The sequence below is a fragment of the Solidesulfovibrio carbinoliphilus subsp. oakridgensis genome, assembly GCF_000177215.2.
In the GTDB taxonomy this organism is placed as follows: domain Bacteria; phylum Desulfobacterota; class Desulfovibrionia; order Desulfovibrionales; family Desulfovibrionaceae; genus Solidesulfovibrio; species Solidesulfovibrio carbinoliphilus.
Genome location: NZ_CM001368.1, coordinates 3042117 through 3099072, shown reverse-complemented (window position 1 = coordinate 3099072; position 56956 = coordinate 3042117). Strand labels below are relative to the sequence as shown.

Here is a 56956-nt window from a genome sequence, read left to right as displayed (position 1 = left end):
ATGGCACTTATCCTTTCTTGGCGTTTTCAACGGCCTCGTTGATGTCGCCGACCATGTAGAAGGCGCCTTCCGGGATGTCATCGTGCTTGCCCTCGATGATCTCCTTAAAGCCCTTGATGGTGTCCTCGAGCTTCACGTAGCGGCCTTCCTTGCCGGTGAACTGGGCGGCAACGAAGAACGGCTGGGACAGGAAGCGCTGGATCTTGCGGGCCCGGGCCACGATGAGCTTGTCTTCGTCGGACAGCTCGTCCATGCCGAGGATGGCGATGATGTCCTGGAGGTCCTTGTATTTCTGGAGGCTCATCTGGACTTCGCGGGCCGTGGCGTAGTGGTCGCCGCCAAGGACGAGGGGGTCCAGGATGCGCGAGGTCGAGTCGAGCGGATCGACCGCGGGGTAGATGCCGAGCTCGGCGATCTGACGCGAAAGGACCAGCGTGCCGTCCAAGTGCGAGAACGTGGTGGCCGGGGCCGGGTCGGTCAAGTCGTCGGCGGGCACGTAAACGGCCTGGACCGAGGTGATGGAACCCTTTTTGGTCGAGGTGATGCGTTCCTGCAGGGCGCCGAGGTCGGTGCCCAAGGTCGGCTGGTAGCCGACCGCGGAAGGCATGCGGCCAAGAAGGGCCGACACTTCGGAACCGGCCTGGGTGAACCGGAAGATGTTGTCGATAAAGAGCAGCACGTCCTGGCCTTCCTCGTCGCGGAAGTATTCCGCGCAGGTCAGAGCGGTCAGGGCGACGCGGGCGCGGGCTCCAGGAGGCTCATTCATCTGGCCGTAGACAAGTGAGGCTTTGCCCAGAATGTCGGCTTCCTTGAACTCGTTGTAGAGGTCGTTGCCTTCACGGGTCCGCTCGCCGACGCCGGCGAAGACCGAGAGGCCGCCGTGGTGCTTGGCGATGTTGTTGATCAGCTCCATCAGAACGACCGTCTTGCCGACGCCGGCGCCGCCGAACAGGCCCATCTTACCGCCCTTGGGGAAGGGGATCAGGAGGTCGATGACCTTGATGCCCGTCTCGAGCAGCTCGATGCTCGTGGACTGGTCCACGAAGGCCGGAGCCGGACGGTGGATCGGCCACATGGCGGCCGCGTCGACCGGGCCCATTTCGTCCACGGGACGGCCGACGACGTTCAGGATACGGCCAAGGGCGGCCTTGCCGACCGGCACCCGGATGGGCGAACCGGTGTCCGTGGCGGGCATGCCGCGCACGAGACCGTCGGTGGAGTCCATGGCGATGCAGCGCACGACGTTGTCGCCGAGGTGCTGGGCCACTTCGACCACCAGGTCTTCGGCATAGATGTTGTTGGTGTTCTTGATTTCGAGGGCGTTTAAAATACTCGGCAGTTTGCCCTCGGGAAATTCGACGTCGAGAACGGCGCCGATGACCTGCACGATTTTTCCGACATTTCCGCTTGTCGCGCTCATTGTATGGTGCCCCCTTGGTTATCCCTTGAGTGCTTCGGAACCGCCGACGATGTCCATCAGTTCCTTGGTAATGGCCGTCTGCCGGGCCTTGTTGTAGACCAGGGTCAGCGAGCTGACGAGGTCGTCGCAGTTCCTGGTGGCATTGTCCATGGACCGCATGCGGGCGGCGTGCTCGCTGGCCGAGGTGTCAAGCAGCCCGCGGTAGATCTGGACATTGATGAACCGGGGCAGGAGCTCGGCGAGCAACCCTTCCACCGACGGTTCGTAGAGGTACTCGGCCTTGGTTCCGACCTGCTCCACGACCTCGCCGGCGGCAGCGGGGGACAGGGGCAAAACGGGCAGCAGGGTGGGTTCCTGCCGGGCAAGGCTGATGAACTTGCCAAAGGCCATGATCACTTCGTCGTAGGTGCCGCCGACATAGCCGCCGATGACCTCGCTGCCGATGCGCGTGGCCAGGGAGAAGTCGAAGGAACCCATTTCGTTGACATAGGCGGCCACGATCTCGAAGTCGGTCCGGCGGAAGCTGTCGCGGGCCTTTCTGCCCACGCACAGGATCTTGACGGCCTTGCCTTCGGCGGTCTTGGCCTTGGCGACCTTCAGGGCCGCCTGGGTGATGTTGTTGTTAAACGCGCCGCACAGGCCGCGGTCGGAGGTGATGACGACCAGAAGGACGGTCTTCACTTCCTCGCGGGCCTCCAGGAGCGGATGGACCGAGGGATCGGCCCCCTTGGCCAGTTCGCCGAGCATCTCGTAGAACTTGTCGGCATAGGGGCGGAACCGCTCGATGCGCGCCTGGGCGTGGCGCAGTTTGGCCGAGGCCACCATGTTCATGGCCTTGGTGATCTGCTTGGTCTTTTTGACCGCGGTGATCTTGTTCTTGACGTCTTTGAGCGCAGGCATGGCTCCCCCTTTGGGCCTGTCGTGGCGTTCCTAAACAGCCGCCCGCAGCGTCCTGCGGACCGCCGCCGGGCGGCTGTTTCTCTCCAAAAACATGGGCATGTTTTTTGGCGAACGCGACGCCTAGGCCTTGAAGCCCTTCTTGAACTCGTCAATGGCCGCGCCAAGCCGCTGCATCAGATCGTCGTTCAAAGCGGCCTTTTCACGGATTTCGTTCAGGATGTCGACCTTGGCGTTGTGGAAGTACTCCTGCAGGCCCTCTTCGAACTTGCGCACGGCCTCGACCGGCACGTCGTCCATGAAGCCGCGGGTGCCGGCGAAAAGCGAGATGACCTGCTCTTCGACGGTCAACGGCTTGTACTGGGGCTGTTTGAGGAGCTCGACCATGCGCATGCCGCGGTTGAGCTTGAGCTGCGTGGCCTTGTCCAGGTCGGACCCGAACTGGGCGAAGGCGGCCAGTTCGCGGTACTGGGCGAGGTCGAGGCGCAGGGTGCCGGCCACCTGCTTCATGGCCTTGACCTGGGCGGCGCCGCCGACGCGGGAGACCGAGAGGCCGACGTTGATGGCCGGACGGATACCGGCGTTAAACAGGTTCGGCTCCAGGTAGACCTGGCCGTCGGTGATGGAGATGACGTTGGTCGGGATGTAGGCCGACACGTCGCCCGCCTGGGTCTCGATGATGGGCAGGGCGGTCAGCGAACCGGCGCCGAGCTTGTCGGACAGCTTGGCGGCGCGCTCCAGCAGACGGGAGTGGAGGTAGAAAACGTCGCCCGGGAAAGCCTCACGTCCGGGGGGACGGCGAAGCAGCAGCGACATCTGGCGGTAGCTGACGGCCTGCTTGGAAAGATCGTCGTAGATAATCAGCGCGTGGCGGCCGTTGTCGCGGTGGTACTCGGCCATGGTGCACCCGGAGTAGGGGGCGATGAACTGGAGCGAGGCCGGTTCCGACGCGGTGGCCGAAATGATGGTGGTGTACTCCATGGCGCCGTAGCGACGCAGGGTCTCGGCGACCAGGGCCACGGTGGACTTCTTCTGGCCGATGGCCACGTAGAAGCAGTACACGCCCTGTCCCTTCTGGGCCAGGATGGCGTCCAGGCAGACGGCGGTCTTGCCGGTCTGACGGTCGCCGATGATCAGTTCGCGCTGGCCACGGCCGATGGGGGTCATGGCGTCGATGGCCTTGAGGCCCGTGTACATGGGCTGGTGGACCGATTTGCGCGCGATGATGCCCGGGGCCTTGATCTCGACGTTGCGCTTTTCCGGAGCCTCGATGGGGCCGAGGCCGTCGATGGGGTTGCCCAGGGGATCGATGACGCGGCCAGCGACGGCGTCGCCGACGGGCACCGAGAAGATGGTGCCGGTGCGCTTGACCGGGTCGCCTTCCTTGATGTGGGTGTCCTCACCGAGAAGGGCCACACCGACGTTGTCCTCTTCCAGGTTGAGCACCAGACCCTTGACGCCGCCCGGGAATTCCAGGAGCTCCATGGCCATGGCGTTCTGGACGCCATAGACGCGGGCAATCTGGTCGCCGACCGACAGAACCGTACCGGTCTCGCTCATTTCGACGCGGGACTCGTAGTTTTGGATCTGCTGTTCGATGATCTGGCTGATCTCTTCCGCTTTGATTTGCATGGCCCTACTCACCCCTCTTGATTTGTTCTTTCAATATTTCGAGCTGGGCGCGAAGGCTCGCGTCCAACACCTTGTCGCCGACTTTGAGGAGCACCCCGCCCAGGATGGCGGAATCGACGGCGAAGGACAGCACCAGCTTTTTGCCGGACTGCTTTTCAAGCTTGGACTTGATCTGATCCTGGCGCGGTTCGGAAAGCGCGTAGGCGGTGACCAACTGGCCGCGCAGGACGCCCTCGGATTCGTCGAGCAGAGTCCGGTAGTAGGCGGACACTTCAAGGACGAAGGACAGGCGTTCCTTGTCGGCCAGAAGCGACAGGAAGTTGGCGACGATGGGCTTAAGGGAAAGCTTGGCCACAACCCCGGCCAGCACGGCCTTTTTGTGTTCCGCGGCGATGACGGGGTTGGCGAAGACCTTAAGCAGGGCCGGGGACGCTTCAAGGACGGAGGCGAACGCCTCCAGATCCTTGCCGTACTCCGCCGGTGCCTTGCTGCCGGCCTTCTTGGCCAGCGCGAAGAGCGCCTTGGCGTAGCGGCGCGCGACGATGTTGCCGGTCAATTGAACACCACCTTTGTTAAGTATTCATCCACGAGCTTTTCCTGGTCCTTGGCGGAGAGCTTCTTCTGGAGCATGGTCTTGGCGGAGGCGACCACGGACTCGGCCAGCTCGGCCCGGATCTTTTCCACGGCCACGCGGGCCTCGGCCTCGGCCGTGGCCGTCGCCTGTCCGCGAATCTGCTCGGCCTTGGCCTCGGCGGCGGCGATGATGGAGTCGCGCAGCGCTTCGCCCTGCCGGCGGTACTCCTGCTCGATCTTCGCCTTTTCCTCGGCCAGGTTGCTGATCGAGGCCTCGATCTCGGCCAGGCGACGGGCCGCGTCGGCCTTGCGGACGTCGAGGTCGGTCAACTGGTTCTCGATCTGCTGGGTGCGGCCGCGGAAAAATCCCACGATCTTCTTGCCGGCGAGCTTGGCGATGACGCCGAAGACCAGCAGGAAGTTGACCACACGGAACATGAAGTCCTTCCAGTTGAGCCCGTGGGCCGCTTCCGCGCCGTGTTCCGCGTCACCCTGGGCATAGGCCAGGGCGGCAACGCCGAGAACAAGGACGACCAGGACCACGGTGGCGATGCGGTGGTGCCTTTTCAATTGAACCCTCCCTTTCCTTGAGAAATCCACGAAAACCCCCGGTGATTTAAGCCGCCAACACTTTGGCCACGGCCTTGGACGCCAGACCGGACACGCTCGACTTGAGGGCCTTTTGGGCGGCCGCGGTCTGGGCCGCGATATCGGCCCGGGCCGCCTGGACCGTGCCCGCCGCTTCGGCGCCGGCGGCGTCGAGCAGCGTCTTTTCCTGGGCCTGGCCCTCGGCCTTCATGGCCGTACGCTCGGCCGTGGCCGCCTGGCGGGCCGCATCCAGGGCCTGTTCGTAGTCCCGGAGCTTGGCATCGGCGGAGACGGCAAACGATTCGATGCCTTCCATCTGGGAGGCGACGTGTTCAGCCCGCTTTTTGAGGACGCGGCGGATGGGTCCGATGAGAATGACGTTGAGCAGGATCAGGATGAGCAGAAAATTGACGAATTGGACGAAAAACGTTGCGTTTAAGTCAATCATCGGCACCCTCCGGGAGGTTGTGAAAATTTTTGCAAAGTCAGCAAGCGGCTGTAGCGAATTTGGGCCGGCCTGTCCAGCCCTTTTTGACAAAAAGCGCAGCCGCCCTGGGCCGGAAACCGGCCCGGCGCCTGCCCTTTACGGCTCCCGCCCCGACCCGCCATCCAGGCCCGCGGCCAGGGCCGCCGGCGTTGCCCCGGCCTCGCCCCCCCCGGCCATCACCACCTGGCCGTCGAGGCTGCCGCCCTCTTCCACCACCAGCGACGGGGTCGTGACCGAACCGGTCAGCCGCCCCGTGGCATGGACCGTGACCATGGCCGCGGCCGTGACCTCGGCCGCCACCACGCCGCCGCACACCAGCCGCCCCACGTCGATGCGGCCCGAAATGCGCGCGTTCTTGCCGACGACAAGAGAGCCCGGGGACGTGATCTCGCCCTCGAAAGCCCCGTCGATGCGCACCACGCCCTCAAAGGCCAGCCGCCCGGTGAAAAAGGTGCCAGCGCCCAGAAAGGCGTTGATGTCGTGCTTGCCCACGGCGATCCTCCGACAGCCGGCGAGTGGAACCTCCCCGCGCCGCATGGAGCCGCCCGCCTAGCTCTTCTTGAACAAGAAGCGCCGCATGGAGACGTTGACGACGATGCCCACGAGAGTGAAGTTCACGATGGTGGCGCTCCCCCCGTAGCTGATAAACGGCAGGGGGATCCCAACGACCGGCATGATGCCGAGCACCATACCCATGTTGATGAGGATTTGCCAGAAGAAATAGAAGAATACCCCGGCGGCCAGGTAGCTGCCGAACCGGTCCTTGGCGTTTCTGGCCGTGACGTAGAACTGCAGCAGAAACAGGCAGAAGAGCGTCAGAAGGAAAATGCCGCCCACAAAGCCCCACTCCTCGGCAAAGACGGCCACCGCGAAGTCGGTGTGTTTCTCCGGCAGGTAGCGCAGCTGGCTCTGGGTGCCTTCGAGAAAGCCCTTGCCCCACATCTGGCCCGAGCCGATGGCGATCTGGGATTGGATGATGTGGTAGCCGGCCCCCAGGGGATCGCGCTGGGGGTCGAAAAGGGTCAGGATCCGGCCCTTCTGGTAGGGTTTCAAGAAAAACCAGCCGCACGGGATGAGCGCCGGCCCGGCGATGGCCAGGGTCTTGAAGACCGGCCCGGCCAGACCCCGGTAGAGGATGAGTCCGCACACCAGGAGCAGGACATTGAGGCCCGTGCCGAGGTCGGGCTCGACGATGATGAGGGCGGCCACGGGCAGGGATACGGCCAGGATGCCGGCCAGATCCAGCCAGCCCAGGCGGTCGGGCCGCTTGGACAGGATCTTGGCGGCCAGAAGCAGCATGGCGATCTTGGCCAGCTCGCTCGGCTGGAAGGCATAGCCGCCGATGGGCAGCCACCGCTTGGCCCCGGACACGGTCTTGCCGAAAAGGAGCACCAGGATCAGGAGCACGGCCACGGCGATGGCCAGGGGCCAGGCGATGGTGGCCAGGTGCTTGTAGTCGAACAGGACCACGGCCAACAGGCAGCACAGGCCGCCGGCGCCCCAGATGAGCTGCTTGTTGTAAAACGACTGCAGGGTCAGCTCGTCGCCCATGCGAAAGCCGCTGGCCGAATAGAGGTTCAGGACCCCGACGCCGAAAAGGAGCGCGGTCAGGCCCAGAAGCGGCCAGTTGATGCTAAAGAGCAGTCGACGGTCAAACGGCATGGGAAACGTTCTTCCTTGTTAGGCGGGCAGGCGCCCGCCGCGGCGGCACCGGGAAGCGGTCGGCCGGTTGGCCGACGCCGGGCGCGAACTCTCGTTTTTGTCAAAATCCCGCCCCGGGCCTGCGGGTGGCGACCCTAGTCCCCGAGGTCGCCGGCGTCCACGGCCGGGGCCGCGGCCGGCTCCGGGGCGGCCGCGGCGGCGCGGCCGCTTCTGGACGCGGACGGGGCCGGGCCGAACAGCTGCTCGTAGACCTTGCGCACGATGGGGCCGGCGATTTCGCCGCCGTGGCCGCCGTGTTCGACCAGGCAGACCACCACGTAGGTCTTGCCGTCCTTTTTCCCCCAGCTGGCGATCCAGGCGTGGTCGCGCTGCTCGTAGGGCATGGCCATGGTCTTGCGCCGCACGTCGGCGTTTATGAGCTTGACCACCTGGGCTGTGCCGGTCTTGCCGCCCATGACCGCGTCGGAACGCAGCAGCGACTTGCCCGTGCCGTGCTCGACCGTGGTCACCATGGCGTCGAGGATGAACTGGCGGTCCGCGTCCTTGAGCGGCAGGGTGCCGTCCAGGCGCGGGGCCTCGGTCTCGACCAGTTCGGGCTTCATGAGCCTGCCGCCGTTGACCAGGGCCGAAAGGTAGCGGGACACCTGCAGCGGCGAGGTCAGGACGTAGCCCTGGCCGATGGAGGCGATGACGGTCTCGCCCTTGGACCAGGCCGCGCCGAACCGCTTGCGTTTCCACTCCTTGGACGGGATGAGCCCGGCCTTTTCGTGGGGCAGGTCGATGCCGGTGCGGGCCCCGAACCCGCTGGCCGTGGCGTATTCGTGGAGCCGGTCGATGCCCATGCGGTCGCCGAGCTTGTAGAAATAGATGTCGCAGGAGTGGACCAGGGCCCCGCGCAGGTCCAGGGCCCCGTGGCCGCCCTTTTTCCAGTCGTGGAAATCCCGGTTGCCGACCCGGTAGACGCCGGGGCAGGCCACGACGTCGCCGGGCTTGATGAAGCCTTGGCTGAGGCCCGCCGCGGCCATCAGGAGCTTGAAGACCGAGCCCGGCGGATAGACGCCCTGGGTCACCCGGTTCTGGATGGGGTGGCGCGGGTTGTCGCGCAGCTCCCGCCACTTGTCGGCCGGGACGCCGAGCACGAACATGTTGTTGTCGAAGCTCGGCTCGCTGACCATGGCCAAAAGCTTGCCCGTGTCCGGCTCCATGACCACGATGGCCCCGGCCTGGCCCTCCAGGAGCCGCGTGCACTCGCGCTGCAAATTGACGTCAATGGCCAGCTTCACGTCGCTGCCGGCCTGGGGCGGCGCCAGGATCTGCTCGTTGTGCTGGCGGCCGAAGGCGTCGACCTCGACCTGCTTGCGGCCCTTGGCGCCCCGCAGCACGTCCTCCAGGGCGAATTCCAGCCCCTGTTTGCCGACCGAGTCGCCAAGCGACAGGCTCGGATTCTTCTCCAGCTCGTCCTCGTTGGCCTCGGCCACGTAGCCGAGGACGTGGGACATGAGGGCCCCGGTCGGGTAGGACCGCTTCTGGCGGATGACGATGTCGAGCCCGGGGTAGAGCATGGCGTTGGCCTCGATGCGGGCCAGGGCGTCATAGGGCAGGTCGGTGATCAGCGTCAGGGGCTCGAAGGGCTTGACCCGCTTCTTGCCGCGCCGAAACGTCTCGGCGAGCACGGCCTTGTCCACGCCCGTCCACTCCGAGACCTTGGCCAGGGTGGCGTCCACGTCCTCGCAGTCCTCGCGCACGAGCCCAAGGGCAAAGGACGGCTCGCTGACCGCGAGCGGCACGCCGTTTCTATCGACGATGCGGCCACGGGCCGAGTTGATGAGCACCTGGCGCAGCTGGTTGTCCCGGGCCATGTCCGCGAATTTCGCGCCCTTGTGGACTTGCAAATACCACAGGCGCAGGGTGAACAGGCAAAAGACGCCAAGGACCAGGGCCTGGAGCAGGACCAGCCCGGAACGGGGGGCGTGCTGCTGGGGGGCTTCGCTTTCAAGCCGCATGGCCGCTGTCCGGGAGATGGTGGTGGATGAGGTAGATGAGCCCCCATTCGACGGGGAAGATCAAGGCTTGCACACCGCTTTCCATCAGCAGGCGCTCCAAGGGGATGGTCTGGTCCTGCAGCAACACCATGATATTGATGAGCACAAAATGCATGGACCCGAGACACAAGCCCAGAATGAACATGAAAAGGAAGTTTCGGGCCTCAAAGAGCCAGTGCCCGAAAAAATAGAGCCCGGCCAGGGCCCCGTACCACAGAAGCCCGGCCCCGAAAGCCAGGCTGCCGGTCCCTTCCTGGATGAAAAGCCAGACCAGGCCGAGCCAGACCGGCACCGTCCATTTCTCCTCCTGCATGGCCAGGATAAGCCCTGGCGCCAGGAAGTCCACCCCGGGGATGACGTTTTGCAGCCAGACCCCGGTGGCGGTGAAAAGGGCCCAGAAGGCGATGTGTCCGGGTCTCATTGCCCCTCGGGCCGGGACGGCTTCCGGCGTTTCTTCTGGTCCGCGCCGGCCTCGGCTCCGGCCTCGCGGCCCTTTTTCTCGGGCTGGCCGGATTGGACGGCCGCGGGCGGCGGCGCGGCCTTCACGGCCGGCGCCGGGGCGGCCGGCGCCTGGGCGGCGGGCGCCTGGGCCGGAGGCGGAGGCGTCGGCTGGCGCGTGGTCGGCGCCATGGCGGCCGGGGTCTTCGGCAGCTTGCCGGATTTGGTGGGAAAGGGCGGCTGCTCGGGGGCCGGCTGGCCGGACGCATCGGGCTGGGCGGCCGGGATGACCGGCGCGCCGCGGAAAAGAAGGGCCGCCTCCTCCAGCTGCTGGGGCACGAAAAGCGGCGCGGCCGTGACGAGCTGGAAAAGCGAGGCCCCGGACCGGCCCACCGACGTCACCCGGGCCACGGGCAGGCCCTTGGGAAAGATCTCCTCCAGGCCCGAGGTGACGAGGATCTCGCCCTCCTCGATCGGCGCGCCCTGGGCCACGTACTGCAGGGACAACTCGTGGCTCGGGCCCTCGCCCTTGAGGATGCCCTGGGTCCTGTTTTTCTGGGAGACCACGGGAATGCGGCTGTTGGGATCGGTGATGAGGAGCACGGTGGCCGCGCTCGGGGAAATGCGCAGGACCCGTCCGACCACGCCGTCGGGCGAGACGACCGGGGTGTTCGGGGCCACGCCCGAGGCGCTTCCCTTGTCGATGAGGAAGGTTTCGAGGGCGGCGTTCGGGCCCAGGCGATGGGAAATAATACGCGCCCCCAGGCGGGTCCATTCCCCGGGCGGGGTCATGGACAGCAACCGGCGCAGGCGCTCCACTTCCGAGGCGTTCTCCCGAAGCCTCGACAGCTCGTCTTTCGCGGCATCAAGCTCCTGGCGCAACTGGTCGTTTTGCTGCCGGATGCCGACGAAATACAGATAGCGGTTCCAGAACGACGCCGCCTCCTCGTGGACCAGCTTCCCCGGAGCCAATACCCACCTGGCGAACTCGAGTCCGGTATGGCTGGCCAGCGTGTCGACGTAGCCTGTCCGGATGTTCCAGGTGAAAAGGCCCAGATAGAGGAAAAGGACGATGAGCAGGCCGATCGCGATCCGCTGGGGAGAAGGTTTAATCTATCGTGACCTCTTTTAGCACGTCCAGGTTGTCCAGGGCCCGGCCGGACCCGAGGACAACCGTCGAAAGGGGATCCTCGACGACGGTGATGGGCAGCGAGGTCTCCTCGCGAAGGAGCTGGTCAAGGCCGCGCAGAAGCGCGCCGCCGCCGGTCAGCACGATGCCCCGGTCCACGATGTCCGCGGCCAGTTCCGGGGGCGTCTGCTCGAGGGCGATGCGCACCGCCTGCACGATGCTCTCCACCTGCTCGGATATGGATTTCTGCACTTCCTCGGCACTGATGGTGATGTTTTGCGGAATGCCGGTCACGAGGTCGCGGCCCTTGACCTCCATCTCGCCGTGGCTGGTGGAGTGGTGGGCGGAGCCGACCTGGATCTTGATCTGCTCGGCCGTGGATTCGCCGATCAGCATGTTGTACTTGCGCTTGACGTACTGCATGATGGCTTCGTCCATCTTGTCGCCGCCGACGCGCACGGACTTGGAATAGACGACGCCCGAAAGGGAGATGACGGCCACTTCGGTGGTGCCGCCGCCGATGTCCACCACCATGTTGGAGGTGGGCTCGGTGATGGGCAGGTTGGCGCCGATGGCCGCGGCCATGGGCTCCTCGATCAGGTAGACCTCGCGCGCCCCGGCGCTCTGGGCCGATTCCTTGACCGCGCGCTTCTCCACCTGGGTGATGCCGGTCGGCACGCAGATGATGATGCGCGGCCGCACCAGCCGCCTGGAGTTGTGCACCTTGGAGATGAAGTGCCGCAGCATGGCCTCGGTCACCTCGAAGTCGGCGATGACGCCGTCCTTCATGGGCCGGATGGCCACGATGTTGCCCGGGGTACGGCCCAGCATCCGTTTGGCCTCGAGGCCGACGGAGAGGACCTTGTTGCCGCCCCTGGGGTCCTTTTTGACCGCCACCACCGACGGCTCGGACAGGACGATGCCCTTGCCCTTGACGAACACCAGGGTGTTGGCCGTCCCCAGGTCGATGGCCAGATCGTTGGAGAACAGGCCTAAAATCTTATCCAAAATCCTGGACATATCGCCTCGCTTGCCGCAAACTCGGCTCTCGTGATCTCGCAAACGCGTTGTGTTTGCCGATTCGCACCCGGTTGTCAACGGTTGATTTTCGACTCCCCCGCCCGCCATGTCCCAGCGCTACAATACCCTTTCCCAGGCCTTTCGGTCGCTTTTTGGCCGCCGGGCAAAAAAAATATCGCTCGATGCGGGAAGCGCCTGCCCCAACCGCGACGGCACGCGTGCCCTTGGCGGATGTCTCTTCTGTAACGCAGCCGGGTCGGGAACGGGATTGCACCATAAGGGGTTCGGGCTCCGGGCGCAATGGGATGCCGGCACCGTCTCCGCCCGGGGCCGGGGCGAAGCCCTGCTCGCCTATCTCCAGTCCTTTTCCAATACCTACGGCCCGGCTTCGCGGCTTCAGGCCCTCGTGGACGAGGCGGCGGCCCTGCCGGACGTGGCCGGACTTTCGCTCGGCACCCGGCCGGACTGCCTGGACGCGGAAAAAATCGCCCTCCTGGCCGGGGCCCCGCTCGGCCACGTCCGCCTGGAGCTGGGCCTGCAATCGGCCAACGACGCGACGCTGGCCCGAATCAACCGGGGCCACGACGCGGCCGCCTTTGCCCGGGCCGCGACCGCGGCCGCCGGGGCGGGCCTGTGGGTCACGGCCCACCTCATGGCCGGCCTGCCCGGCGAATCGGTGGCCGATTTCCTGGCCACGGTCGATTTCCTCAACACCCTGCCCGTCCGGGGGGTCAAATTCCACAACACCCTGGTCGTCGCCGGCTCGGGCCTGGCCGCCCTGTACACGGCCGGCGGGTACGAACCCATGTCCCGGCCGGACTATCTCGACGCCGTTGTCCAGGGCTTGGCCCGACTGCGGCCGGATCTGGTGGTCGAGCGCCTCAATGCCGATCCCGCGCCCGGCGAACTCCTCGCCCCGGCCTGGGCCGCGGACAAGCAGGCCCTTCTGCGCGACATCCGGGACCGCCTCGAAACCGACGACATCCGGCAAGGCGGTCGCTATGCCGGTCCCGCCGTCCGAATCTGACACCCTTTGGCCGGATGGCAACCCGTCCCAAAATATCGTAAGAAGCCCTGCACCCCACCCCGCCCCCATCGAGGGGGTCCGGGGCAAAGCCCCGGCCGCCGGAGGCATCTTCATGACGACCAGCACCGAAACATGCGTGGCCGGGCGGGTGGCTTTGGAGGTTGTCTGGGAAGCCGGCGAGGTCGTGTCGCTCCGGCTCGCCTGGGCCGAGGACCGGATGCCTTCCCTGGCGACCGACGCCGGCAAGGCCTTGCAGGCGGCCCTGGCCCGGTACGTGGCCGGTGAGCCGCCCGCGTGGCCGGAACTGCCCCTCTGCTTCGAGGGCGTGACGCCCTTTGCCCGGCGGGTGCTTACCGAACTGGCCGCCGTGCCCTACGGCCAGAAGGTCAGCTACGGCTGGCTGGCGGCCCGGGCCGGCAGTCCCAGGGCGGCCCGGGCCGTGGGCCGGGTCATGGGCGGCAACCGGTTTCCGCTCGTCATCCCCTGCCACCGGGTGGTCGCCGCAAACGGCCTCGGCGGCTTCGGCCCGGGACCGGAGATGAAGAAGTATTTGCTCGCCTGCGAGGGCGCGCTGGAAGAATAAAGACGAAGATGCCTCCGGCGGCCGGGGCTTTGCCCCGGACCCCACCGGGGGGGATCATCCCCCCCGGCCCCCCGGACAGGGGGAGGCAGGAAGGACGGGAAGATATGTTTACCGGACTGGTGATGGGACTGGGGCGGGTCATGGCCGTGGAAGCGCGCGGCGACGAGACGCGGTTTCGCGTGAAGGCCCTGTTTGACCTGGACAGGATCGTGCTCGGGGAATCCATTGCCGTAAACGGCGTCTGCCTGACCGTGGAAACGGCCGGGGAACGCGAGTTCACGGCCTATGCTTCGGCCGAGACGCTTGCCGCCTCGGGCCTGGGGAAGTTGAAGCCAGGAAGCCAGGTCAACCTGGAACGGGCCCTTGCCCTTGGCGACCGCCTGGGCGGCCATCTGGTTTCCGGCCACGTGGACTGCATCGCCACGGTCGAGTCGGTCACGCCCCTGGGCCAGTCGGTCCGCTACAAGGTGGCGTTCCCCGAGGACTTCTCGGTCTTCGTCGTGCCCAAGGGCTCGGTGGCCCTCGACGGCATCAGCCTGACCGTCAACGACTGCGGCGCCGGGTTTCTGACCGTCAACATCATCCCCTCCACCCAGGGCGCCACCACCATTTCCACCTGGAAGCCCGGCACGGCCGTCAACATGGAGACGGACATGCTCGGCAAGTATGTTTTGCGGATGCTCGGCCCCTGGCAAGAAGCCAAGGGGAAGAAGGAATCAAAAATTTCGGAAACGTTTTTGCGGGACCACGGGTTTTAACTGTCATATCTTTAACTATTCAAAAGTGCTTTTTTAGGAGTCTAACATATGTTTGAAACAATATTAGAAAAAGCAGCTTGGCCACTAGCTCTTATCTTAATTTCAATTACTTTTTTTTGTCTTTTTTTTAAGCCTCTAAGCCAATTACTAACTCGAGGATTAACATTAAAGAACAAAGACTGGGAAGCAAATTTGGGGCAACAGCAGTCGGAGAATGAAATTACGAAAGCAGCTCAAAACGAACCCCTCATTCGTGAAAATAAAATTACTGCATTGCCAGATATATATAACAGTACCCACATAGAATACCTAGTAAGCATACTTAAGAATGATGAGCAAACCAGAAGCATGGACAATGAATCACTAACTAGTTTCTTATACCGAAAGCTGGCGCTGACGACAGAACTTTATCACTTTGAAAGAATTTACAATACAATTTTCGGAAGTCAAATAACAATACTAAACAGACTTAACCAAAACAATGATGGAATAAGCACACAATTAACCAAAGAATATTATGAAAATTATGTACAACAACAATTCAAAGACGTTTTTGAAAACTACAGCTTTGAAAAATATATTGGGTTTATGATTGGAAATAATTTAATATTTCAAGATGGTGATGTTTTTAAGATCACTCAATTTGGTATAGATTTTTTGATCTTAATGATACAGCAAAGCAAAACAGACAACCGTCCCTTTTAAAATATCATGATATTTTTAATTCTACTCATATACCACTAATCATTCTCCAGAAATCTTCAACCCTACTACCGAAACTGCTCCGGTCGGCGAAAATCCGCCTCCCTTGCCTTGCCTTCTGCCGTCGCGTACACTATTTCCCCCTTGGACCCGGCCCGGCCGGGTCTTTGGTCTTTTCCACCAGGGCCGGCCACCACACCGACGCCGCCCCGAATGAGGTACACCCACATGCGCATCAGCCCCATCGAGGAAGCCATCGAGGAAATCCGCGCCGGACGGATGGTCATCCTCGTCGACGACGAAGACCGCGAAAACGAGGGCGACCTCACCGTCGCCGCTGAAAAGGTCACCCCCGAGCTCATCAATTTCATGGCCACCCACGGCCGGGGCCTGATCTGCCTGTCGCTCGCCCCGCATCTGGTCGATCAGCTCGGCCTGCCCATGATGACGGCCGACAACAAGTCCCCCTTCGGCACCGGCTTCACCGTGTCCATCGAGGCCAAGGTCGGCGTCTCCACCGGCATCTCGGCCTTTGACCGGGCCACCACCATCCTGGCCGCCGTGGCCGAGGGCGCGACCCCCGACGACCTCGTCACCCCGGGCCACATCTTTCCCCTGCGCGCCAAGGAAGGCGGCGTCCTCGACCGCGCCGGCCAGACCGAAGGCTCGGTGGACCTGGCCCGCCTGGCCGGCATGAAGCCCGCCGCCGTCATCTGCGAGATCATGCGCGAGGACGGCAACATGGCCCGAATGCCCGATCTGGTCGCCTTTGCCGAACAGCACAATATCAAGATCGCCACCGTGGCCGACCTCATCCGCTACCGCATGAAGTTCGGCCATCTGGCCGTGACCAAGGTCTCCGAGGCCGGGCTGCCCACGGCCTTCGGCACCTTCCGGGCCGTGGCCTTCACGGCCAGCGAGGACCACAAGACCCACATCGCCCTGGTCAAGGGCGACATCCATCCCGACCAGCCGGTCCTTGTGCGCGTACACAGCGAATGCCTGACCGGTGACGTGTTCGGGTCCTTGCGCTGCGACTGCGGCAACCAGCTCCACGAGGCCATGCGCATGATCGAGGAGGAAGGCCGGGGCGTCATCCTCTACATGCGCCAGGAAGGCCGGGGGATTGGGCTGGCCAACAAGATCAAGGCCTACGCCCTCCAGGAGCAGGGCCTCGACACCGTGGAAGCCAACCTGCGCCTGGGGTTCAAGCCGGACCTGCGCGAATACGGCACCGGGGCCCAGATCCTGGTGGCCCTTGGCGTGTCCAAGATGCGCCTTATGACCAACAATCCCAAGAAGATCGTCGGCCTCGAAGGCTACGGCCTGGAAGTGGTCGAGCGGGTGCCCATCGAGACCTGCCCCTGCGCGGAAAACACCTGCTACCTGACCACCAAGCGCGACCGCATGGGCCATCTGCTCCACCTGCCGGACCCGGACAAGACCGCCAAGCCGGCCGAGTAGGCGGGAAGGACGGGAGGGAGGCGGAGGAATGCCTCCGGCGGCCAAAGGGCTTGGCCCTTTGGAAACCCTGGCCAGGGTGACGCGCCGGGCGAGGCCGTTTGTCGTACGAACCTGGAAGTGAAACACGGACGGAAAGCCGTCCGGGAGAAACGTCATGATGCACGTCAATACCATCGAAGGGCAGCTCGACGCCAAGGGACTCAAATTCGCCCTGGTCGCCGGCCGTTTTAACGATTTCATCACCGAGCGCCTCGTCGGCGGGGCCGTGGACTACTTGACCCGTCACGGCGCGGACCGGGCCGACCTGACGCTCGTGCGCGTGCCCGGGGCCTTCGAGATCCCGCTGGCCGCCAAGAAACTGGCCCACTCCGGCAACTATGCCGGCGTCATCTGCCTCGGCGCCGTCATCCGGGGCGCCACCCCGCACTTCGACTTCGTGGCCAACGAGTGTGTCAAGGGCCTGGCCCATGTCATGCTCGAATCGAACGTGCCGGTCGGCTTTGGCGTCCTCACCGTGGACACCCTGGAGCAGGCCATCGAACGGGCCGGTTCCAAGGCCGGCAACAAGGGCGTCGAAGCCGCGGCCGCCGTCCTCGAGATGGTCCGCGTTCTGGAGCAACTCTAACCCCATGCCGGCCGTCGCAAAGAGCATCATGCCCGAATCAGAAGACAAAAAGCCCGTCGCCTCCCGCCGCAAGGCCCGCAAGCAGGCCTTCGAGTGCCTCTATGGCCTCATTTTCGAGTCCGCCGCCGACGAGCGTTCCCTGCGCCGCGTCTTCGCCCGTTGTCCCCACGACGTGATGGAAGGCGAGGACGGCGCGGGCCAGGCCTTTGCCTGGGAGCTGGTCCAGGGCGTGTGGCAAAACCAGCGCGAACTCGACGCCCTGATCGTCAAGTTCTCCAAAAACTGGAAGCTTTCCCGCATCGCCAAGGTGGAGCTGACCATCCTGCGCCTGGCCCTGTACGAAATCCTCCACCGGTCGGACATCCCGCTGCGCGTGGCCCTGAACGAAGCCATCGAGCTGGCCAAGCGCTACGGCGACGAGAACTCCCGCAACTTCATAAACGGCATCCTCGACGCCGTGGCCAAGGCCGTTGACTCAGGCGAGTTCGAGATCCACAAGGACCTGTAACACCTCCGTGCGCTGACCGCGTTTCCTGCCGCCACGGAACCCTTTTCGCCAAGGAGCGTTTTCCCATGACCAAGTACGTGCCCGAGGACGTCGAGAAAAAATGGCAGACCCTCTGGGAAGAAGGCGGCCACTTCCGCGTGGAGGCCGACCCGTCCCGGCCCAAGTACTACGTCCTTGAGATGTTCCCCTATCCCTCGGGCCGCATCCACATGGGACACGTGCGCAACTACTCCATCGGCGACGTGGTGGCCCGGTTCAAGCGCATGGAAGGCAACAACGTGCTCCACCCCATGGGCTGGGACGCCTTCGGCATGCCGGCGGAAAACGCGGCCATAAAGCACAAGCTCCACCCGGCTTCCTGGACCATCTCCAACATCGACTCCATGCGCACGCAATTAAAGCGCCTGGGCTACTCCTACGACTGGCGGCGCGAGATCGCCACCTGCCACCCCGGCTACTACGTCCACGAGCAGCGCTTTTTCCTCAAATTCCTGGAAAAGGGCCTCGTCTACCGCAAGCACTCGCCCCAGAACTGGTGCGAGACCTGCGGCACGGTCCTGGCCAACGAGCAGGTCATCGACGGCTGCTGCTGGCGCTGCGACCAGCCCGTGGTCCAGAAGGACCTGGAGCAGTGGTTTTTGCGCATCACGGACTACGCCGAAGAACTCTTGGCCGACCTGGACAAGCTTACCGGCGGCTGGCCCGAACGCGTTCTCACCATGCAGCGCAACTGGATCGGCCGGTCCGTCGGCGCCGAGCTGACCTTTCCCCTGGCCGAGCCGGTCGAGGGCGCCGATGCGATCACGGTCTTCACCACCCGGCCGGACACCCTTTTCGGCGCCACCTTCATGAGCCTGGCCGCCGAGCATCCGCTGGTCCCGAAACTCATCGCCGGCAAGCCGCAGGCCACGGCGGTCAACGCCTTTGTCGAGACCGTGCGCAACATGGACCGCATCGTGCGTTCGGCCGAGGACCTGGAAAAAGAGGGCGTCTTTACCGGTGCGTACTGCATCAATCCGGCCACGGGCAAACAGATTCCCATCTATGTGGCCAACTTCGTCTTGATGGGCTACGGCACCGGCGCGGTCATGGCCGTCCCGGCCCACGACCAGCGCGACTTCGAGTTCGCCCGCAAGTACGACCTGCCCATGCAGGTCGTCATTTCGCCCGAGGACCGGACCCTCGATCCGGCGGCCATGGAGGCGGCCTATTCGGAGCCCGGCCTGCTCGTCGATTCCGGCGACTTCACGGGCCTGCCGAACGAAGAGGCCAAGGGCAAAATTATCGACTGGCTCGACGGGTCCGGGCGCGGCAAAAAAAGCGTCAACTACCGCCTTCGCGACTGGAACATCTCGCGCCAGCGCTACTGGGGCGCGCCCATTCCGGTCCTTTACTGCGAGACCTGCGGCATCGTGCCGGTCCCGGAAAAAGACCTGCCGGTGGAGTTGCCGCGCGATCTGGCCATGCGCCCGGACGGCCGCTCGCCCCTGCCCCACTCGCCGGAGTTCGTGAACGCCACCTGCCCGACCTGCGGCGGCCCGGCCCGGCGCGAGACGGACACGCTGGACACCTTTTTCGAATCCTCCTGGTATTTCGCCCGCTACGCCTCGGCCCGGGAAGCCGGCCGACCGTTTAACCCGGACGAGGTCGGCTACTGGCTGCCGGTGGACCAGTATATCGGCGGCATCGAGCACGCCATCCTGCATCTGCTCTACTCGCGCTTTTTCGTCAAAGCCCTGCGCGACTGCGGCTATCTCGCCTTTGACGAGCCGTTTCAAAACCTGCTGACCCAGGGCATGGTCATCAAGGACGGCTCGAAAATGAGCAAGTCCAAGGGCAACGTGGTGGACCCGGACCTCATGATCGGCCGCTACGGGGCCGACACGGTCCGCGTGTTCATCCTTTTCGCCGCGCCGCCGGAAAAGGACCTGGAGTGGAGCGATACGGGCATCGAGGGCGCGTCCCGGTTCCTTTCGCGCCTGTGGCGGCTGGTGACCGAGGAGCTTGGCGGGCTCCTCATGCCTGTCGCGGCCTGCGCCCCGGCCGGGGAACTCGGCATCGACGGCCTGCCGCCGGTCTTTGCCGAGCTGCGCCGCCGCGAGCACGCCACGGCCGCCAAGGCCGGGGCGGACATCCGGGAGCGGTTCCAGTTCAACACGGCCATCGCCGCCGCCATGGAACTGGTCAATTTCCTCTACGCCAATGTCGACGCCCTGCGCGCCGAGCCCAAGGGGGCCAAGGCCGTGTCCTCGGCCGTGGCCACCCTGCTGACGGTCCTCTCGCCCATCGCCCCGCACATCTGCGAAGAGTTGTGGCAGCAGATCGGCCACGCAAAGCTGCTTCTAAACGAGCCCTGGCCGCGGCACGACCCGGCCGCCCTGGTCACCGACGAGGTGGAAGTGGTGGTCCAAGTCAACGGCAAGCTGCGTGGCAAGCTCACCGTCCCCCGCGACGCCGACAAGGCGGCCCTGGAACAGGCCGCCCTGGCCGACGCCAACGTGGCCAAGCACATCGAAGGCAAGACGGTCCGGAAAGTGATCGTCGTGCCGGGCAAGCTGGTCAACGTGGTGGTCGGGTAGCGACGAGGACGAAGAGGAAGATGCCTCCGGCGGCCGGGGGGGATCATCCCCCCCGGACCCCCTGGCCTGTTTTTCAGAAGGCGGCGGTATTCTTGCGCCGGGAGGACGTTCGTCCTTCCGGCCTTTTCGTTCGTGGCGGCAGGCACGACGGCCGGCTCATCCCTTCCCCTCTTCCCGGCATAGCCCGGCGGCCACGCTCCCCGCTTCCGACAGGGGCTTTCGCGGCGGCGGGACCGGCGCGAACCGCCGCCGCGGCGGCGCGCCGGTGAGGACCGCGTAAAGCCCTGGCGCGGCCTTGGCCAGCAGGCGGCCGAGGCCGTAGAGCAGGAGGATGGCCGCCAATCCGACAACGGGGTAGGCGATGAGTTGCGCGGCCGTGCCCGTCGGCCGCCACAGGCCCATAAGCCGCGATTGCAGGACCGACACGGTCGGCTCGTGGGTCAGGAAGATGAAGAAACTGAGGGCCGCCATGGCCTGCAAGGCCCGGCTCCCCTTCACCCAACCCTGGCGCGACAGGCACCAGAACCCGGCCACGCCGACGATCTGGTAGGCCTTTTTGACCGCCGCCAGCTGGTAGGCGTCGAGCCCCAGCCACGGCGAGGCCCCGACCAGGACGCTCCCGGCCAGGAAAAGCGGCAACACATATTTGTCCCACCCGGCCGTGTCCCGGAGATTCACTCCCCTTCGGGCCAGAAAGCCGCCCGCGTAGAAGGCGAAGGCGAACCCGCCGAGCGAGTACTCGCCGGCCGGCTCCCCGACCAGCCACAGCAGGAGGAGTCCCACCAGCCCGGCCACCGGCAGCCGCCGGTAGAAGACCAGAAAGACCGGCGTGAGGACAAAAACGAGGAGCAGGTCGCGCAGGAACCACAGCGGGTAGTTGAGCGGCGGGGTGCCGAGGCCGAAAAGCTTGGCCACGATGCCGGCCTCAAGCAGATACGACCGCGAGCCGAAAAGCGCGATGCTGCCGACCGCCAGCAACCAGACGATCCAGACGGCGTTGAAAATCAGGAAAGGGATGCCAATGGCCACGAATTTCCGGCGCAGGAGGGCCAGGTAGGCCGTGGCCGAGCATTCGAGCTTTCGCAGGAGCAGGAAACCGGCGATGGCGAAGAAAAGCGGCACCGCCACGCAGTCCAGGCCCCGGTTGACCAACGTCAGGCCGAATTCCACGCCGGGATTGGCGAACGGCACGTCCGAACCGATCCAGCGGCCGCCGTGGCAGACCACGATCAGGCCGATCAAAACGGCGCGCAGGACATCGATGCGGGCCGAGACATCGGGATCGATGGGGCCGTCCACCGGCGGAAGCCGGTCGGCGGCCTGGGGCGGAAAAAGAGGCAAGGGCGCTCCGGCGGGAAGGTTGTCGGGCGGGCGGACCTCGCGAAGACGAAGCGGCCGTATCCGGGTGCTCCCTTGCCCGTCGCCGGGAAGAAAGGGATGGTTACAGGCGGGAAAAAGGCCGATGGCGGCGCCGCTCGCCCATGGCCCGCGCCGGGTCCGGCGCCGAAGCGGAAACGCGGGGGCCGGCAGGCCCCGCCCCCGCGTTCACAGGGCCAAAGACAGGACGAGTCAGCCTTTCGGGGCCTCCCGGGGCGTATAGTCGCAAAGGGGCTCCGGGGCCATGTAGCCGCCGGACATGGTCTGGGCCCGGGCCCGGCAGCCGCCGCAGACGCGGTGGTATTCGCACACGCCGCACTTGCCCTGGTACTCGTCCTTGTTGCGAAACTGGAGAAACTGGGGCGAGGTGCGCCAGATCTCGGGGAACGGCTTGTCGCGGACATTGCCGCAGTCGAGGTCCAGGTAGCCGCAGGGCTGGACCTGGCCCACGGCCGAGATGAAGCAGAAGCCCGTGCCGCCGAGGCAGCCGCGCGTCATGGCGTCCATGCCAAAGGTGTCGGGCGTCACGGCCACGCCCTCGGCCTTGGCCCGCTGGCGCATGATCCGATAGTAGTGCGGGGCGCAGGTGGCTTTGAGGTGCATGCTGGTGGTCTTGCGGAAGTCGTAGAACCAGTTGAGCACTTCCTCGTATTCCTTGGCCGTGATGATCTCGGCCCCGAGGTCGGCGGCCCGGCCGGTCGGCACAAGCAGGAAGATGTGCCAGGCGGCCGCGCCGAGCCTGTCGGCCAGCTGGAAGATTTCCTTGAAGTTCCCCATGTTGTGCTTGGTGACCGTGGTGTTGATCTGGAACTCCACGCCCGCCGATTTCAGGAACTCGATGCCGCGCAAAGCCCCCTCGAAGGCCCCGGGCACACCCCGAAACGCGTCGTGGTCCCTGGCGTTTGGCGCGTCGATGGAGATGGAGCACCGGGCGATGCCGGACGCCTTGATTTCCCGGGCGTTCTCGGCCGTCACGAGGGTGCCGTTGGGGGCCATGACGCAGCGCAGGTCCTTGCTCCCGGCGTGACGGACCAGTTCGAAGATGTCCGGGCGCAGGAGCGGCTCGCCGCCGGTGAAGATGATGATGGGGCTGCCGGTCTCCGGGAAGGTGTCGATCAGCGCCTTGGCTTCCGTGGTGTCGAACTCGCCCGGCCAGGGGTCGAGGCAGGCCTCGGCCCGGCAGTGCTTGCAGGCCAGGTTGCAGGCCCGGGTCACCTCCCAGGCGACAAGACGCAGGGGCGGCATGCCGCCGGGCCCGCCGTGGGGATGGCCGCCCGGCTGGCCGCCGGGATGGCCGGAAGGATGGCCGCCGGCCTGGGGATGGCCGGGGCCCTTGCCGTGTGGATGCTGCATATCCTGTGCGGACCCCGGGCAAGGCTGCCCGACGGTCCTCTCCTTGGTCTGGATTTGGCGCGAAGCCGTGCCTCGCGGCGGTCCGTCAGATATAATGGTTTGCCCGGGCGAGGCAAGACGCGAGGGAGAAGGGAGAATGCTTCCGGCGGCCGGGAGGGGTGCCCCCTCCCGGACCCACCCGGCCGGTTCCCCCCCCGCGCCGCGCAAAAAGGAGGACCGGCCATTCAGCCCGTCCCCCTTTCAGGGGGTCCGGGGGGGCTGGAAAATCCCCCCCGGCCGCCGGAGGCATCTTCGCGTCTTCCCTACAACCAGTCCAGCACCTCTTCCGCGAAATACGTGATGATCATGTCCGCGCCGGCGCGCTTGATGCCGGTCAGCGCCTCCAGGATGGAGCGCTGGCGGTCGAGCCAGCCGTTATTGATGGCGGCCATGAGCATGGCGTATTCGCCGCTCACCTGGTAGGCGGCGATGGGGGTGTCGAAGGTGTCGCGCAGGAGCCGGATGACGTCGAGATAGGGCATGGCCGGCTTGACCATGAGGATGTCCGCGCCCTCGGCGAAGTCGGCCGCCGCCTCGCGCAGGCCCTCGCGCACGTTGGCCGGGTCCATCTGGTAGCCCTTGCGGTCGCCGAAGGCCGGGGCGCTGTCGGCCGCCTCGCGAAAGGGGCCGTAGAAGGCCGAGGCGTATTTGACGGCATAGGACATGATGGGGATGTGGGAGAAGCCGGCGCCGTCCAGGGCGCCCCGGATGGCCGCCACCCGGCCGTCCATCATGTCGGACGGGGCGATGATGTCGGCCCCGGCCCGGGCCTGGCTGACGGCGGTCTTGGCGAGCAGGTCCAGGGTGGGGTCGTTTTGGACCTCGCCGTGGCCGTCGAGCAGGCCGCAGTGGCCGTGGCTGGTGTATTCGCACAGGCAGACGTCGGTGACCACGACCAGATCGGGGTAGGTTTCCTTGAGGCGCATCACCGCCCGCTGGACAATGCCGTCGTCGGCATAGGCCCCTGTGCCGGCCGGGTCCTTCTTCTCGGGCAGGCCGAAAAGGATGGCTGCCGTAAGGCCCTTGTCCATGGCCGCCCCGACCCGGGCCACGAGCCGGTCCACGGAAAACTGGGACTGGCCGGGCATGGACGGGATGGGTTTCTCGAAGTTCCGGTCTCCGCTCTCGACTACGAAATAGCCCTGGATGAGGTCGGCGGGACGCAGTTCGGTCTCGCGGACCATTCCGCGCAGGGCGGACGTGCGGCGCAACCGGCGGCCGCGATGAAAATCACCGATGGACACGGGCAAACCTCGCTTGGCTTGGGTTTGGTCAGTTTTTGCGGACAGGGAAAAAGGCGCTGACGATGTCGCCGACCTGGGACAGGCCGGCCGCCGCCACTTCGGGCAGGCGCTCCGGGGCGAGGCCAAGGGAATCCCAGGCCGCCGCGTCCAGGGTCGAGACGATGGAGGAGGCCGGCGGGGAATGCCCCAGGGCCACGGCCATGATGTCGGCCACATGCAGGATGGCCGGCTCGATGTCGCCCGGGCAGGCCTCGGGCTTGTGGTGGCAGGAGATGGTGGCCACCAGGGCCTCGGGGAATTTCCAGGCGCGCAGGAGCAGGCCGCCGATGAGCGGATGGGCGAAGCCCATGACCTCGTTTTCGGCGTCGTAGAGCGGCATCTGGTTGGCCTTGGCGTAGTAGATGGCTTCCACGGCCGCGTGGGGCAGCTTTTTGAAAAGGATCAGCCGGCCGATGTCGTGGAGGATGCCGGACACGAACAGCCGCTCGCCGCCGTTTTTGCCCGTGGCCGCGCCGAGCAGCCGGGCAAAGACGCCGACGGCCACGGAATGCTCCCAGAACGTGCGCATGTTGATCAGTTCCGGGGGGATGTCCTTGAAGGCGTTGATGGCCGAGATGCCAAGGGCCAGGGTGGAGACTTCCTGGCCGCCAAGCACCATGACGGCCCGGGAAATGGAGTCGATGCGGTGGGGCAGGCCGTAGAAGGGGCTGTTGACGAGCTTGAGGAGCTTGGCCGTCAGGCTCGTGTCCTTGCTGATGACGTCGGCCACCTGGACCGGGGTGCTGACCGGAGAGTCGAGGACCTGCCTGATCTTGAAATAGATGTCCGGAAAGGAGGCGAGCTTGACCTCGCTTTCCACCAGATCGGCCGCGCCGCCCTCTTCCTTGAAAAAGAGGTCGCCCATGGATTCGGCCCGGGGGCTCGGAAGGCTGTCGGCCGGCAGGGGGGCGCCCGCGGCCAGGGACCGGGCCAGGTCCATGACGGCCGCCTCGTAGAGGGCGGCCATGGCCGGATGGGCGAGGTCGTTGACCACGAACCGGCGGCCCACGTGGGCGGCGCTCTGCTCGACAAGGGCGGGATCGATGGCCGCGTCGGCCTCGGCCTCCGCGTCCCCGGGCCCGGCCACGTCGGCTCCGGCCACGCCCCGGCGGCGCAGGCTCGCGATATGGCTCTCGCCAAGGACCATGCCCTTGGGCAACAGCATCTGGCCGTCGGCTCCCAGAAGGTCCGACGCCAGGGTCATGCCCGGTTCCAGGGCGTCCAAGGGTAACCTGCCCACGGCTTGTCCCTCCGCGCGCGATCCCTCAAACAGGCCGCGCCGCTTACTCTCGTTCTATTCCTTTTCCAAGGCCGGGGTCAACAGCCGCTTCCAAGCCCAGGGTCAACACCCGATCGAACGCTTTACACCGTCCGCCCCCGGGAGTATGACGCCCGCCGAAACGCAACCGCCACCAAGGCGACTCCGGGGGAAGGATCAATGAGCGCAAGCGTCGCATCGCTGGCCAAGGTCAAGGAAGTCAGGCAGATCGTGGAAGCGGAGGCCGTGGCCTCCATCGTGGCCATGGACGAGAAGGCCAAGCTGGCCGTGGCCGTGGAAGCCCTGTCCGCCATTGCCGGGGAAAACGACCTGACGTGCATGCGGGCCCTTTTCCGCATGCGCCGCCGGGCCGAGGAGGCGCTCGCGCGCATCCGCGGCGTCCGAAACGACCAGCACACCCTTTTTTAGCCACCACAGCGGCAAGCGGCCGGGCGTGCCCCGTCACCCCGCCGCATCCCGCCGTGCGCATAGAAAAAGGCCGGCAGCTTCCGCTGCCGGCCTTTTTGCGCGTCCGGAATCCGTGCCGGCTATTCGTCGGGCCGGATCTCGTCGTCGGTCAGGAAGCAGGCCGGATCCGGGGCCCAGACGTCGTCGTAGACGGCCTCGGCCCTGGCCCGGAAGTTGCCGCCGCAGATGGAGAGGTAGCGGCAGCCGGCGCAGCGTCCCGTGACGTGCCGCTTCTTCTCCTTGAGCTTGGCCAAAAGTTCGATGTTCGGATCGTCCCAGATCTCGGAGAAGGGACGCTCGCGGACGTTGCCAAAGACGTGGTTGCGCCAGAACTGGTCGGCGTGGACCTTGCCGTCCCAGGAGATGCAGCCGATGCCCCGGCCGGAGTTGTTGCCCTCGTTGAAAGAAAGAAGCTCCATCACCTCGGCCGCCCGGGCCGGGTCCTCGCGCAACAGGCGCAGGTAGACGTAGGGGCCGTCGGCGTGGTTGTCCACGGTCAGCACCTCTTTGGGCAGGCCGGCGTCGTGGAGAGCCCGGGTCCGGTCCATGATGACGTCGAGCAGGGCCCGGGTGGCGGCGTGGTCCAGGTCTTCCTTGATGAGTTCCGACCCCCGGCCGGCGTAGACCAGGTGGTAGAAACAGATGCGCGGCACTTCGAGGTCGCGCAACAGGTCGAAGAGAAGCGGCACTTCGCCGGCGTTGCGGTTGTTGATGGTGAACCGCAGCCCGACCTTGAGGCCTTCCTTCTGGCAGTTCTCGATGCCGGCCAGGGCCTTTTTGTAAGACCCGGCCACGCCGCGAAAACGGTCGTGGATGGCTTCCCCGCCGTCCAGGGAGATGCCGACGTAGGACAGGCCCACGGACTTGAGCTCCCGGGCCTTTTCGCGGGTAATGAGCGTGCCGTTGGTCGAGATGACGGCCCGCATGCCCTTGCCCGTGGCGTGGGAGGCCAGCTCGGTCAGGTCCTTGCGCACCAGCGGCTCGCCGCCGGAAAAGAGCATGACCGGCGCGCCGTAGGCGGCCAGATCGTCGATCATGGCCTTGGCTTCCGCCGTGCCGATGTCGTCGACGCCTTCGGGGTCCACGGCCTTGGCGTAGCAGTGCACGCACTTGAGATTGCACCGCCGGGTCATGTTCCAGACCACGACAGGCTTTTTATCTTTGGAAAATTGCAGGAGATGCGACGGGAGCTGGCCGGATTGGCGGCCGTAGCGCAGGGCGTCTGACGGTTCCACGCCGCCGCAATAAAGCTTTGATATGCCGATCATGAAAAATCCTCTGTTTCGTGGGGTGGGAAGGCCCTATAATACATTTTTTCCGGGCGGGGTAGGGGTCCGGAGCGTGATTCTCCCGGACTAGGGACGGCGGGCGGTCATGAGGAAAACGGTGAAGGGACGGACGGTTCCGTCCTTTCCCGGCTTTTCGAGGGTGGCCGCCGTCCGGGCGTCGATGCCGGTAAAGCCGATGCCGGCCAGCATATCGGCCAGATCGAAGCGGTCGAAGCCGAAATGGTGGACCCCGGCGTTGTCGTCGTGGAACAGCCCCCCCTCGCTGTCGAGGTCGGCCAGGGCCAGCCGGCCGCCCCCGGCCAGGCCGGCGAAAAGCCGCCGGAGCACCGCTTCCGGCCCGGCCACGTGGTGGAAGGCCATGGCGCTGGCCGCCAGCTCGTAGCGCCCGGGGAGCGGCTCGCCGGCCTCCAGGTCGACCAGCAGGGTGGTGACGTTCTCCAGGCCCGCCGCCTCGATCTTGGCGTCGAGCTCGGCCAGCATGCCGGGCGAGGTGTCAAGGCCGGTGACCCGGTCGCACCGGCGGGCCAGTTCCAAGGTAAGAAGGCCGGTGCCGCAGCCGAAATCCAGGGCCTCGGCCACCGGCTCCCGGAAGAGGCCGGCCGCGTCCATGGCCGTGGCGATGTCCCGGGTGAGCTTGCGGCGAAAGGGGTTCGCGTCCCAGGCAGCGGCCCTGGCGTCAAACCGGGCGACGTCGTCGTTCATAGGGATTCCTCGGTTACGGCAAAATGTTGGAAAGATGTCTCCGGCGGCCGGGAGGGGGTCACCCCCTCCCGGACCCACCCGAAAGGGGTCTCCTGGCGGGTGGCGCGGGCCGTCCCCTTTCAGGGGGTCCGGGGGGGATGATCCCCCCCAGCGGGGTCCGGGGCGGCGCCCCGGTCTTCTCCCCGCTCCCGGGCCGCGGCCACGACGGCGGCGAGCTTGCCGAGCAGCTCGTCGATGTCGCAGGGCTTGAGCAGGTAGTCGGACGCCCCGGCCGAGAGCCCGTCCTTGGCCGCCTCTTCGGAGCCGTGCCCGGTCAGCATGACCACCGGCAGGCCGGGGACCATCTTCTTGAAGATCTTCAGGACCTCGATGCCGTCCATGTCCATCATCTTGAGATCGCAGACCGCCGCGTCGAAATCGTTTTCCCGAAGAACGCGCAGGGCCTCGGCCCCGGACAGGGCCACCCGGACGGCGTGTCCCCGGCGGCGCAGCCGCTTGGCCAGCACCTCGGTAAAGCCGGCCTCGTCGTCGACCAGTAAAAGCCGCAAGGGCTGTTCGCTCATGCCTGCTCCCCAAAAAAACTAGGACCGGACCGGACCGGCCGGGGCCCCGGCCGGAGCCGGAGCCGCCGCCGGCAGGAAGACCCGGAAGGTGGCCCCCTGCTCGGGAGCCGATTCCACGGTGATCTCGCCGCCGATTTTCTTGACGATGCCGTAGCAGATGGAAAGGCCGAGTCCCGTGCCCTTGCCCACGGCCTTGGTGGTGAAAAAGGGCTCGAAGATCCGGGCCGACACGGCTTTGGGCATGCCGTGCCCGGTGTCGGACACGACAAGCTCCACCCGGTCGCCGGCCAGACGCGTGGCCAGCGTCAGGTCGCCGCCGTTTCGCTCCATGGCGTCCATGGCGTTGTTGACGAGGTTCAGGACCAGCTGCTGCAATTCCGACGGCGAACCGGCCACATGGGGCAGGCCCGGGGCCAGATCGGTTTTGATGCGCACGTTGACGTAGCGGGCCCGCTTATCCGACAGCTCGGCCATCTCGGCCACCAGTTCGTTCAAATCCAGTTCCTTGAGCCGCGAGTCGGTCTTGCGGGCGAAGCTCAGGAGCTTGTGGGTGATTTCCTTGCACCGCGTGCCTTGCAGCCGGATCTGGTCCAGGGCCCGGCGCATCTCGGTCAGGTTGTCCGGGGTCGAGTGGTCGTCGTCGGCCAGGATGTCGGCCACCCAGCCGGCCTCTTCCATCATGATGGCCACGGGGTTGTTGATCTCGTGGGCGATGCCCGCGGCCAGCTCCCCCACCGAGGCCAGCTTGCCGGCCTCGATGACCTGGTCGTTTAGGAGGTCGCGCTCGGCGTCGGCCGCGGCGATGCGGCCGGCCATGCGCCGGGCCAGGAGCCAGGCGGCGGCCAGGATGCCGACGCCGCCGACGACCACGATGGCGAGCCCGAGGAGCCTGGCCCGGTACAGGGCCGGAAAGGCGTCGGCCTCGTCCTGCTGGTAGACGAGGGCCCACTGGCCGTCCTTGAAAAGCGTGGCCACGTAGACGATCGGCCGGCCCGACTCCGGGGTCAGGGTGAAGACCATGGTCCGGTCCTCGGGCATGCCCGGCCCGCCGTCCGGACCGTTCCAGATGCGGGCCCGAAGCGAGGCCGCGTCCACGGGCAGGCCGCGCCGGGGCTTGGTCTGGAACTCCCCCCGGGCCGAGAGGATGAAGGCCTGGCCCGTGGCCCCCTGGCCGATGTTTTCGACCAGACGGTTAAAAGCCTGGAAATCGATGGTGGAGCGGACGAGCCAGTCCTTGCCGTCATGGGTGCGCCGGACCGCCACCACGAAATGGGGCAGGCCGCGCAGCCCGAGAAAGACGTCGCTTATGGTCAGGTCGCTTTTCCGGGCGGCCGCGAACCAGGGGGAATCGGCGTAATCGGCCCGGCCCAGGCGAAACGGCCCGGCGTAGGCCACAAGGGCCCCGGCCGGATCGACCAGCCCCAGGTCCACGAACACGCCGCCGTGCTCCTGCTGCATGGTGGCCAGCAGCTCGGCCAGCTTCCTGTCGTCCGCGAAATCGGCGAACGGGGCCAGCTCGGTCAGGACCCGGAGTTCGGCGGCCGATTCCCGCAAAAACGCGCCGATCTGCTGCTTGTGCTTGAGGACCAGCTCCTCCAGGTGGGCCACCACCTTGGTCTGGTAGGCGGTGTGGAACTCGTAGCCGAGCACGGCCGCGCAGACCAGAAGCGGCGTCAGGGCCACGGCCGCCACCCAGGCCACCATGGTCCGGGTCAGGGACCGGTAGTAATGGGGGTCGCTCAAGAAAGGGCTCCGCAGCGCGCATGCGGGAACACGGTGGCGAAACGCATGGAAAAAGCATACGTCTCCGGAAAGGCTTTTACAAGCGGCCAGGGATTTTCCACCGGCCCGGGCGAGGGAGGGCGGCATGTCCGAGGGCGTCATCGATCTCAAACGGCAGTTGCGCGAGCTCAAGGCCCATGAACAGCTGGCCGGATTCGCGGGCTTCGGCCTGGATCTCGGCCGGGGCGGACCGCCCCGGGACGGGGTCATGAAAATCGCCGAATTCGTCCGCCAGGACGGCACGGGCTACGTCACCCTGACCTTCCAGGTCGACGCGGACCCGGACCCGGGCAACCGGGCCGCCCTTTCCGCCGTGTTCGACCGCTTCGCCCGGTTCGCCCAGGCCGCCGACGCCGCCACCGGCCAGGCCCGGTTCGGCAGCGGATTCGAGTACCTCATGGTCGTGACCGAGGGCCTGGCCGACGGCGACGACTGGCTCCTCGTCGAGTTTGACATCTATTACAAGAATCTCAAGGGCCGGCTGCGCGGCCTGATCGAGGCCTCGGTCCTGCCGGGGCTGGCCCCGGTCCTGCCCGCCACCTTCGAGCCCGTCACCTGGTGGGAACCGGACGCGGCCGGCTGAGCCGTGGCGCGGGAAGCCGCCCGGACGGGCCGTTGCGGCCCGCCGCAGGCCGTCTGGGCCGTCTGGGCCGTCTGGGCCGGCCGGACATTGCCCTGGCCGGTCAAATGGCCTAGGAACGGAACCGACGTCGCAAGGGGTTTGACGGTTTGAGCACGCTTGGCGCATCGCAAAAAAAACGGATTTTGACCGCCGCCGTCGGCCTGCCGGTCCTGGCCGCGGCCGTGGCTGTCGGCGGCTGGCCGCTTGGCGTCCTGGTGGCCGCTGTCTCGGTTGTCGGCATGCGGGAATTTTTCGCCATGACCGGCCGGCCCGGCCCGGTCCTCGAGTGGACGGGCCTGGTTCTTGGGGCCGTGGCGGCAGGAAGCGCCGTATGGGGCGGCTGGCCGCTTCTGGCCGCCGTCCTGGCCCTGGCCCTGTGGCTCGAGCAGTTCGATTTCCTGCGCCGCTTCGCCGGCCGGGGCGAGACGGCCCCGCCGCGCGGGGGGCTGGCGGCCGCCCTTTTGTACGTGCCCTTTTCCCTGCGGTTTCTGTGCCTTTTTTCGGCCGTGGAAACGGCCTTCGTCCTGGCCGTGGTCATGGCCGCCGACACGGGCGCCTATTATGCCGGCCACCTGATCGGCGGCCCCAAGGTCTGGCCGGCGGTCAGCCCGGGCAAGACCTGGGCCGGGACCGGCGGCGGGCTCGTGGCCGCCGCCCTGGTCGCCCTGGCCTTCGGGGCCTTCGGGCGCCCCTTGGCCGGCCCCCTGCCCCTGGCCGGGCTGGGGCTGGCCATGGCCGCCGTCTCCCAGATGGGCGACTTTTTCGAATCCGCCCTCAAGCGCGCCGCCGGGGTCAAGGATTCGGGCACGCTCCTGCCCGGCCACGGCGGCGTGCTCGACCGCATCGACGGGCTTTTGCCCGCCATCCTGGCCTATGCCGCCTGCCGGCCCTGGCTCGGGCTCGGCTAAAAGGAGAGCCTGCCGCCATGGACGATGCCGCCGCCACCCCCTCCGCCGCCGCGCCCGCCGACCGCGAGGCCCGCTTCGCCGCCTGCCTGGAAAAGCTCGAAGAGCTCAAGGCCGTAAAAGCCCGGCGGGAGGTGCTGGAGGAACGGGTCTTCCTGGAATTTTTGCGCGCCAACCGGGGCCGCATAAACGAGTTTCCGCTCCTTGAAACCGAGCAGCAAAGCCTCATGGACATGCTCCTTCGCCGGGCCGAGGGCCTGCACCCGGCCCACGAGTCCATCAAGGAGCGTTTCTCCGAGTACCTCCTCGAACTCAACCACTACGGCAAGGCCAAGGCTGTCGGCGACGAGGCCCGGCGGGAAAAGCTGGCCCGCCGGCTCGAACGCGTCGAAACCCTCCTGGCCAAGTGCCTGCAGGGCGCGGTCTACGCCTCGAGCCTGGTCAAGGACAATTTCAGCGACGCCATCATCCGCCATTTCGGCGAGAACTCCCTGGCCAAGATCGAGGAGCTGACCGCCACCCTGGTTTTCGACGAGCTCTACTGGCGCACGGCCATCGAGCGGTTCGTCAAGGAAGAGGTGCGCGGGGCCTACGACGATATCCTGGCCGAACGCCGCTACCGCCTCTCCCGCGAAGGCCAGCTTCTGATCGTGGCCTTTCCCTTCGACGCGGTCCTCTCCAAGCTCATGGGCACCACCAAGGCCATTTCCAAGACCCGGGTCCAGACCGCCTTTGCCGAAGGGACCGGCGACGAGGCCGGCCGGCAGAACCTGGAGACCGCCCTGGCCGTCCTGTCCCGGGCCGAGATCCCCCAGTGGAACCGGCGCGCGGAGCGCGACGAATCGACCTTCGCCGCCCAGGTGGCGGCCATGGACGCCGTGGTGGCCGAATACCGGGCCGGGCCGGCCGGCGAAGGCGAGGAGGCCGAGGCCAGGCAGGCCTTTTGGGCCGAGGAGATCACGGCCCTTTGCCTCGGCGCGGCCGTATCCCTGCGGGTGGTGCGCGAGGACTTCGCCCGGGCGTTGCGCGACTTCTCGCCCAAGGAGACGGCCTGGCTCGTCCAATCGGCCGGCGTGTTCGACGCCCTCCACCTGGGGCTCGTGCTCGAGCACATCATGGAATTCGATTTCGCCTATCTCCTGCGCGAAAAGGGCGAGGCCGACGCCGGCCGCATCCAGGTCAAGGCCGCGCGCAACCGCCGGGCCCCCCGGGCCGGGGTCGACGCCCTGGTCGAAGCCGGATTCAACAAGGTCCGGCGCAGGCAGTTTTTCGACGACGATCCGGACAATCCGGATTTCCTGCTTTTTCGCCCCAAAAACCCGGCCGAACTGGAAGAGCGCCTGCGACTGGTCCAGATCGAGCCGGAACTGGCCCGTTCCCTGGTCGCCCTGTGGGAGACAGCCCCCTACAAGGTCGACCTCTATGTCTGCATCAACCTGGCGGCGCTCGGCAAGGTGGCCACCAACCTGTCGGCCCGCATCACCGAGATTCTCGGCCGCTACGGCATCGCCCCCCCCGGGGCGGGCGAATCGGCCAGAACGAAACGCGACGCATGACCAGACACCCCGCCGGCCAGCCGGCCCTTGTCCCGACGTCCCCCGCCCCGGCCCCGGCCGGTGACGGCTACATCTCCTCCCTTGCCGTCGCGGCCCCGGACCGCCCCCGGCGGCTGGCCGTGCTCGGAGCCACGGGCTCCATCGGCGTCAGCGCCCTGCGGGTGGCGGCCGAACACCCGGACAGGTACGCCGTCGCCGGCCTGGCCGGCGCGACCAACGTGCAGCTTCTGGCCGAACAGGCCGCGGCCTTCCGTCCCCCGGTCCTGGCCGTCCTGACCGAGGCCGGGGCCCGGGCCCTGGCCGCCCTGCTCCCGGCCGGCTACAGGCCGGACATCCTGGTCGGCCCGGAAGGCTACGCCGCCATGGCCAGGCTTCCGGAGGCCGACGTGGTGGTCTCGGCCATCGTGGGCGCGGCCGGGCTGGTGCCGACCTTGGCCGCCGTGGCCGCCGGCAAGGTGGTGGCGCTGGCCAACAAGGAGTCCCTCGTCCTCGCCGGCGACCTCATCCGGGAGCTGGCCCGGTCCTCGGGCGCGGTCATCCTGCCGGTCGACTCCGAGCACAACGCCCTTTTCCAGGCCCTGGGCGGGGCCGGGCTGCCGGATCTGCCCCTGGTCGAGCGGCTGGTGCTGACGGCTTCCGGGGGCCCCTTCCGGACCATGCCGCGGGCCGCCCTCGAGGCGGCCACCCCGGCCATGGCGCTCAATCATCCCACCTGGTCCATGGGCCCCAAAATCAGCGTGGATTCGGCCACGCTCATGAACAAGGGCCTGGAGGTCATCGAGGCCTGCCGCCTCTACGGCCTGCCCGTCTCCCAGGTGGAGGTGGTGGTCCACCCCCAGAGCATCGTCCACTCCCTGGCCCAGCTCCACGACGGGTCGCTCCTGGCCCACCTCGGCCCCCCGGACATGCGGGTGGCCATCGCCTATTGCCTGGGCTATCCCGAACGCCTGCCCCTGTCCGGGCCGCGCGTGGATCTGGTCAAGCTCGCCTCGCTGACCTTCGAGGCCCCGCGCGAGGACGCCTTTCCCTGCCTGTCCCTGGCCCGGCAGGCCCTGGCCGCCGGCCCCAGCCACACGGTCGTCCTCAATGCCGCCAACGAGGCGGCGGTGGCCCTGTTCCTGGCCGGGGAGCTGCCCTTCATGGCCATCGCCACGACCATCGAGGCGGCGCTTGCCGCCCATGCCGGCTGCCCCGTGGCCGACGCCCGGGCCATCATGGACCTCGACGGCCGGGTCCGCGATGCCGCGACCAAGCGTGCCAAAGGGCGCAAGTGACGTTGCCTTGCCGCCAAAGCCGCTTATTATAAGCAAACGGCCCGCGCCCGCAGACGGACACCCCCGCCTCGGGCCGGCCGCCAAACCTCCACGCCGCCTGTTGCCAAGCCAGCGGGCAGGCGTCCATGAGTGCGCATGATCGAAAGCATCCTCGCCGTGGCCCTGGTCCTCGGAGGGCTCATCTTCTTCCACGAACTGGGGCACTTCCTGGCCGCCCGGGCCTTCGGCATGGGCGTGGTCACCTTTTCCCTGGGCTTTGGCCCGAAACTCTTCGGCTTCACCCGGGGGGCCACCCGCTATGTCTTGTCGGCCATTCCGCTCGGCGGTTACGTCCAGCTGGTGGCCCAGGACCCGGACGACCCGGTGCCGGACGGATTTCCGCCCGAGGCCCAGTTCCGCCTGCGCCCGGCCTGGCAGCGCATGATCGTGGTGGCCGCCGGCCCGGTCTTCAACTTTCTCCTGGCCTGGCTCCTGTTCTGGGGCCTGCTCGTGGCCGAGGGCCGGTTCGAAATGCTGCCCGTGGTCGGGCAGGTGCAAAAGGACAGCCCGGCCGAAGTGGCGGGCATCAAGGCCGGGGACACCGTCCTTGACGTCAACGGCGTGCCGGTCGCCAACTGGGACGCCCTGGCCACGGCCATCCGCGGCGGCGGCGGCAAGGCCGTGACCCTGACCGTCAGCCGCGAGGGCGGGCAGGAGACCTTCTCCCTGACCCCGGCCATGCGCACGGTCAAGAACCTCTTTGGCGAAGAGGAAAGCGCGCCCCTGGTCGGCATCGTGGCTTCGGGCAAGACCCGGACCGTGCCGCTCGGGCCGGGCCTGGCCGCCGGCGAGGCCGTGCACCAGACCTGGAACGTGGTGGTGGTCACCTACACGGGACTTTTGAAGCTCATCGAACGGGTCGTTCCCCTCGACAGCCTCGGCGGTCCGATCATGATCGCCCAGATGGTCAGCAAGCAGGCCTCGGAAGGCCTTGGCAACGTGGTGGCCCTGGCCGCGCTCATCAGCGTCAACCTCGGCGTCCTGAACCTGCTCCCCATCCCGGTCCTCGACGGCGGGCACCTGCTTTTCTACGCCATCGAGATGGTCATGCGCCGGCCGGTCAGCCCGCGCATGCGGGCCCTCACCACCAAGCTCGGCCTGGCCTTTCTGATCGGCCTCATGATCCTGGCCACGGTCAACGACATCCGCCGCCAGATGAGCGTCCTCGATGGCTAGCGGCGGCGCGGCCCCGGGCCAGGGCCCCCTTCTGGTCCTTTGCGGCGTGTCCCCGGAGCTGACGGTCCTTTGCGGCCGTCCCGGGGGCAGGGTCGTCCGCCGGGCCGGGACCGCCCGGGGCCAGGCGGCCGAGACGCTGGCCCCCATGATCGCCTCGGCCATGGCCGAGGCCGGGGTTCCCGCGTCCGGCCTTGGCGGGGTGGCCTGCGTGCGGGGCCCGGGGAGCTTCACCGGCATCCGGGTGGCCCTGGCCACGGCCCTTGGCCTGTCCTTTGGCGCGGGCATTCCCATGGCCGGACTCGATTTCCTGCCGCTTCTGGCCGCCTCGGCCGCCAAACGGGCCGGGGGCGTGGTCGCGGCCGTGACCCACGCCCGGGCCGGCCAGGTCTATCTCCAGTCGTTTCTGGCCGACGGCGACGTCCTGCCGCTCGGGGGCCCGGAAGCCCTCACCCTGGCCCAGGCCTGCGCGCGTCTGGCCGACGACGCGGCCGTCGGCCCCCTGTGGCTGACCGGCGAGGGGGCCATGCGCCATCGGGCCGTTCTGCTCGAAGCCGTGCCCCTGGCCACGTTCCTCGGCGCGGAGGGCTGCGAGCCCGATCCGGACGTGGTCCTGGTTGCGGCCGCCGGGGCCGGCTACGGCTTCGACCCGGTGGAGCCGCTTTATCTGCGGCCCTGCGACGCCGAGGACAATCTGGCCGGCTTCGCGGCCGTGCGCGGCCTGTCGCCGGACGAGGCCGCCATCCGCTTCCGGCAGGCCGTGACCGAAAAGTAGTTTTCCCGCTCCGGCTTTCGGCCGCGACTCTTGTCTTTTCCTTCCCGGCGCACGCGCCGTCTGCCTTCCCGGCGCACGCGCCTTCTGCCTTCCCGGCCCTGCGCTTTTCCCTCACCGCCCCACGCGTTTTTCCCTCACCGGCGCACGCGCCGTCTGCCCCCGTTTTACCCGTGAACCGTCCCACCCTCCCCTTCGGCGCCGGCCGTTTTCCGGATTTTTGGCCCGCCGCCCGGGCGAGGCTAAAGAAACGATTTTCCGGGGTCGATAAGAAAGACAACAGAGGCACACACCGGTTGTCGATCGGCCGAGGGCCCGCGGCCGCAACCGGCAGCGCACAAGGGCAAGGACGCCCGCACACATTCACGGAGGAAACAACCATGTCGCTCGTGATCAATCACAACATGATGGCCGCCACGGCCGCCCGCAACCTGTCCAACTCGTACAGCGCCCTGGCCACCTCGACCAACCGCCTGTCGTCGGGCCTGCGCATCACCACCGCGGCCGACGACGCCGCCGGCCTGGCCATCCGCGAGCTCATGCGCTCGGACATCGCGGCCACCAACCAGGGTGTCCGCAACGCCAACGACGCCATCTCCATGATCCAGACGGCCGACGGCGCGCTCCAGGTCGTGGACGAAAAGCTCATCCGCATGAAGGAACTGGCCGAACAGGCCTCCACCGGCACCTACACCTCGGACCAGCGCCTGATCATCGACTCGGAATACCAGGCCATGGCCTCGGAAATCACCCGAATCGCCAATGCCACGGATTTCAACGGCATCTATCTTTTGAACGGCAACCTGTCCGGCGCCACCCACAGCGGCAGTGGCATCAACTCCTCCGGCAAGCTCAAGGTCCATTTCGGTTCCGGCAACAACAGCGCCGAGGACTACTACTACGTCCAGATCGGCACCTCCACGGCCTCGGCCCTGGGCGTCGGCATCGGCGCGGCCTCGTCGGCCAAGGGCCGCAGCATCTCCACCCAGGAGCTGGCCCAGAAGGCCCTCGACGCCATCAAGACCGCCATCGTGTCCAAGGACAAGATCCGGGCCAACCTGGGCGCCCTCCAGAACCGCCTGGAGAACACCATCTCCAACCTGCAGATCCAGAGCGAAAACCTGCAGGCGGCCGAGTCCCAGATCTCGGACGTGGACGTGGCCACGGAAATGACCCAGTTCGTGCGCAACCAGATCCTGACCCAGTCGGCGGTGGCCATGCTCTCCCAGGCCAACTCCCTGCCCAGGATGGCCATGCAGCTCATCGGCGGCTAACCCTCGAATGCCCCTCGGCCGGGCCGCCATCGGCGGCCCGGCCATACAATTTGGCATGTCGCTTGCTACCGGAGGAGACGGATTCCCCTTAACAGGAAAAACATGCCGCCCGGGGTAGCCTCATGACCATCTCAAGCGTCAGCGCCTACACGCCCGTCACCACGTCAGGCCAGATCACCTACACCGGACTCGGCAACGGCACGGACTTCAATTCGCTCATCACCAAGCTGGTCCAGGTCGAGCAGGGGCGCATCACCACGCTGCAGACCTGGAAACAGTCCTGGACCGACAAGCAGACGGCCTTCCAGAAACTCAACAGCGAAATGCTCTCCCTCAAAACCACTCTGGAAGGAATGGACTCCGTTGGGGAATTTCTTTCCAAGACCACGGACAGCACCGACTCCACCATCCTGGCCGTGACCACCGGGGCCAACGCGGACAACGGTTCCCACTCCATCACCGTCAACCGTCTGGCCACGGCCAAGGCCATGAGTTCCAAGACCGGCTACACCAGCGCCACCGAGGACATCAATCCGTCCAGTTCCGAGGTCTCCTTCAACTACACCTACAAAGGCGTCACCTATTCCAATGCTATCGGCGCCAACTGCACGCTGACCGATCTGGCCAGCATCATCAACAACGACCCGAAAAATCCCGGCGTCAAGGCCAGCATCGTCAACGACGGGTCCAAGTACTACCTCCAGCTACGCGGCATGGACACCGGCGATAGCGCCAGCCTGACCATCGCCAACAACTCCGGCCTGAGCGGATTCACCAACGCGGATTTTAACACCATCACCAACAACGCCAGCGCCCAGCTCAAGCTCGACGGCTGGCCTACGGACGCGGGTGTCTGGATCACCCGCGAAACCAACAGCGTGACCGACCTGCTCTCGGGCCTGACCCTCAACCTCAAGAGCACCGGCACCGTGGACGTGACCACCACCACGGATACGGCCACCGTCAAGAAGAACATCCAGACGTTCGTCGAACAGATGAACACCGTCCGGACCCTGCTCCAGGATCTCACCAAATTCGATTCCACCACGCAGCAGGCCTCGATCCTGACCGGCAACTACGGCCTGCAGCTCATCGACACCAACCTCAAGACGGCCGTGGCCGGCAAGGGCATCGGCTTCGACTACACCACGGACAAGTATTCCACCCTGGCCCAGCTCGGCATCGCCACCGACGCCTCCGAAGGGTCCACCACCGAAGGCCTCCTCGTCATCGACGACGACGTCCTCGACGATATCCTGAGCTCCAATGCCGATGCCGTGGCCCAGCTTTTCTCGGCCCAGTACGTGGGCAGCACCGACTCGTCGGAATTCTCCATCTCCTCCTACATCAGCGGCACCACCAAGTGCGGCACCTACGATCTGGCCTACACCACCGATTCCAGCGGCAAGATCACCGGTGCGACCATAAACGGCAACCCCGCCATCTACCACAGCAACTCCAACACGATCACCGGCAGCCACGGCTACCCCGAGGCCGGTCTGGTCATCAAGGCCATCGACGTGAGCCCGGGCGTGCATACCGGCAAGGTTTCGCTCAAGGAGGGCAAGACCGGCGAACTCGCCTCCCTGCTCGACCAGATGACCGATACCACCAACGGGCCGCTGCACATCCTGGACGAGAACTACGACGACATCACGGCCATGATCGACGACAAGATCGCCTTCGAGCAGCGGCGCATCAGCACCTATGCCGCCAACCTGCGCAAGCGCTTCGCCAAGGTCGACTCCCTCCTGTCGGTCTACAGCCAGCAGCAGAGCCAGCTCTCCTCGCAGATCGCCCAGCTGACCGACGACTGATCGCCGCCCACGGCCGACTCGGCAGGAAACCGCCCCAGGCGCCGCGTCGTCCACCCCTGCCGGAGGTTCCGAGGCCGGCCGCGCGGCCCGCAAAAAAAATTTCCGGCTCCCGCGCCCGCGTCTTTTCCGGCAAAGGCCTGGGATGCCAAGGTAAAATTTCGGCCGCACCAGCGCCGGGCCCGGGCCGGCCCTCCCATGGCCGGTCGCGCCGGCCGAGGCGCTCTAGAGAAGAACGCCGAGCGTCCGATAAGAGGGAGAAACAAGGGGAGAGCCTATGCAGAGCGCCGCCAGATCCTATTTCCAGACCCAGGTCAGCACCACCACCCAGGGCGACCTGCTCATCATGCTCTTTGACGCGGCCCTCAAGTTCCTCGGCCAGGCCAAGGAAAAGATGGCCGAGAAAAACTACGCCCAAAAGGGCATCCTGATCTCCAAGGCCCTGGACATCCTCACCGAACTCCAGGGCACCCTCAATAGCAGCAAAGGGGGCGAACTGGCCGACCGCCTGCAAAAACTCTACTTTTTCTGCAGCTCGCGCCTGTTGACCGCCAACCTCAAAATGGACACGGCCAAGATCGACGAGGTCGTGCACATCCTGACCGGCCTTCGCGACGCCTTCAACGAAGCCAACGGCAAGGTGGCCACCAAGACCGTGCCGACCAGCGCCACCCAGTCCGCCGGCCGCCTGCCCATCGCCGCCGTTCCGGCCACGGCCGGCCGTTCGGCCTACCAGCCCGTCCAGGCCGGACAGGCCCCCGCGCCGGCCAAGCCGGCCGTGGCCACGGCCACGAGCGTCGCGCCGGCCGCTCCCCGGGCGCCCCAGGCGTCCCACGCGCCGGCCGGTCCCGGCCGCGAGCCTCGGGAAATCCCGGCCCCGTCCCTGGCCGGCCCGGCCAAGGAGCCGTCGGCCGCGCCCCTGCGCCGGGTCATGGCCGCCTACGCCGCCAGCCGCCCCCAGGGGTAAGACGCCGTGGGCCGCCGGGCCAAAGCCAGGCCGCCGGCCCGCGGCCCGGCCATTCCCGCTCCGTCCGTCCGGGCCGGAGGCGCCGCCAGCCCCATGAGCTGGACTTTCATGGAGATCCCACGGTAGATCGGCCTCGAGGCCCGGGCGATCCATGACCCACCCCTTTTTCACCTACACGCGCGAAATCCTGTCCTGGCGGCTGGGCGATCCGGCTCCGGCCGGGCTGACCTCCGACGCTCTGGGCCCGGACCGGACCGACGCCCGGGTGCGGCGCATCCTTCGGGCCGCGGCCGGCCGGCCGGCCGTTTTTCTCCTTGGCCAGGGCACCGGCCGCCTGGCCGGGGCCCTGGCCGCAGCCCTGCCCCCGGCCACGGCCCTGACCGTCCTTTCCCTGGCCCCGGCCACGGCCCGCCACCTGTGGGAAGCGGGAAGCCTCGGCTGGATCACGCCCGAGGGGCCGCACCAGCTTTTGGCCGACAGTTCGCCCCAGGCCCTTTTCTGCCTGCTCGCCCTTTACGCCCCGTCCCCCCGGGCCGCCCTGGTCACCGTCAATCCCGAGGACGCGTCCCCGGAGGCACGGGAGCGGCTGGCCCGGCTGCGCCGGCTGCTGGCCGAGACCTCCCCCCTTGCCCCGCCGGCCGGGGCCCCCGGCCCGGGGGCCGGACCGGGCCTGACCCTGGCCGTCCTGGCCCGGCCGGACGAACCGGACCTGCCGGGCTTTTTCGAGGCCTGCCGGGGCCTGGCCAGCCGGGCCGTCGTCCTCTGGGACGGCCCGGACGTGCCGGCGGCCGCCGACGGGGCCGCAAGCCTCGGCATTCCCGTGCGCCATCTGGCCCGGCCCCTGGGCCGGGATTTCGCGGCCCAGCGCAACGCCCTGCTTGGGGCCTGCCCGCCGGGCTGGGTCCTGACGCTCGACCCGGACGAACGTCCGGGCCCGGGATTGAGCGCTCTGGCGGCCCGGCTCGCCGCCACCCCCGGGGTCGGGGCGGCCTATTTCCCACGGATCACGCTCTATCCCGACGCCGGCCACGCCAAGGCCGGACATGGGCTGTGGCCGGACCTGCAGCTGCGCCTGTTCTCCACCGCCCCGCCGGCCCGGGCCCGCTACGTCCGCCCGGTCCACGAGCGCCTGGAAGGCCTGGCCGGCCGGGCCGCCCTGGCCCTTGGCACCCCCATTTTCCATCACAACCGCCTGCTTGCCGACGACGCCGCCGTCCAGGCCAAGCTCGCCCGTTACGACGCGGCCGGCGGCGCGCCCCTGCACCGCCTTTCCCGCGACTACCCCACCCTGCCCCTGTCCTTTTTCACGCCCCCGGCCGGGAAAGGCCCGGACGCAAGGGTTATGCTCCTGCCCGCCCTATGGTAACGAAGCCGCGGGCGGTCCCGGCCCCAGGCCCGGAGCCGGGGCCCGCCCTGTCGCGGTTGCCTTGCCGCCAGGGAGCGGCTACACTCGATCCTGCAGGTCCGCGCCCGGGAGACGGGGCCGAACCTTTTGCAAAGGTACATGATGCGCATCAATTGCCCCCAATGCGGCTTTTTTCGGGAATTGCCCGACAACAAGGTTCCGGTGACCTCGACCATGGCCACCTGTCCCAAGTGCCGCCATCGGTTCAAATTCCGCCCTGACAGGGATCCGGTGTCGCGTCCCGCGCCCCGCGATCCGGCCCAGCAAGCCGCCCCGGCCCAGCCGCAGGACGACGGCGAGTCGTCCTGGCGCCGGTCCGGCAAGAATCCGGTGCGGCGCGACCAGAAGCCGCCCGTCGCCGCCCACTGGGACCCGGCCGAAACCCGGGACCTGCCGCCTGCGGACGAGCCCGTGCCGGCCCGCCGCCAGAGGACGCCGGCCCCGGCCGACGAAACTGAAGCGGCCCCGGCCCACACCTCCCGGCCGCCCTACGACGATACCGACCGTTTCGAGGAGGCCCCGGCCCGCGCCCCCCGTGCCCCGTACGACGAGGCCGGCCCATTGTCCGACGCCCCGCCCGCGGAGCCTCCCCGGCCCGGATCCCGCCGGAACGCGCCGGTTCCGGCCGCCCGCCGCCCGGCCCCGGCCGCGCCGCCCCGCGACGACACGCCCGAAGTCCCGGCCGATGATTGGCGCGAGGCCGGATACCGCCATTTCCGCGACAATGTGCCCGTTCCCGAAGCCGACGAACCGGATCCGTCCGGCCAGGCGCTGCGGCGGGACACGGACATACCGCCGGCCGTCGCTCCGGTTCCCGGCGACGAGCCGGTCGCCGGCCGCCGCCCGGCCCCGGCCGAAAGCCGTGCCGACGACGCAGAGCCGGCCGCCCCGCCGCGCCCGGCGGACCGCGCGCCCCAGCCCCGGGCCGCGTACCGGGACGACGAGCCGCAAGTCCGGGAGGCTCCGTCCCGAGACGACGTCCCCGAGGCTCCCGTCGCCCCGGATATCCCGGATCGGCCGCAGGCACCCAGGGCAGCCGACACCCCCGATCCCGCGCCGCGCCGCAGCGACGGCGTGCGCGACATCTGGGCCAGGCTCCAGGCCATGAACGACGAACCCCGGCGCAAGCCGGCCCCGGAATCCAAGCGCTTTTCCCCGGAGGACGGCCCGGGCGGCGACGAGACGCCCCGGGAAGTCGTCACCGACCCCATCCCGTGGGAACGCCTGGACGCCTACGGATTTTTCCCCGGCCTTTTCCTGACGCTCAAAAAGATCCTTTTTACCCCCATGGACTTTTTCGGGGCCATGCCCGAAGGCCGGCCCAAGGCCAAAGCGCTGGTCTTCAACCTGCTCATCAGCGAATTCCTGCTCGTCATCGATTTCCTGTGGTCGCTGTTCGGGCTGCGGGTCCGGCTCGGCGGCCCGGCCCAGTCCGAGGGCCTCGGCCTCATGGCCCACACCCCGGGGCTCGGCTTCCTGGTCGCCCTGCTCCTGGTGCCGCTGGCCATCTCCCTTGGCATCTACCTCGACGCCTGGCTCACCCATCTCTTGCTGCTCCTTTTCCGCAGCGCCAAGAAAGGCTTCAACGAGACCTTCCGGGTCATGTGCTACAGCGCCGCCCCCACGGTCCTGTCCGCCGTGCCCGTGGCCGGGCAGATCCTCTCGCCGGTCATCCTGGTCTGGTACATGACGCTGCAGGCCATCGGCCTCAAAAAAGTCCACGAGGCGGCCTATACCCAGACCCTGGCCGCCATTTTCATCAAATGGTCGCTGTATTTGTTCCTCCTCCTGGCCATGCTGCAAAACTTCGCGCCGGGGCACTGAGTCCGGTCCCGCCCGTAACCCTCTTGACGCCGGCCGCCGGAAGCGCAAGAAAGATCATGGTGGGGAGCGGCCCTGGCGGGCAGGGCCGTCCGAACAAGGTCGCGCGAACGCGCCGGCAGCGGCGGTGATGGAGTGAACCATGTTGGCATGGTTGCGGACAAAGATGCAATGCCTGGCCGAACAGCGGCGTCTGGCCAAGGAAATCCATCCCGAGACCTTCCGGAACATGGCCGCCGAGCTGGCGGAACTCGCCGACCTGGCCTCCAAGGCCCGGCCCGAGGAACAGGCCTTTCTCCTCAAGGCCCGGCGCATCCGCAAGGAAATGCTGGAACTGGAACGCATGACCACCCGGCCGGAATTCCGGATGCTCCCATCGAAAAAACGCCAGGAACTGCGCGAAAGCCTGCTCTCCTCGCGCGAGCAGCTCTTAAAGACCCTTTCCGACGCGCCCGTGGTCACCACCACCCGCCAATAACCAGCCCCGTCCGGAGGTCCCCATGCGCCGCCACCCGCGCCTCCCCCGTGCCCTGTCCTGCCTGGTCCTCGGCCTGCTCCTCCTTGGCGGCTGTGCCGTGGAACCCAAACTCACCGACAAGCACGTCCTGTCCGTCGACAACTACACCCGGCGCGGCAATCCCGAGGTCTACGTGGAGCCCATGCGCTCCCCGCCCACCCCCGTGTCCGGGCTCGTCGTCCCCTTCCAGGTCACCCAGGACATGGCCGGCTCCCAGGAACTCGGCGAACAGCTCACCCGCATCGTCTGGCAGACCTGGACCCGCGACCGCGTCTTCCCCAAGCTCCTCTTCGAACCGGGCCTGCGAAACGCCTCCACGCCCCAGGCCGTGGCCCTGGCCCGCAAAATGGGCCTCGACACGGTCATTGTCGGCAAGTTCACCTACGTCATGTCCGGCGGCACGCGCGGCGACTCCGGCGTTTCCTGCACCTTCGACGTCATCGACGTCCGAAACGGCGAACGCCTGTGGTCCATGGCCCACACCGGCACCATGGAAACCGGCCTGACCGAGGACTACATCATCTTTACCCGCAAAAACCGGATGCCGTCAGATCCCCTCGCCGCCATCACCGCCACCCTGGCCATGGACATGGGCGGGCCCATGACCAAATGGAACTACGGCTTCATCCCGCCCCCGCCCGCCGGTCCCAACCCGCGTCCGCCTGCGCCTGCCGGCCCGGGGGGCGCAGGATACTAAAGCCTCCGGCGGGGTCCGGGGCGGAATCCCGGTTTCGCCCTCCGCGTCCCCTTCCCCTGCCCCCCTACTTCCCGGCCGGGTTGTACTGCATGTAGACCACGCGGGTCTGCAAGAACTCCTCCAGGCCGTGTTTGCCGTCCGCGCCGCCGATGCCGGATTTGCGCCAGCCGGCGTGGAAGCCCTGCATGGCTTCGAAGTTCTCCCGGTTGACGTAGGTTTCCCCGAACTTGAGCTCGTTGGCCGCCCGCAGGGCCACGTCCAGGCGGGTGGTGTAGAGCGACGAGGTCAAGCCGTAGTCGCTGTCGTTGGCCAGGGCGATGGCCTCGTCCAGGTCCGTGAACGTGGCGATGGGCAGGACCGGGCCGAAGATCTCCTGCCGCATGATGTCCCACTCCTGCCGGCACTGGGCAAGGACCGTCGGCTCGAAGTGGTAGCCGCGCCTGCCCTCGGCCCGTTTGCCGCCGGTGCGCAGGATGGCGCCGTCGCCGATGGCCCGGGCCACGGCCGCTTCCACGCTCTCGAGCTGGTCCTGGCTGACCAAGGGCCCCATGTCGAGACCGGATTCCGCCAGCGGATCGCCAAAACGGGTGGCCGCCATGGCGGCCACCATCTTGGCCGTGAAAAGCTCGGCCACGGGCTCCTCGACGTAGACCCGCTCGGCGCAGTTGCAGACCTGCCCGGTGTTCAGGACCCGCGAGGCGTGGATGGCCCGGACCGCAAGGTCGAGGTCCGCATCGGCCATGACGATGGCCGGGGCCTTGCCCCCGAGTTCCAGCGACACCTTGGTGACGTTTTCCGCCGCCGCCTGCATGATGGCCACGCCGCCCGGGACGCTGCCGGTGAAGGTCACCATGCCGACCTTCGGGTGGCCGGCCAGGCTCCCGCCCACCTCGCTCCCGGACCCGGTGACCAGGTTGAAGACGCCGGGCGGCAGTTTGCATTCCTCGACGATCCTGGCGAATTCGAAGGCGTTGTTCGGGGTCAGGCTGCTTGGCTTCACCACGACGGTGTTGCCGGTGACGAGGGCCGGGGCGGCCTTGCGGGCGATGAGGAAGAACGGAAAATTCCAGGGCAGGATGCCGGCCACCACGCCGATGGGCTTTTTGAACAGAAAGATGTTCTCGCCCACCCGGTCGCTTTCGAGGATCTCGCCCTCGTAACGCCGGGCGAAGCCGGCCATGTAGTCGATGTAGTCGGCCGTAAAGAGCACCTCCGTGCGGGCCAGGGCCAAGACCTTGCCCTGCTCCTCGCTGATGGTGCGGGCCAGGGCGTCGGCCTTCTCCCGGACGGCGGCGGCGATCCGCACGAGGTGCCCGGCCCGGTCGATGGACGTCCGGGCGGCCCATTTGGGTTGGGCCCTGGCCGCGGCCCCAACGGCCATGTCCACGTCGTCGGCGTTGCCGACCGGGTATTCGGACACCACCTCTTCGGTGGCCGGACTCACGACCTGGCCCATGGGGCCGGCGTGCTCCAGGAACGCGCCGTCGATGAACATCTGGTAACGCCGCATGGCAACCTCCTTGGCGTCGGCACGGCCTCCCCCGGGGACAGGGGAAGGCATTGTCACCGGCATAGCACCGGGGATGCGGCGGAGCAATCGGGTCAACAAAAAAAGGGACAGCGGCGGGCCTGTCCCTTTGGGGAAAACCCTGGGCCCTGCCCCGGAATCCGCCGGTTGACCTTCCCCGGCCCCCCGGGGGATTCTGGTGGACGGTGGAGTCGCCTCCCCGTGCTTCCTCTGCAAGGCGGAGGCACGGCGGAAACGCGCGGGCTGCTCGAACGTGCCGACGAGGGAACTTGACAGGACAACTGGCTTTCGCTAGTTGTTTTTCGCTTTTTTATGTCTCGCCTTTTCTGAGAGGTTGCATGTTGGAGATTGCAGGAATCCGGTAACCAGACCCTTTTTGCTTTGGGTTTCGGTTATCGCCTTGTGCCAAGGCCCAGCAAGCGTCGCTGACGCTTGCTGCTTTTGTGCATTGGATTACTGCCTCAGGATCTCTGACATGAATATCTCGAAGCCGGAGCAAAGGACGCTTCACGTCCTGGCCAAAGGCGGCCGCATCGTGCATTACCGCAACGCATTGGGCCGCATCGCCTTTATCGAATGCTACACCAACGACGGCCTTGTGCTTTCCGATTGCACCCTGGCCGTTTTTACCAAGCTGAAAAGCAAACGGCTCATTGCATCGAAAGATGGCCACCCCTATCGGATCAATACCGCCGGCCTGAAGGCCGTGCGGTCACAGCTCGACAACCGCTGACCCCAGGGCGCTGGCAGGGATGGTTCTTGGAAACACTTCCCTGCCAGCGCCTTTGTGATGGAGCGATCTGTCTCTATCCGCTTCCTGCCGGCCTCCTCCCGGCCCACGGAGGTGAAACCTGCGTCGGCCCCGCCCCCTTCCCTGCAGACAAAAAAAAGCCCCCTGGCATCACCCAGGAGGCTGTCGTTTCCATCCACCATGCCCGCCGCTCGTCAAACGCCGAAGCCGACGATGCCGACGCGCACCCCAAAAACGGAACCGTCCCACCTTTCGTTTCGAAGGGGGGCGCGGGGGGAAACGCTTTTCAAAAGCGTTTCCCCCCGCGTCTTCATGCCTTCACTACCCGGCCACGGCGGCCTTCACTTTGGCGAAGGCTTCGTCGATGCCGGCCGGGTTGGTGCCGCCGGCTTGCGCCATGTCGGGCCGGCCGCCGCCGGAGCCGCCGACCGAGGCGGCCGCGTCCTTGATGAGGACCGGGGCCGTGAACCGGGCGTGCAGGTCCTTGCTGACGGCGACGATCAGGCTGACCTTGCCGTCTTCCTGTTCGGCGGCCAGGGCGATGACGCCGGAGGGGAGCTTGCTTCTGAGATCGTCCATGGCCTCGCGCAGGGCCTTGACGTTCGGCGCGTCCACCCGGGCGCAGAGAAGCTTCACGCCGCCCACCTCTTCCAGGCCGGCCATGAGGTCGCGGCCCTGGCCCGAGGCCAGCTTGCCGGCCAACTGCTCCTTCTCCTTGCCGAGGGCCCGGATGTCGTCGAAAAGCTTCTTGACGCGGGGCACCAGCTCGCCCGGCTTGGCCTTCAAGGTCTTGAGGCCCTCGTCGTACTCGCCGCGCATCTCGCGCACGTGGCGAAGCGCGTTTAAGCCCGTGGCCGCCTCGATGCGCCGGGTGCCGGCCGCGACGCCGGATTCGGACAGGATGAGGAAGCTGCCGGCCTGGCCGGTGGCGCGCAAGTGCGTGCCGCCGCAAAATTCCATGGTCACGCCCGGCACTTCGACCACCCGGACCTCGTCGCCGTACTTCTCGCCGAAAAGGGCCGTGGCGCCCTTGGCCCGGGCCGCGTCGATGCCCATGACCTCGGTCACCACCGGGGCGTCAAGGAGAATGGCCGCGTTGACCTCGTCCTCGACCCGGGCCAGCTCGTCAGGAGTCATGGCCGCGATGTGGGTGAAGTCGAAACGCAGCCGGTCCGGAGTGACCAGGGACCCGGCCTGGTTGACGTGGCTTCCCAGCACGTTTTTAAGGGCCTTGTGGAGCAGGTGGGTGGCGGTGTGGTTTCGGGCCGTGGCCGCGCGCACGGCCGGATCGACCGCCAGCTCGGCCTCCTGGTCGAGGAGGATCTCGCCCTTTTTCACCTCGATGTGGTGGGCGGTCAGGTCCGGACCGGCCTTGATGGCCCCGATGACGGCCGCGTCGCCGGTCAGGGTCGAAACCAACCCCACGTCGCCGGACTGGCCGCCGGATTCGCCGTAAAAGGGTGTCACGGCGCAGACCATGTAGCCGGTCTCGCCGGCAACCAGCCGCTCCACGGCCTGGCCCTCGGCCGAGACCAGGGCGTTGACCCGGCTGGCCCCGGTCAGGGCGTCGTAGCCGACGAACCGGGACTTCATGCCGGACTCCAGGAGTTCCAGGAACAGCACGGCCGGATCGGTCTCGCCGCTGCCCTTCCAGGCCTTCTTGGCCCGGGCCTTCTGCTCGGCCATGCAGGCCCGGTACCCGTCCTCGTCGGCCGCCATGCCACGCTTGCCGGCCACGTCGTTGACGATGTCCAGCGGAAATCCGTAGGTGTCGTAGAGCTTGAAGGCGAACTGGCCGGAAATGACGGCCTCGCCGGCCTCGCCGAGGCGGTCGAGCTCCTCGGCCAGGATGACAAGCCCCTTATCCAGCGTCACGCCGAAGCGCTCCTCTTCCTCGCGCACCACCCGCTCCATGAATTCCCGGCCGGCCAGCAGTTCCGGAAAGGCGTCGCCCATGACGTCGACCACGGTGCCGGCGGTCTTGTAGAGGAAGGGGTCGGACAGGCCGATCAGCTTCCCGAAACGCAGGGCCCGGCGGATCAAGCGGCGAAGGACATAGCCCCGGCCCTCGTTGGACGGCATGACGCCGTCGGCCAGGAGAAAGGCCACCGAGCGGCTGTGGTCCGCGATGACGCGAAGGGCGGTGTCGTGCTCGTCGTTGTGGCCGTAGGCCACGCCGGCGATGGTGGCGGCCGAGGCGATGATGGCCTTGAAGAGGTCGATGTCGAAATTGGAGTGCACGCCCTGGACGACCGCCGCGATGCGCTCCAGGCCCATGCCCGTGTCGATGCTCGGCCGGGGCAGGGCCACCCGGTTGCCCGGGGCGATCTGGTCGTACTGCATGAAGACCAGGTTCCAGATTTCGAGATACCGGTCGCAGTCGCAGGTGCCGATGCCGCAGTCGGGGCCGCAGGACACTTCCTCGCCCCGGTCGAACATGATCTCCGAGCACGGGCCGCAGGGGCCGGTGTCGCCCATGGACCAGAAATTGTCCTTTTCGCCGAGCCGGAAGATCCGGTCGTCCGTGAGGCCGGCGATCTTTTTCCACAACCCATGGGCCTCGTCGTCGTCCAGGTAGACCGTGGCGTAAAGCCGCGACTTGTCGAGCCCGATCACCTCGGTCAGAAACGTCCAGGCGAACCGGATGGCGTCTTCCTTGAAGTAGTCGCCAAAGGAGAAGTTGCCGAGCATCTCGAAGAAGGTGTGGTGGCGGGCCGTGCGGCCGACGTTTTCCAGGTCGTTGTGCTTGCCGCCGACGCGCAGGCACTTTTGCGAGGTGGTGGCCCGCTTGTACCCGGGCTTGTCCTGGCCCAGAAAGACCTTCTTGAACTGGACCATGCCGGCGTTGGTGAAAAGAAGGGTCGGGTCCTCGCGGGGAATAAGCGGCGAGGAAGCCACTTTCTGGTGGCCCTGTGCCGCGAAGAAGTCCAGGAACTTGGCGCGAATCTCGTTTGCCGTCATCATTGTCGCATGCCTCCGCATGGGAATGGGAAGCGCAAAGGAGTCCCCGCGTCTTCCTCGAAATGTATGAACCGGGGCGCTGCCCCGGACCCCCGCTGGGGCGCTGCCCCAGACCCCGCCAGGGCGCCGCCCTGGACCCCGCCAGGGCGCCGCCCTGGACCCGCCGGGAGGGGGTCACCCCCTCCCGGACCCTCCCGGTCCGGGGACCGCGACCGCCAGGATGCCGAGCCATCCTGGCGGTCGCGGTCCCCAAACAGGGCGATCCGGCAGGAACTTTTCCCCGCCGGCCGTACGTTCAACGCAAAAATCGCATCCCACTTGCCCCGTGGCCCTCCCCCCTTTCAGGGGGTCCGGGGGGGATGATCCCCCCGGCCGCCGGAGGCATCTTCTCTCTACTTACATACCGTCGTCGGCTTCCTGTTCCGCTTCCCCTTCCACTTCCGGGGCCGGCGGGGGCGTGTATTCGGCGAAGCCCAGGTGCTCGCGCAGCTTGCCTTCGATCTGGTCGCGGATGTCGGTGTGCTCCTGGAGGAAGCTGCGCACGTTGTCGCGGCCCTGGCCGAGGCGTTCGGAGCCGAAGGCGAACCAGGCCCCGGACTTGTCCACGATGCCGGCCTCGACGCCCATGTCGATCAGCTCGCCCTCGCGGGAGACGCCGGTGCCGTAGAGGATGTCAAACAGGGCCTCGCGAAACGGCGGCGCGACCTTGTTTTTCACCACCTTGACCCGGCAGCGGCTGCCGTAGGTCTCTTCCTTGTCCTTGAGCGTCTGGATGCGCCGGATGTCCAGGCGCACGCTGGCGTAGAACTTGAGCGCGTTGCCGCCGGTGGTGGTTTCCGGGCTGCCGTAGCCGGTCATGCCGATCTTCATGCGGATCTGGTTGATGAAGATGACGGCGGTGTGGGACTTGTGGATGGTGCCGGTCAGCTTGCGCATGGCATGGGACATGAGCCGGGCCTGGCCGCCGACCTGGGTCTCGCCCATCTCGCCTTCGAGTTCGGCCTGGGGGATGAGCGCGGCCACCGAGTCGATGACCACCACGTCCACGGCGCCGGACCGCACCAGCAGGTCCGCGATGTCGAGCGCCTGTTCGCCGTAGTCGGGCTGGGAGATGAGCAGTTCCGTGGTCTTGACGCCGAGCCGCTTGGCGTAGTTGACGTCCAGGGCGTGTTCGGCGTCGATGAAGGCGGCGGTGCCGCCGAGTTTCTGGGATTCGGCGATGATATGCAGGGCCAACGTGGTCTTGCCCGAGGATTCGGGGCCGTAGATCTCGGTCATCCGCCCCTTGGGGATGCCGCCGATGCCAAGGGCCAGGTCGAGGCCGATGGAGCCGGTGGGGATGGACGGGATCTTCACATGGGCGGAATCTTCCAGACGCATGACGGCGCCCTGGCCGTGCTTGCGCTCGATGGTGGTGAGCGCCGTGGCGAGGGCTTCGTTGCGGAACTCTTCAGGGGATTGGGCAGGCTTTCTGGCCATTCGCCGTGTCCTCACTTGATGTTGGGGCTAAAGGAAACCGTGTAGCAAAATCCTTGCCGCACGGCAACGTCCCAGGCTGGCGGCGCGTTGCCGCCCGGAGAACGTTTGGCTGGAATATAAGCCCGGGGCCGCAAAAAGAAAGGCCGCGAACCCGCGTTGCCAGAGAAAAATTCGCAAGCCGCCAGGGCCCGGCCGGCCCGGACGGGCGGCCCATTTCCCCTTGCCACGCCGGCCCGGACACCTTAGCTACGCCCCATGAAATCCTACCACGCCCTGGCCCTTTTCTCCGGCGGCCTCGACAGCATCCTGGCCGCCAAGACCGTGGCGGCCCAGGGGCTCGACGTCCTGTGCCTGCATTTCGTCAGCCCCTTTTTCGGCAAGCCCCGCCTGATCGACCACTGGCGCGACATCTACAACCTGGACATCGTTGCGGTGGACGTCTCGGCCCCGTATGTCGCCATGCTGGCCGCCGGGCCGCGCCACGGCCTGGGCAAGGTTTTAAATCCCTGCATCGACTGCAAGATCCTCATGCTGCGCCGGGCCAAGGAGCTCTTGGCCGAATACGGGGCCTCGTTTCTCATTTCCGGCGAGGTCATCGGCCAGCGGCCCATGTCCCAGCGCCGGGACGCCCTGGACATCATCAGCCGCGACTCGGCCACGCGCGGCCTGCTCCTGCGCCCCCTTTGCGCCAGGCGGCTCCTGGAAACCGAAGCCGAGACGTCGGGGCTCGTGGACCGGGAGCGGCTCCTGTCCATGAGCGGCCGGGGCCGCAAGGACCAGATGGCCCTGGCCGAACACTACGCCCTCAAGGAAATCCCCACCCCGGCCGGCGGCTGCCTCTTGACCGAAGAGGCCTCGGCCCGCCGGTTTTTTCCGCTGTTCCTGCAAACCACGCCCCCGTCGCCCTCGGACTTCGACCTGGCCAACATCGGTCGCCAGTATTGGGCCGGGGACAAGTGGCTGGCCATCGGCCGCAACCAGTCCGACAACGCCCGCCTGGAGGCCGCTCTCGGCCCGGACGACCTGGTCTTCAAGGTCCGGTCCCTGCCGGGGCCCCTCGGCCTGGCCCGCCGCCTGCCCGGGGCGGTGTGGGACGCCGCGGCCGTGGCCGACGCCGCCGCCTTCGTGGCCTCGTTCAACCCCAAGGCCCGGGCCACGGCCGGGGTCGTCAAGGTGGACGTGGCCGGCGGCGACCACCCCTCCGTCATCGTCACCCCGGCCAGGCAGACCCCCCTCGGTTGGAGCGAGCCGACCTGGGAGGACGTGCGCCAGAAAAAGCGCGAACGCTTCACCATCTGCGGCGTGGGCGGTCGGTAGGGAAAAGGCGAAAAGGGAGAAGATGCCTCCGGCGGCCGGGGGGGATCATCCCCCCCGGACCCCCCGGACCCCCCGGATGGTGGGCCGGATGGTGGTGGGTGGAAAGGAAAATGGCCGGGAGGGACGGTCCCTCCCGGCAAAAACCGGATTCGGCCCCGGTCGCGATCGCTTTTACTGGCCGGCCTGGACGTGGCTTTGGCCACTCAGCTTCGGCGGGGTGATCTCCATGGATCCCCGGCACCCGGCCAGGCTCAGAAACAGCGCGGCCACCATCGTCAAAAGAATTCCCGTCCTCATAGAGTGCCCACCTCGGGTCCCCGCGAAATGAGGCCGGCCCGCCGCCCGGGGTCATGACGGCGATCCGGCGAAGCAGGACGCGGCTACGGCCGGCGCAGGTAGCGGGCGTCGATCCAGCCCGGAGCGCCGGAATCCACCACCACGATGCGGGCCCAGCCGTTCTGGTATTCATAGACCCGGACCGCCTGTCCACGGTACGCCACCGTGCGCACTTCGCACGAGGGGGCGGGGCAGGTCCGGACATTGACCGTGTCGGCGCCAACCACCCGCACGTACCCAGCCGGCGGCGGCGGTGTCAGATCGACCGAAACGCTGCAGCCAACGGCCAACATGGCCAGGAGCAATCCCATCGCAAGCACAGTGACCAGTCTCATTTTCATGGCTCCCTCCTTCTACGGGATTATTTATCATTTGATGCCCCACTCCGGCCTTCTTGTCCAGGGAATCCTTGACTTTCTTTGCAACTCGTGGCCCCCCTCGCCCGCAGGGGGCCTTGCATGGAACTGACCGTCCTTGTGGACAACAACACCCTGACCGACCGTTACCTTCTCGGGGAGCCAGGCCTGGCGCTCTTTTTGCGGGACCAGGACCATTGCACGCTCTTCGACTGCGGCTACAGCGGCGTGCTCGTCGCCAACGCCGGCCGGCTGGACATCGACTTGCGCCGGCTGGATGCCGTGGTGCTGTCCCACGGCCACCTGGACCATACCTGGGGCCTCTCCCATCTGATCGCCCACTACGCCGGAGAGGCCCTGGAAAGACGCCCCGCCGCCCGGCCGGCGCTTTTCGCCCACCCCGACGCCCTGGCCCCGCGCCAGGCCGACGGCCTGCCCATCGGCCCGCTTTTGGCCGTGGACGCCCTGGCCGGCTTTTTCGACCTGCGCCTGACCCGCCAGCCCGTCCGCCTGACCGACCGCCTCGTCTTTCTCGGCGAGATCCCGAAGAAACATCCCGGCGACGCCACGGCGCCCATCGGCCTGCGCCAGACCCCGTCCGGACCGGTGCCGGACACCCTGCCCGACGACACGGCCCTGGCCTGGCGCGGCCGGGACGGCCTCGTCGTCGTCACGGGCTGTTCCCACGCCGGCATCCGCAACATCGTGGACCACGCCCGGGACGTGACGGGCGAGAAGCGGGTGGCCGCCGTGGTCGGCGGGCTCCACCTCCTTCACGCCGCCCCGGACAAGCTGGCGGCGGTGGCGGCGTTCCTGCGCGAAAGGGGCGTGGCCGCGCTCTACCCCTGCCACTGCACCGACCTGGCCGCCAAGGTGGCCCTGGCCGGGGCGATCCCGGTCCACGAGGTCGGCGTCGGCCTCCGCCTCGCTTTTCCGTAGCGCCGCGCATTGCCCGGACGGGCCGTTTTGCGTATCTGTTGCTGGAAGCCTCGTCCGAAGCGGCGCGGCCCAAGGAGACAACATGACCATGTGGGACGCCAAGCCCCCCCGCCACGACGTGTCGCGCCTGACCGAGCACGACGTTTACCTGTTCAAGCAGGGCAACCATTTCGACCTGCCGGACAAGCTCGGCTCCCGGGCCATGGCCGTGGAAGGCGAGGACGGCGTCCACTTCGCGGTCTGGGCCCCCAACGCCAAGTCCGTGTCCGTGGTCGGGGATTTCAACGGCTGGGAGCCCGGCCGCCACCCCATGGCCGTGCGCCACGACGCCTCGGGCATCTACGAATGCTTCGTCCCGGGCCTCGGCAAGGGCGTGCGCTACAAATACCACATCAGTTCCAGCGTGGCCGACTACCGGGCCGACAAGGGCGACCCCTACGCCTTCTACTGGGAGACCTCGCCCAACACCGCCTCCATCGTCTGGGACCTGGACCACGACTGGCAGGACGCCGCCTGGATGGCCTCGCGCCAGGAGAAAAACGGCTTTTCCGCGCCCATTTCCATCTACGAGGCCCACCTCGGCTCATTTCGGCGCGTCCACGAGGACCGCTACCGGTCCCTGTCCTACCTGGAGATGGCCGACAGCCTCACCGAGCACGTGCTGCGGGCGGGATTTTCCCACGTGGAATTCCTGCCCATCATGGAGCACCCCTTCTTCGGCTCCTGGGGCTACCAGACGCTCGGCTACTTCGCCCCGACCAGCCGCTTCGGCACGCCCCAGGACTTCATGACGCTCATCGACCGGCTCCACCAGAACGGCATCGGCGTGGTCCTCGACTGGGTGCCCTCCCACTTCCCCACCGACGGCTACGGCCTGTCCTTTTTCGACGGCACCCACCTCTACGAGCACGCGGACCCGAAAAAGGGCTACCACCCGGACTGGAACTGCTACATCTTTAACACCGGCCGCTACGAGGTGAAGGCCTTCCTCATCTCGAGCGCCCTGTTCTGGCTCAAACACTACCACGTGGACGCCCTGCGCGTGGACGCCGTGGCCTCCATGCTCTACCTCGACTACTCCCGCCGCGAGGGCGAATGGATTCCCAATATCCACGGCGGCCGGGAAAACCTCGACAACATCGAGTTTTTGCGCCGCCTGAACGAAATGGTCTACACCCGCTTCCCGGACTGCGAGACCATGGCCGAGGAGTCCACGTCCTGGCCCATGGTGTCCCGCCCGCCCTACCTGGGCGGCCTTGGCTTCGGCATGAAGTGGAACATGGGCTGGATGCACGACACCCTGGCCTACTTCGCCCGCGACCCCATCTTTCGCAAATACCACCACAGCCAGCTGACGTTCAGCATCTGGTACGCCTTTTCCGAGAACTTCGTCCTGCCGCTGTCCCACGACGAGGTGGTCTACGGCAAAGGCAGCCTGCTCTCGAAGATGCCGGGCGACGACTGGCGGCGGTTTGCCAACCTGCGCCTCCTTTTCGGCTACATGTTCGGCCACCCGGGCAAGAAGCTCCTGTTCATGGGCGGCGAGTTCGGCCAGTGGCAGGAGTGGAACCACGACGCCGAACCCCAGTGGGAACTGCTCGAATCTCCGCCGCACCAGGGCATTTTCCAGTGGGTGGCCGACCTGAACCGGCTTTACAAGGCCGAACCGGCCCTCTACGAACGCGACTTCAAGGCCGAAGGCTTCGAGTGGATCGACTACCGCGACGCCGAGGCCAGCGTCCTGTCCTTTCTGCGGCGCGGCAAAAGCCCCGGCGAGATGGTGCTCGTGGCCCTCAATTTCACCCCCGTGCCGCGCGAAAGCTACCGCATCGGCGTGCCGGCCCCGGGCCTGTGGACCGAGCTCTTGAACAGCGACGCCCGGGCCTACGGCGGCTCGGGCCTCGGCAACGCCGGGGCCGTCATGGCCGAGGCCATCGAAAGCTTCGACCACCCCTACTCCCTGACCCTGACCCTGCCGCCGCTCGCCGCCGTCTTCCTGCGCCCGGCGCGAAAGTAAGGGAAAAGGAGAAAAGAGAAGCGAAGATGCCTCCGGCGGCCGGGGGGGATTTTCCAGCCCCCCCGGACCCCCTGAAAGGGGAAATTGAAGAAAAGCAAGGGATCGACGCGGAATGTCGAGGCTGTTTGACGACGCAATCGCCATGCGCCCCCGTTAGGAGTTTTTTGGGGAAGGAGGGGGTGTGGGGG

52 protein-coding genes (1 of these 52 running past the window's edge) are annotated in these 56956 nt (G+C 67.0%); 26 read left to right on the top strand and 26 right to left on the bottom strand.

All coding sequences use genetic code 11. The features are described from left to right. The 13 genes from DFW101_RS13520 to DFW101_RS13460 all read right to left on the bottom strand — a co-directional run. Window positions 1-2, bottom strand: partial view of a F0F1 ATP synthase subunit epsilon gene (locus tag DFW101_RS13520; RefSeq protein ID WP_009182086.1) — a 2-nt sliver only. It extends 418 nt beyond the left edge of the window; just 2 of its 420 coding nucleotides fall inside the window; only part of the start codon is in view: it crosses the left edge, with 2 bases visible at window positions 1-2; its stop codon lies off the left edge, out of view. A 5-nt stretch (window positions 3-7) separates the two neighbouring features. Then, entirely contained in the window at window positions 8-1420 is a 1413-nt protein-coding gene (atpD, locus tag DFW101_RS13515) for a F0F1 ATP synthase subunit beta (RefSeq protein ID WP_009182085.1), read from the bottom strand. Window positions 1421-1438: 18 nt separating this feature from the next. Next, on the bottom strand, window positions 1439-2320 hold the full coding sequence (locus tag DFW101_RS13510) for a F0F1 ATP synthase subunit gamma (RefSeq protein WP_009182084.1): 882 nt from the start codon (window positions 2318-2320) through the stop codon (window positions 1439-1441). A gap of 120 nt (window positions 2321-2440) precedes the next feature. Next, window positions 2441-3949, bottom strand: a complete 1509-nt coding sequence (gene atpA / locus DFW101_RS13505) for a F0F1 ATP synthase subunit alpha (protein WP_009182083.1) — start codon at window positions 3947-3949, stop codon at window positions 2441-2443. A gap of 4 nt (window positions 3950-3953) precedes the next feature. Next, complete coding sequence (atpH, locus tag DFW101_RS13500; RefSeq protein ID WP_009182082.1) at window positions 3954-4505, bottom strand: ATP synthase F1 subunit delta; 552 nt, start codon at window positions 4503-4505, stop codon at window positions 3954-3956. Further along, a complete protein-coding gene (locus DFW101_RS13495; protein ID WP_009182081.1) occupies window positions 4502-5092 on the bottom strand; it encodes a F0F1 ATP synthase subunit B family protein in 591 nt (196 codons plus the stop codon). Before DFW101_RS13495 ends, atpH begins: the two co-directional genes overlap by 4 nt. Window positions 5093-5138: 46 nt before the next feature. Beyond that, entirely contained in the window at window positions 5139-5558 is a 420-nt protein-coding gene (locus DFW101_RS13490) for an ATP synthase F0 subunit B (RefSeq protein WP_009182080.1), read from the bottom strand. A 135-nt stretch (window positions 5559-5693) separates the two neighbouring features. Then, on the bottom strand, window positions 5694-6089 hold the full coding sequence (locus tag DFW101_RS13485) for a bactofilin family protein (RefSeq protein WP_336469891.1): 396 nt from the start codon (window positions 6087-6089) through the stop codon (window positions 5694-5696). A 57-nt stretch (window positions 6090-6146) separates the two neighbouring features. Beyond that, window positions 6147-7259 carry a rod shape-determining protein RodA gene (rodA, locus tag DFW101_RS13480; protein WP_009182078.1) on the bottom strand — a complete coding sequence of 371 codons (1113 nt, stop codon included), beginning with the start codon at window positions 7257-7259 and terminating at the stop codon, window positions 6147-6149. Between the two features lie 134 nt (window positions 7260-7393). After that, complete coding sequence (gene mrdA / locus DFW101_RS13475; protein ID WP_009182077.1) at window positions 7394-9262, bottom strand: penicillin-binding protein 2; 1869 nt, start codon at window positions 9260-9262, stop codon at window positions 7394-7396. Beyond that, window positions 9252-9722 (bottom strand): hypothetical protein, encoded by a 471-nt coding sequence (locus tag DFW101_RS13470; protein WP_009182076.1) that lies wholly within the window; start codon window positions 9720-9722, stop codon window positions 9252-9254. Before DFW101_RS13470 ends, mrdA begins: the two co-directional genes overlap by 11 nt. Further along, window positions 9719-10711 carry a rod shape-determining protein MreC gene (mreC, locus tag DFW101_RS13465; RefSeq protein WP_050805038.1) on the bottom strand — a complete coding sequence of 331 codons (993 nt, stop codon included), beginning with the start codon at window positions 10709-10711 and terminating at the stop codon, window positions 9719-9721. The genes DFW101_RS13470 and mreC overlap by 4 nt, the downstream gene beginning before the upstream one ends. A 136-nt stretch (window positions 10712-10847) precedes the next feature. Continuing rightward, window positions 10848-11888, bottom strand: coding sequence for a rod shape-determining protein (locus DFW101_RS13460; RefSeq protein ID WP_009182074.1), 1041 nt, complete (start codon window positions 11886-11888; stop codon window positions 10848-10850). A 106-nt stretch (window positions 11889-11994) separates the two neighbouring features. On the opposite strand from DFW101_RS13460, the gene mnmL reads away from it, so the two are divergent. The 8 genes from mnmL to leuS all read left to right on the top strand — a co-directional run bounded on the left by mnmL (window position 11995) and on the right by leuS (window position 20134). Continuing rightward, a complete protein-coding gene (gene mnmL, locus DFW101_RS13455; RefSeq protein ID WP_009182073.1) occupies window positions 11995-12915 on the top strand; it encodes a tRNA modification radical SAM protein MnmL/YtqA in 921 nt (306 codons plus the stop codon). Between the two features lie 112 nt (window positions 12916-13027). Then, window positions 13028-13498 (top strand): methylated-DNA--[protein]-cysteine S-methyltransferase, encoded by a 471-nt coding sequence (locus tag DFW101_RS13450; RefSeq protein WP_009182072.1) that lies wholly within the window; start codon window positions 13028-13030, stop codon window positions 13496-13498. 104 nt (window positions 13499-13602) lie between these two features. Next, window positions 13603-14256 (top strand): riboflavin synthase, encoded by a 654-nt coding sequence (locus DFW101_RS13445; RefSeq protein WP_009182071.1) that lies wholly within the window; start codon window positions 13603-13605, stop codon window positions 14254-14256. A gap of 48 nt (window positions 14257-14304) precedes the next feature. After that, entirely contained in the window at window positions 14305-14961 is a 657-nt protein-coding gene (locus DFW101_RS19530) for a helix-turn-helix domain-containing protein (RefSeq protein ID WP_009182070.1), read from the top strand. A gap of 225 nt (window positions 14962-15186) precedes the next feature. After that, on the top strand, window positions 15187-16422 hold the full coding sequence (locus tag DFW101_RS13440) for a bifunctional 3,4-dihydroxy-2-butanone-4-phosphate synthase/GTP cyclohydrolase II (protein ID WP_009182069.1): 1236 nt from the start codon (window positions 15187-15189) through the stop codon (window positions 16420-16422). A gap of 154 nt (window positions 16423-16576) precedes the next feature. Beyond that, on the top strand, window positions 16577-17047 hold the full coding sequence (gene ribH / locus DFW101_RS13435) for a 6,7-dimethyl-8-ribityllumazine synthase (protein ID WP_009106763.1): 471 nt from the start codon (window positions 16577-16579) through the stop codon (window positions 17045-17047). A 28-nt stretch (window positions 17048-17075) separates the two neighbouring features. Continuing rightward, entirely contained in the window at window positions 17076-17555 is a 480-nt protein-coding gene (nusB, locus tag DFW101_RS13430) for a transcription antitermination factor NusB (RefSeq protein ID WP_043643368.1), read from the top strand. Window positions 17556-17620: 65 nt separating this feature from the next. Beyond that, a complete protein-coding gene (leuS, locus tag DFW101_RS13425; protein WP_009182067.1) occupies window positions 17621-20134 on the top strand; it encodes a leucine--tRNA ligase in 2514 nt (837 codons plus the stop codon). A gap of 156 nt (window positions 20135-20290) precedes the next feature. Here leuS and DFW101_RS13420 read toward each other — a convergent pair whose 3' ends face one another. The 4 genes from DFW101_RS13420 to DFW101_RS13405 all read right to left on the bottom strand — a co-directional run bounded on the left by DFW101_RS13420 (window position 20291) and on the right by DFW101_RS13405 (window position 25426). Next, window positions 20291-21475 carry an acyltransferase family protein gene (locus DFW101_RS13420; protein WP_009182066.1) on the bottom strand — a complete coding sequence of 395 codons (1185 nt, stop codon included), beginning with the start codon at window positions 21473-21475 and terminating at the stop codon, window positions 20291-20293. Window positions 21476-21703: 228 nt separating this feature from the next. Then, window positions 21704-22864, bottom strand: a complete 1161-nt coding sequence (ahbD, locus tag DFW101_RS13415) for a heme b synthase (protein ID WP_009182065.1) — start codon at window positions 22862-22864, stop codon at window positions 21704-21706. 302 nt (window positions 22865-23166) lie between these two features. Further along, entirely contained in the window at window positions 23167-24147 is a 981-nt protein-coding gene (hemB, locus tag DFW101_RS13410; protein WP_009182064.1) for a porphobilinogen synthase, read from the bottom strand. A 28-nt stretch (window positions 24148-24175) separates the two neighbouring features. Continuing rightward, the gene (locus tag DFW101_RS13405; protein ID WP_009182063.1) at window positions 24176-25426 is read right to left on the bottom strand and encodes an HDOD domain-containing protein; all 1251 of its coding nucleotides are present in this window, start codon (window positions 25424-25426) and stop codon (window positions 24176-24178) included. A 198-nt stretch (window positions 25427-25624) separates the two neighbouring features. Here DFW101_RS13405 and DFW101_RS13400 point away from each other — a divergent pair, with 198 nt between their 5' ends. Continuing rightward, window positions 25625-25873 (top strand): hypothetical protein, encoded by a 249-nt coding sequence (locus tag DFW101_RS13400; RefSeq protein ID WP_009182062.1) that lies wholly within the window; start codon window positions 25625-25627, stop codon window positions 25871-25873. Between the two features lie 119 nt (window positions 25874-25992). Here the strand turns inward: DFW101_RS13400 and ahbC are convergent, their stop codons facing one another. The 4 genes from ahbC to DFW101_RS13380 form a co-directional block, all read right to left on the bottom strand. Continuing rightward, window positions 25993-27180: a 12,18-didecarboxysiroheme deacetylase gene (gene ahbC / locus DFW101_RS13395; RefSeq protein WP_009182061.1), complete on the bottom strand. Its 1188-nt coding sequence runs from the start codon at window positions 27178-27180 to the stop codon at window positions 25993-25995. An 87-nt stretch (window positions 27181-27267) separates the two neighbouring features. Further along, window positions 27268-27903: a class I SAM-dependent methyltransferase gene (locus DFW101_RS13390; protein ID WP_009182060.1), complete on the bottom strand. Its 636-nt coding sequence runs from the start codon at window positions 27901-27903 to the stop codon at window positions 27268-27270. A gap of 119 nt (window positions 27904-28022) precedes the next feature. Then, window positions 28023-28466: a response regulator gene (locus DFW101_RS13385; protein ID WP_009182059.1), complete on the bottom strand. Its 444-nt coding sequence runs from the start codon at window positions 28464-28466 to the stop codon at window positions 28023-28025. 18 nt (window positions 28467-28484) lie between these two features. Further along, the gene (locus tag DFW101_RS13380) at window positions 28485-30209 is read right to left on the bottom strand and encodes a sensor histidine kinase (protein WP_009182058.1); all 1725 of its coding nucleotides are present in this window, start codon (window positions 30207-30209) and stop codon (window positions 28485-28487) included. A 124-nt stretch (window positions 30210-30333) separates the two neighbouring features. Between DFW101_RS13380 and DFW101_RS13375 the strand changes: the two genes are divergently transcribed. The 13 genes from DFW101_RS13375 to DFW101_RS13315 all read left to right on the top strand — a co-directional run bounded on the left by DFW101_RS13375 (window position 30334) and on the right by DFW101_RS13315 (window position 45084). Beyond that, window positions 30334-30831: a hypothetical protein gene (locus DFW101_RS13375; protein WP_009182057.1), complete on the top strand. Its 498-nt coding sequence runs from the start codon at window positions 30334-30336 to the stop codon at window positions 30829-30831. Window positions 30832-30977: 146 nt separating this feature from the next. Next, a complete protein-coding gene (locus tag DFW101_RS13370) occupies window positions 30978-31778 on the top strand; it encodes a phosphatidate cytidylyltransferase (protein WP_009182056.1) in 801 nt (266 codons plus the stop codon). A gap of 17 nt (window positions 31779-31795) precedes the next feature. Then, window positions 31796-33331 (top strand): hypothetical protein, encoded by a 1536-nt coding sequence (locus DFW101_RS13365; RefSeq protein ID WP_009182055.1) that lies wholly within the window; start codon window positions 31796-31798, stop codon window positions 33329-33331. Then, complete coding sequence (gene dxr, locus DFW101_RS13360) at window positions 33328-34605, top strand: 1-deoxy-D-xylulose-5-phosphate reductoisomerase (RefSeq protein WP_009182054.1); 1278 nt, start codon at window positions 33328-33330, stop codon at window positions 34603-34605. Before DFW101_RS13365 ends, dxr begins: the two co-directional genes overlap by 4 nt. A 135-nt stretch (window positions 34606-34740) precedes the next feature. After that, on the top strand, window positions 34741-35820 hold the full coding sequence (rseP, locus tag DFW101_RS13355) for an RIP metalloprotease RseP (protein ID WP_009182053.1): 1080 nt from the start codon (window positions 34741-34743) through the stop codon (window positions 35818-35820). Continuing rightward, entirely contained in the window at window positions 35813-36592 is a 780-nt protein-coding gene (gene tsaB / locus DFW101_RS13350; protein WP_009182052.1) for a tRNA (adenosine(37)-N6)-threonylcarbamoyltransferase complex dimerization subunit type 1 TsaB, read from the top strand. The genes rseP and tsaB overlap by 8 nt, the downstream gene beginning before the upstream one ends. A 377-nt stretch (window positions 36593-36969) precedes the next feature. Then, window positions 36970-37863: a flagellin N-terminal helical domain-containing protein gene (locus tag DFW101_RS13345; RefSeq protein ID WP_009182051.1), complete on the top strand. Its 894-nt coding sequence runs from the start codon at window positions 36970-36972 to the stop codon at window positions 37861-37863. Window positions 37864-37985: 122 nt separating this feature from the next. After that, complete coding sequence (gene fliD, locus DFW101_RS13340) at window positions 37986-39680, top strand: flagellar filament capping protein FliD (RefSeq protein ID WP_009182050.1); 1695 nt, start codon at window positions 37986-37988, stop codon at window positions 39678-39680. Between the two features lie 274 nt (window positions 39681-39954). Next, window positions 39955-40644: a flagellar export chaperone FliS gene (fliS, locus tag DFW101_RS13335; RefSeq protein WP_009182049.1), complete on the top strand. Its 690-nt coding sequence runs from the start codon at window positions 39955-39957 to the stop codon at window positions 40642-40644. A 151-nt stretch (window positions 40645-40795) separates the two neighbouring features. Further along, window positions 40796-42010, top strand: coding sequence for a glycosyltransferase family protein (locus DFW101_RS13330; RefSeq protein WP_009182048.1), 1215 nt, complete (start codon window positions 40796-40798; stop codon window positions 42008-42010). Between the two features lie 138 nt (window positions 42011-42148). Continuing rightward, window positions 42149-43873 (top strand): YIP1 family protein, encoded by a 1725-nt coding sequence (locus tag DFW101_RS13325; protein WP_232286038.1) that lies wholly within the window; start codon window positions 42149-42151, stop codon window positions 43871-43873. Window positions 43874-44012: 139 nt separating this feature from the next. Further along, entirely contained in the window at window positions 44013-44348 is a 336-nt protein-coding gene (locus DFW101_RS13320; RefSeq protein WP_009182046.1) for a hypothetical protein, read from the top strand. Between the two features lie 22 nt (window positions 44349-44370). Further along, entirely contained in the window at window positions 44371-45084 is a 714-nt protein-coding gene (locus DFW101_RS13315; protein WP_009182045.1) for a hypothetical protein, read from the top strand. Window positions 45085-45148: 64 nt separating this feature from the next. Here DFW101_RS13315 and aldA read toward each other — a convergent pair whose 3' ends face one another. After that, window positions 45149-46594: an aldehyde dehydrogenase gene (gene aldA / locus DFW101_RS13310; protein ID WP_009182044.1), complete on the bottom strand. Its 1446-nt coding sequence runs from the start codon at window positions 46592-46594 to the stop codon at window positions 45149-45151. A gap of 493 nt (window positions 46595-47087) precedes the next feature. On the opposite strand from aldA, the gene DFW101_RS13305 reads away from it, so the two are divergent. Further along, a complete protein-coding gene (locus DFW101_RS13305) occupies window positions 47088-47345 on the top strand; it encodes a YjhX family toxin (RefSeq protein ID WP_009182043.1) in 258 nt (85 codons plus the stop codon). Between the two features lie 339 nt (window positions 47346-47684). On the opposite strand, the gene alaS is transcribed toward DFW101_RS13305, so the two are convergent. Both alaS and recA read right to left on the bottom strand, forming a co-directional pair. Beyond that, complete coding sequence (alaS, locus tag DFW101_RS13300) at window positions 47685-50327, bottom strand: alanine--tRNA ligase (protein ID WP_009182042.1); 2643 nt, start codon at window positions 50325-50327, stop codon at window positions 47685-47687. Window positions 50328-50720: 393 nt separating this feature from the next. Beyond that, on the bottom strand, window positions 50721-51803 hold the full coding sequence (gene recA, locus DFW101_RS13295) for a recombinase RecA (RefSeq protein WP_009182041.1): 1083 nt from the start codon (window positions 51801-51803) through the stop codon (window positions 50721-50723). A gap of 255 nt (window positions 51804-52058) precedes the next feature. Here recA and DFW101_RS13290 point away from each other — a divergent pair, with 255 nt between their 5' ends. Next, on the top strand, window positions 52059-53120 hold the full coding sequence (locus DFW101_RS13290) for an adenine nucleotide alpha hydrolase family protein (protein WP_009182040.1): 1062 nt from the start codon (window positions 52059-52061) through the stop codon (window positions 53118-53120). A 171-nt stretch (window positions 53121-53291) separates the two neighbouring features. Here DFW101_RS13290 and DFW101_RS20185 read toward each other — a convergent pair whose 3' ends face one another. Continuing rightward, window positions 53292-53417: a hypothetical protein gene (locus tag DFW101_RS20185; protein ID WP_009110727.1), complete on the bottom strand. Its 126-nt coding sequence runs from the start codon at window positions 53415-53417 to the stop codon at window positions 53292-53294. Between the two features lie 83 nt (window positions 53418-53500). Beyond that, window positions 53501-53797: an SH3 domain-containing protein gene (locus tag DFW101_RS13285; protein WP_009182039.1), complete on the bottom strand. Its 297-nt coding sequence runs from the start codon at window positions 53795-53797 to the stop codon at window positions 53501-53503. Window positions 53798-53914: 117 nt separating this feature from the next. On the opposite strand from DFW101_RS13285, the gene DFW101_RS13280 reads away from it, so the two are divergent. After that, a complete protein-coding gene (locus DFW101_RS13280) occupies window positions 53915-54751 on the top strand; it encodes an MBL fold metallo-hydrolase (protein ID WP_009182038.1) in 837 nt (278 codons plus the stop codon). An 82-nt stretch (window positions 54752-54833) separates the two neighbouring features. After that, window positions 54834-56768: a 1,4-alpha-glucan branching protein GlgB gene (gene glgB / locus DFW101_RS13275; RefSeq protein WP_009182037.1), complete on the top strand. Its 1935-nt coding sequence runs from the start codon at window positions 54834-54836 to the stop codon at window positions 56766-56768. Window positions 56769-56956 lie beyond the last annotated feature (188 nt).

Bases quoted from the DNA above. Each gene is read 5' to 3' on its own strand.
- atpD (WP_009182085.1), bottom strand. From the start codon at position 1,420: ATGAGCGCGACAAGCGGAAATGTCGGAAAAATCGTGCAGGTCATCGGC.
- DFW101_RS13510 (WP_009182084.1), bottom strand. From the start codon at position 2,320: ATGCCTGCGCTCAAAGACGTCAAGAACAAGATCACCGCGGTCAAAAAG.
- atpA (WP_009182083.1), bottom strand. From the start codon at position 3,949: ATGCAAATCAAAGCGGAAGAGATCAGCCAGATCATCGAACAGCAGATC.
- DFW101_RS13490 (WP_009182080.1), bottom strand. From the start codon at position 5,558: ATGATTGACTTAAACGCAACGTTTTTCGTCCAATTCGTCAATTTTCTG.
- rodA (WP_009182078.1), bottom strand. From the start codon at position 7,259: ATGCCGTTTGACCGTCGACTGCTCTTTAGCATCAACTGGCCGCTTCTG.
- mrdA (WP_009182077.1), bottom strand. From the start codon at position 9,262: ATGCGGCTTGAAAGCGAAGCCCCCCAGCAGCACGCCCCCCGTTCCGGG.
- DFW101_RS13470 (WP_009182076.1), bottom strand. From the start codon at position 9,722: ATGAGACCCGGACACATCGCCTTCTGGGCCCTTTTCACCGCCACCGGG.
- DFW101_RS13460 (WP_009182074.1), bottom strand. From the start codon at position 11,888: ATGTCCAGGATTTTGGATAAGATTTTAGGCCTGTTCTCCAACGATCTG.
- mnmL (WP_009182073.1), top strand. From the start codon at position 11,995: ATGTCCCAGCGCTACAATACCCTTTCCCAGGCCTTTCGGTCGCTTTTT.
- DFW101_RS13450 (WP_009182072.1), top strand. From the start codon at position 13,028: ATGACGACCAGCACCGAAACATGCGTGGCCGGGCGGGTGGCTTTGGAG.
- DFW101_RS13445 (WP_009182071.1), top strand. From the start codon at position 13,603: ATGTTTACCGGACTGGTGATGGGACTGGGGCGGGTCATGGCCGTGGAA.
- DFW101_RS19530 (WP_009182070.1), top strand. From the start codon at position 14,305: ATGTTTGAAACAATATTAGAAAAAGCAGCTTGGCCACTAGCTCTTATC.
- DFW101_RS13440 (WP_009182069.1), top strand. From the start codon at position 15,187: ATGCGCATCAGCCCCATCGAGGAAGCCATCGAGGAAATCCGCGCCGGA.
- ribH (WP_009106763.1), top strand. From the start codon at position 16,577: ATGATGCACGTCAATACCATCGAAGGGCAGCTCGACGCCAAGGGACTC.
- nusB (WP_043643368.1), top strand. From the start codon at position 17,076: ATGCCCGAATCAGAAGACAAAAAGCCCGTCGCCTCCCGCCGCAAGGCC.
- leuS (WP_009182067.1), top strand. From the start codon at position 17,621: ATGACCAAGTACGTGCCCGAGGACGTCGAGAAAAAATGGCAGACCCTC.
- ahbD (WP_009182065.1), bottom strand. From the start codon at position 22,864: ATGCAGCATCCACACGGCAAGGGCCCCGGCCATCCCCAGGCCGGCGGC.
- DFW101_RS13400 (WP_009182062.1), top strand. From the start codon at position 25,625: ATGAGCGCAAGCGTCGCATCGCTGGCCAAGGTCAAGGAAGTCAGGCAG.
- ahbC (WP_009182061.1), bottom strand. From the start codon at position 27,180: ATGATCGGCATATCAAAGCTTTATTGCGGCGGCGTGGAACCGTCAGAC.
- DFW101_RS13390 (WP_009182060.1), bottom strand. From the start codon at position 27,903: ATGAACGACGACGTCGCCCGGTTTGACGCCAGGGCCGCTGCCTGGGAC.
- DFW101_RS13385 (WP_009182059.1), bottom strand. From the start codon at position 28,466: ATGAGCGAACAGCCCTTGCGGCTTTTACTGGTCGACGACGAGGCCGGC.
- DFW101_RS13375 (WP_009182057.1), top strand. From the start codon at position 30,334: ATGTCCGAGGGCGTCATCGATCTCAAACGGCAGTTGCGCGAGCTCAAG.
- DFW101_RS13365 (WP_009182055.1), top strand. From the start codon at position 31,796: ATGGACGATGCCGCCGCCACCCCCTCCGCCGCCGCGCCCGCCGACCGC.
- dxr (WP_009182054.1), top strand. From the start codon at position 33,328: ATGACCAGACACCCCGCCGGCCAGCCGGCCCTTGTCCCGACGTCCCCC.
- rseP (WP_009182053.1), top strand. From the start codon at position 34,741: ATGATCGAAAGCATCCTCGCCGTGGCCCTGGTCCTCGGAGGGCTCATC.
- tsaB (WP_009182052.1), top strand. From the start codon at position 35,813: ATGGCTAGCGGCGGCGCGGCCCCGGGCCAGGGCCCCCTTCTGGTCCTT.
- DFW101_RS13345 (WP_009182051.1), top strand. From the start codon at position 36,970: ATGTCGCTCGTGATCAATCACAACATGATGGCCGCCACGGCCGCCCGC.
- fliD (WP_009182050.1), top strand. From the start codon at position 37,986: ATGACCATCTCAAGCGTCAGCGCCTACACGCCCGTCACCACGTCAGGC.
- fliS (WP_009182049.1), top strand. From the start codon at position 39,955: ATGCAGAGCGCCGCCAGATCCTATTTCCAGACCCAGGTCAGCACCACC.
- DFW101_RS13330 (WP_009182048.1), top strand. From the start codon at position 40,796: ATGACCCACCCCTTTTTCACCTACACGCGCGAAATCCTGTCCTGGCGG.
- DFW101_RS13325 (WP_232286038.1), top strand. From the start codon at position 42,149: ATGATGCGCATCAATTGCCCCCAATGCGGCTTTTTTCGGGAATTGCCC.
- DFW101_RS13320 (WP_009182046.1), top strand. From the start codon at position 44,013: ATGTTGGCATGGTTGCGGACAAAGATGCAATGCCTGGCCGAACAGCGG.
- DFW101_RS13315 (WP_009182045.1), top strand. From the start codon at position 44,371: ATGCGCCGCCACCCGCGCCTCCCCCGTGCCCTGTCCTGCCTGGTCCTC.
- aldA (WP_009182044.1), bottom strand. From the start codon at position 46,594: ATGCGGCGTTACCAGATGTTCATCGACGGCGCGTTCCTGGAGCACGCC.
- DFW101_RS13305 (WP_009182043.1), top strand. From the start codon at position 47,088: ATGAATATCTCGAAGCCGGAGCAAAGGACGCTTCACGTCCTGGCCAAA.
- alaS (WP_009182042.1), bottom strand. From the start codon at position 50,327: ATGATGACGGCAAACGAGATTCGCGCCAAGTTCCTGGACTTCTTCGCG.
- recA (WP_009182041.1), bottom strand. From the start codon at position 51,803: ATGGCCAGAAAGCCTGCCCAATCCCCTGAAGAGTTCCGCAACGAAGCC.
- DFW101_RS13290 (WP_009182040.1), top strand. From the start codon at position 52,059: ATGAAATCCTACCACGCCCTGGCCCTTTTCTCCGGCGGCCTCGACAGC.
- DFW101_RS20185 (WP_009110727.1), bottom strand. From the start codon at position 53,417: ATGAGGACGGGAATTCTTTTGACGATGGTGGCCGCGCTGTTTCTGAGC.
- DFW101_RS13285 (WP_009182039.1), bottom strand. From the start codon at position 53,797: ATGAAAATGAGACTGGTCACTGTGCTTGCGATGGGATTGCTCCTGGCC.
- DFW101_RS13280 (WP_009182038.1), top strand. From the start codon at position 53,915: ATGGAACTGACCGTCCTTGTGGACAACAACACCCTGACCGACCGTTAC.
- glgB (WP_009182037.1), top strand. From the start codon at position 54,834: ATGACCATGTGGGACGCCAAGCCCCCCCGCCACGACGTGTCGCGCCTG.